Origin of the sequence: Microbispora sp. H10670 (assembly GCF_014161385.1) — a bacterium.
In the GTDB taxonomy this organism is placed as follows: Bacteria; Actinomycetota; Actinomycetes; order Streptosporangiales; family Streptosporangiaceae; genus Microbispora; species Microbispora triticiradicis.
The window spans coordinates 57,672-115,342 of record NZ_JABBWW010000017.1; the positions used below are offsets into that span (position 1 = coordinate 57,672).

A 57,671-nucleotide genomic window follows, 5' to 3' on the forward strand; every position below is an offset into this window, starting at 1 on the left:
GGACCCGCCGGCCCGGCCGGGCGACGGGAGTTCTCGCTGCGGTGCCGGGGCGAAGGCGAGGCTCGCGGGCGTCCCTGGTCGCAGCTGGCCACCGGTGTGCTCGGCCCGGCCCGGCCCGGCGGTGTCGCGGCTTCGCAGAATGGGACCGCGAAGACGGACCGGCCCGCGGGCGGCGTCCCCGGCGGCGCGGTCCCGATCGAGGTCGGCGACTTCTACCGGCGGTTCAACGCCCGGGGCCATTACGGCTGGGGTCCGGTGTTCCAGAGCGTCCGCGCCGCCCACCGGCACGGCGACGATCTCTACGTCGAGCTTCGGCTGCCCGAGGACCGGCGCCTGCATCCCGCCCTGTTCGGGCCGCATCCGGCTCTGCTCGACGCGACGATGCACGGGCTCGGCCTGGACGGCGCGCCGGAGCGGCTCGTCGACCTGGTCGCCGACGCCGGAGACGGCACCGCGCGGCCCCGCATCCCGTTCATCTGGAACGGGGTCGCCCTCTCCGCACACGACGCGCGTGAGCTCCTGGTGCGGATCTCACCGGCCGGTCCGGGGGCGGTGTCGATCACCGGGTGGGACGAGACCGGCCGCCCGGCGGTCGTCGTCGAGTCGCTGCATCTGCTGCCCGTCGCGCCGGAGCAGCTCGGGCGTTCGGCCGGCCGCCGCGGGGCGTTGTACCGCGTCGCCTGGCCCGTCGTCGAGCCGCCCCACGAGACGCCGTACGAGAGAACGCGGCCCATTGTCACGGCGCACCCGGGTGATCTCTCCGCCGCGTGGGCGGCCGTCGCGGCGGACGGGGAGCCGCCCGCCGCGGTGGTCGTGCCGCTGCCGCCGGACGAGCTCACGCCCGCGGCGGCCCGCCGTGCGACCCGCCGCACGCTGGAACTCGCGCAGCGGTGGCTCTCCGACGACGCCCCCGCCGGCGTACGGCTGGTCTTCCTCACACGGCACGCGGTGGCCGCCCTCCCCACCGACCCGGTCGAGGACCTCGCCAACGCGGCGTCCTGGGGCCTGATCCGGTCGGCTCAGGCGGAGAACCCGGGCCGCTTCACGCTCGTCGACGTCGACGGGACGCCCGCTTCCCGCGACGCGGTCGCGGCGGCGGTGGCCACCGGCGCGCCGCAGATCGTCATTCGAGACGGCATGCTCCATCGGCCGGAGCCGGTGCAGGTCCCCCTGATCACGGGCCGGAACGGCCGGCGCATCGACCCCCAGGGCACGGTGCTCGTCACCGGCGGAACCGGCGGCCTCGGGGCACTGCTCGCCCGGCACCTCGTCACCGAGCACGGCGTACGCCATCTGATCCTGGCGAGCCGCCGGGGCGACGCGGCGGCCGGCGCCCACCGGCTCGTCGCCGACCTGGCCGGCCTCGGGGCCGAGGTCAGGGCCGTCGCCTGCGACGTCGCCGACCGCGGCGCCGTGGAGGCGCTGCTCGCCGCGGTCGCGGCGGACCATCCGCTCACCGCGGTCGTCCACGCGGCGGGCGTGCTCGACGACGCGGTGCTCACCGCCATGTCCGCGCGGCAGGTCGAGGACGTCATGCGGCCGAAGGCCGACGGCGCCTGGCACCTCCACGAACTCACCCGCGGGCTCGACCTGGACGCCTTCGTGTTGTTCTCCTCGGTGGCGGGCGTGCTCGGCACCGCGGGCCAGGCGAACTACGCGGCGGCCAACGCGTTCCTCGACGCCCTCGCCCGCCACCGCCACTCGCTCGGGCTCCCCGCGATGTCGCTGGCCTGGGGGCTGTGGGAGTCCGACGGCATGGGCGGCCGCCTCGGTCCCGCCGACCTCGAACGGATGCGCCGCGCCGGAATCACGCCGCTGTCCGTCCAGGACGGACTGGGGCTGTTCGACGACGCACTCGCCGTGGCGGAGCCACTGATCGTGCCGGCCGACCTGGACCTCGCGGCGACGCGTACCGGAACCGTGGCAGCGCCGGAGCCCGAGGCCGGGCCGGACGTCATGGGCGCGCTGCCGCCGTCGGGCCTCTCACCGGACGAACGGGACGCGCTGCTGCTCGACCTGGTCGTCGGGCAGGTCGCCGAGGTCAGCGGTCACGCCGCGGACTGGATCGAGCCGAACGCCACCCTGTTCGAGCTCGGCCTGGACTCGCTCATGATCGTGGAGTTGCGCAACCGCCTCGCGGCCACCAGCGGGCTGGCCCTGCCCGCCAGCATCGCGTTCGACCACCCGACACCCGCGGCACTCGTCGACCACCTGCGGGACCGGCTGGCCGGAGACCGCGAACCGGCGGACGCCTGATGCCGCCAGGACGCCCGATGTCACGAGACCGTCTGACGTCCCGAGGCCGTCCGACGTCACAAGGTCGTACGGCGTCACAAGGTCGTACGGCGTCACAGGCTCGTACGGCGTCCCGAGGTCGTCCGACGTCACAGGGTCGGCGCGTCCGCCCACATGCCGGGTCCGGGCGCGGGCTCGGGATAGCGGAACCAGCCGCGTTCCGCCGCCCGTGCCCCGGCCTGGAACCGGCTGCGGGCGCCCAGCCGGTTCATCAGGTCCGCGGTGATCCGGCGGCAGGTCCTGGTGGAGATCCCGAGTTTGCGGGCCACCGCCTCGTCGGTGTGCCCCTCGCACAGGAACCTCAGCAGCTCACGCTCCTGGTCGGTGAGACCGTCGCCGTCGCGGGTGCGGGACTCGCCGAAGTCCCGGCCGCGTTCCCACATCAGGTCGAACAGCGTGCGCATCGCCATGACCATGCCCTCGCCGCGGACCAGCACCGCGCCCAGCGCGACGTGCTCGGGGTCCACCGGGACCATCGCCACCTCGCGGTCCACGACGATCATCCGGATCGGCAGCACCGGAAGGGTGCGCACCCGGCCGCCCAGCCACGTGAGCCGGCGGGCATGGCCCGACGTGACCGGGTCGCGGTCGATGGTGTCGAGGAAGAGGGCGCGTACGGCCACCCCGCGCTCCAGCATCTGCTCGTCCAGCGCCCGGCTCGCCGCCGTGCTCTCGGCGGACCGCGTGCCCACCGGCATCAGGGACAGGAACTCGTAGCGGGCATCGCGGGCCAGTTGCACCAGCCGCTCCCGGATCGCGTCGATGTCCGCGAGGCGTTCCAGGACGTCGCCGGAGGCGTGACGCGTGATCGCGTACTCGGCCTCCAGCACGGCGATCGCCGCCCTGCTCTCCGCGATCTGGTTCTGCCGGCGGACCAGCTCGGCCTCCTGGTGCTTGACGAGGGCTTCCAGGGCGATTCCCGGGCTCACCGGGCACAATACGCCCGGGTCCTCCCGGGACGGCCGGAGCAGCGAGAGCCGGCGCAGACGGTCCAGCGCGACCCGGACCTCGTCCTCCGCCAGACCCAGCCGAAGCATCAGATCGGCGACCGTGCTGTCGGGATCCGCCAGAATCGTCAAATAAACCGACTCGCTGGCCATATCCAAACCGAAACCCTGCAGCACACTGTTGCGGCAAGTCTGCGAATTCACATGCCACCTACCTCGTACACCGCATATCGCCGAACCGCGTCACTTGGCAGATATGCGGCCCGGCGCTCCCCGGCGGCCTGCCAGGCATCGTCATATTAAAGCCGGTCCGCCAACCCGTCCCGGCGACCGGTCTCCGACAGGAAGTCGTCGCACGCTCACACAGAGTGCGCAAACGTGTGAAGCGGCGCCATTTTCGGAAAATGGTGACGGCGAGCCGGCCCGCATTTCTTCCGCCCGTAATTCGGCATCACGGGGATTCCCGCCGCGTCCACCCGGCCCGGCGTGCCATTGGCCGCCTCGATCGACACCCTGGTCCGTGGCTCCCGACGCAGAAAGCACCGATGGTTTCGGCGCCCTGTCCGGGATGGACGGAACCTGACAACATCCTGCCAGGACACGTGCTGCCAGCCGGGAGACGCTGACAGAGAACGACGAGCTTGCGAAAATCGTGGGAGCGCTCCCACGATTCTCATTCACATTACCGCCGATTGTTCCGCAGCCATGCCCGAATATCGATCGACGCGCATTCCGATCAGGGTCCGACAAAAGTGCGAGGCCATGGGGTGAAGGACATGAGTGTGCCGCCGCGGCGGTATCCGGCCTTTGACGGCACACCGGTCGCCGCGGCCACGGATCCGCACCGGCCGGTCAGCCCGCTTATCGGACGGGAGTCGCAACGCCGCGAGATCGAGGCCGCGGTCCAGGGCTTGTCGCAGGGCCGCCCGGCTTTCCTCGAAATCAGCGGAGACCCCGGAACGGGCAAGACCGCGTTACTCGCCGAGGTGACGCGTGTCGCAGGAGTCGCGGGCATCGACGCGTTCAACGGCCGGCCGCAGCCGGTGGACGGCGACCTGCCGTTCGGGGCGATCGTCGACGCGCTGGACGGACGGCTCCCCGTCACCGGCGGCGAACGGCTCGACCGGCTGCCGGCGGCGCAGCGGGACGTGCTGGCGGCCGTCTTCCCCTCGCTGGCGGCGGACGCCTCCGCGCCGTCGCCGCCGGACATCGCAGCGCCCTACCGCGCGGCGCACGCCGTCCGCGTGCTGCTGGAGGACCTCGCCTCGTCCCTGCCGGTCGTCCTCGTCCTGGACGATCTGCAACACGCCGACGCGGGCACCGTCGACGTGGTGTGCCGGCTGATGTGCACACCGCCCCGCGCCCCCGTCCTCCTCGCCTTCGCGCATCGGCACCGGCAGGTGTCCCCGCGGCTGCGCGCCACCGTCGACACGGCACGGGAGGTCACCCGGCTCCACCTGGAGACTCTGGCCGAAAGCCATGCCGGGGCCCTGATGGGTGAGGACACGCCCGCGCACGCGCGCGGGGAGCTGTACCGCGCGAGCGAGGGCAACCCCGGCTACCTCCGGGCTCTGGCCGACGTGCTGGAGCAGGGCCCGCCCGGAATCGACGAGGCCGACATCGCCCCCGTTCCGCCGTGGTTCGCCTCGGCGATGGCCGCCGAGGTCGCCCGCCTCTCGGCCGTGGGGAGGCTGGTCGTCGCCGCGTGCGCGGTGCTCGGCGACCCGCTCACCGTGCCTTCGGTGGCGGCGGTCGCCGAGGTCGGCGAGCAGGACGCCTATTCGGCGATCGACGAGATCGCCTCCCACGACCTCATCCGCCTCGTGGCGGGGACCGGGCGGTTCGGGTTCCGGCACCCCCTGGTCCGCCGTGCGGTCTACCACAACGTGAGCCCCGGCTGGCGGCTCGGCGCCCACGCGCGGGCCGCACAGTCGCCGTCCGGCGGCCGGGCGTCCGCCGTCGGGACGGCGCCGCATCTCACGCGGGTCGCCACGCCGGGCGACCGCGCCGCGGTCGCGCTGCTCGCCGCGGCCGCCGACGAGGTCGAGACCGCGCGTCCGCGGCAGGCGGCTCAGTGGCGGCGGGCGGCGCTCGAACTGCTGCCGTACGACGGGACCGGACCGGACGGCGATGACGAGCACACCGACGTCCGCACCGGCCTGCTGCTGGCACTCGGCAGAGCCTGTGAGGCGGCCGGCCAGTTGCGGCAGGGCTGCGACGCCCTGGCCGAGGCCCTGCGGCTGATCCCGCCGGGCACGGGCGGCCGGCGCGCCGCGGTGGCCGCCGGCCAGGCCCGCCTGCTGCACGACCTGGGCCGGTCCGGCGAGGCGCGCGCCTTGCTGCGTGCCGAACTGGCGCACGCCCCGGCCGAGGCCGATCGCGCGGTGCTGTCGTTCGAACGGGCCCGGCTCGAAGTGTCGAGCGGGTCCCCCGGCGCGGCGTGCGCCGACGCCGCGCAGGCCGTCCACATCGCCGATCGGCTCGGCCTGCGCCTTCTCGGCTGCGCGGCACGCGGGATGCTCGCCGTTTCGGCGGTCCTCTCCGGCTCGCCGGACGCGGAAGCATCCGCCGATTACTCGCGGGCCGCCGCGGGCCTCGACGTCCTCCCCGACGAGGAGCTCGCGGCCCTCCCGGACGCGCCGCTCTGGATCGGCTGGGCCGCGCTCGTCCTCGAACGCCCGCACGAGGCGGTGCGGCATCTCGATCGTGCCGTGGCCGCCGGCAGGTCGGCCGGCAGGCACGCGGTCGTATGCCACGCGCTGGTGGCACGCGTCGCGGCGCTGTGCGCCGCCGACCGGCTCGCGGCGGCGGAGGAGAGCGCCGACGAGGCCGGGCGGGCGGCCTGGCTGTCCGGCAGCGCCGCGCTTCACTCCTCCGTGCTGGCGGCGCGCTGTCTCGTCGCGGCCCGCACGGGCGACCTCGACGCCCTGCGAGGCCACCTGGCCGCGTACGGCACGCCCGTGGACCAGGGCTGGCCCGGGGCACTCGCCGCCGAGATGGTCGCGGAGGCCAGGCAGGCCGCGGGCGACCCCGAGGTCGCGGCGGCCGCGAAGGCGTCCCCCGGAGTCCCGGAGCAGGCCGTGCCCTCCGGCGCGGCCGCGCGGCAGACGCTCTCCGCCGACCCGGCCGCCGGCATCACCACCGGCATCACCACCGGCATCACCGTCGGCGTCACGACCGGCATCACCGTCGGCGTCACCGCCGGCACGACCGCGGACCCGACCGTGCCGGTGATCGAATCAGCCGCCGCCGAACCGCCGGGTGCATCCGGCCCGCCCGTCGCCGACCGGCCGAGCGCCGCCTCCCTCACCGCACGCGAACGGCAGATCGCCCGGCTGGTCAGCGAGGGGCTGAAGAACCGGGAGATCGCCGACCGGCTCTACGTGACCCAGAAGACCGTGGAGATGCACCTGTCGCGGATCTTCGCCAAACTCGGCGTCTCCAACCGCGTGGGCGTCGCCCGCACCCTCTACGCGGCGCCCACGACATCGCACTGACCGCGCCGCCGGGGCCTGTCCCGGTCACGCGGGCGGAACGATGGTCGACCCGCGCACCACGAGCCGGCAGGGGTGCGGGTGCCGGCCGGGAGAGGCGGTGCCGTTGATGGCGGCCAGCAGCCTCTCGGCCGCCGCCCGGCCGAGCCCTTCGAGGTCCATGTCGACGCTGGTCAGCGGTGGCTGAGCGCCCTCGGTCATCACGTCCCAGTTGTCGAAGCCGACGAGGGCGACGTCCTGCGGGACCCGCCGCCCGGCGGCCCGCAGCGCGTCGCTCACGCCGCGGGCGATCTGGTCGCTGCCGCAGAAGACCGCGTCGAACTCCGTCCGGCCCGCCAGCAGGATGCCGACGGCCTGCCGGCCCCACGCCTCGCTCCAGCCGCCGAACAGCGGCGGCGCGACCAGGTCGAGCCCTTCGCCCGCCAGCCGGTCGAGCGCGGCCGCCGCGCGCACCCGCGCGGAGTTGTGGTGCTCCGGACCGGTGACGTGGGCGATCCGGGTGCGCCCGACCGCCAGCAGGTGCTCGACCGCCTTGCGCGCCCCGCTCTCCTCGTCGGGAACCACCGAACAGTCCTGGGGGTCGGAGGAGCTGATGAAGGCGTACACCACGGGGACGGGCAGGTCCCGGCCGATGGACATGCGCGCCTCGGTGCGGCGGCCGGTCACGATGATCCCGTCGACCCGGCGGCTCAGGAGGGTCTTGACGTAGTACTGCTCACGGATGGGGTCGTCCCGGCCGTCGCAGAGGAAGATCGACATTTCGCCGGCGCCGAGCGCGTCCTCGGCTCCCATGAGGACCGGGATGCTGAACCGGCCGATGGTGTCCGTGGTGATCATGCCAACCGTGTAGGTGCGGCCCGAGTGCAGGCTCCGCGCGCCGGCGTTGGCCTGGAAGCTGAGCTGCCGGGCGGCCTCGCGCACCCGCGTCCGGGTCTCCTCGCGCAGCGATCCGCGCCCGTTGAGCGCTTTGGAGGCCGTGCCCACCGACACCCCGGCCAGTGCCGCGACGTCGGCGATGGTGGCGTGACGCTCCGGTCTCCCCACGTTTCCTCCAGTTTCCGCTGGACGTTGCCGCGATTCACTGTATAGCGCGATGGAGTGCGGATAACGCGCCGGAAACACGGTGTCGATGACCACCAGAAGGACATCGGCAGCTTGCCGGAAATTGTTTTCCCTGCTTTCCGCTTCTCCGGTTTTCCCCTTCCTCGTTTCGTGGCCCGCCGGTTCCCTGACGGCGGCGACGGCCCGCGCCGGCGTACTGCCGGCGCGGGCGGTCAGGTGTGCCGGTGTGGTTCAGGTGAGCTGGATGTAGTCCAGTTCGGCGTTGCCGGTGCCACCGGAGAACCCGGGAGAGCCCTTGGCCAGGCGGATCACGTTGTATCCGGCCTTGAGGGCGACCGTGGTGCCGGTGGTCGCGCCGAACTGGCCCCAGCCGGAGGTGGCCGGGTAGCTGACGGCGCCCCACGATCCGCCGTTCACGGCCAGGCCCTGGGTGGCGGTGGCGCCGCCGCCGTTGGCGTAGCCGATGGTCATCGTGTAGGTGCGGGCGGCCGGCACGTTCACCACGAAGTCGACGTAGCTGTCGGTGGTGTGCGTGCTCGTGGCGTTGTCGATGCGGCCCACGTAGCCGCCCTCGGACGCGCTGGAGGCGGTCAGCCGCTGCGCGCGGAAGACCGAGGCGTCCTCCGCCTCGTACCGCTGCTGGTACGACGGCACCCCGCCGGCCGGCTGGACGACCACGTGGTACCCGTCGGAGGCGGCCATGTTCGGCACGATCACCAGCAGCTGGTCGCCGGTCACCCGATAGACGGCGCTGGAGACGGAGGTGGCCGCCGGGGCCGCGGTGAAGCGGCTCTGCGTGTGCGTGGACTCCACCGTCACCTGGACGGAGGGGCCGAGCGCGCCGATGCCGGTCAACCGGACCGTGTTGGTGCCGGCCTCGTTGCCCAGGACCACGTTCACGATCTTGCGGGTGCCGTCGTAGGAGGCGAAGCCGTCCAGCCCGGTCTGGTTCGGCGGGGTGGTGGTGACCATCCGGCCGGCCATGTCCCCGTACCACTTGTAGAGCCACCAGGTCCCGGTGGGCTGGGTGTTGTTGGTCACCAGCCCGTTCATGGTGCCGTACTCGTACCAGAACGCCCGGTGCGCCGACTCGACCCCGGCCCGCTCGAACTTGGCCACGTAGCTGGCGATCCGGCCGGGGACGTCCACCTCGCTCGTCGCGGCGTACTCGTTGATCGAGATCCGCCGGGGGCTGATGCCCAGCGACGACTCCAGCGCGCGGTAGTCGGCGATGTTGGCGGCGATGTTGTTGGGGCTGCCCAGCTCATGCCAGCAGATGATGTCCGGCAGCGTGCCGGCCGCCTTGGCGCTGCTGAGGAAGGACGACAACCACGAGCGGTTGTAGTAGGAGATGCTCGGCCCCACGATCGGCGTCGCGGTGTCCAGCGCCCGCACCGCCCGGTAGGTGCGGGACCAGCCGTCGTTGAAGGCCCCGGCGGCGGAGGTGTTCCACGTCCAGTCCGGCTCGTTCCACAGCTCCCAGCCCAGGATGTTGGTCACCGAGGTCGCGTTCATACGCGCGCGGACCATCGTGTCCACCTTGGCCAGCCAGTCGTTCCAGCTCACCCACTTGTACGGGAAGTTGGGGTAGATGTCCGGCATCCGGATGTACTCCCCCGCGCCGACCCGGGTGGCCTGCGGCGCCACCAGCAGCGAGTCTCCGCCGGGCGGCTGACCGTTGGGCCGCTGGCCCACACCCGGGGCCGGCTGCGTCAGCGAGTTGACCTTCAGCGGCAACAGGGTCGAGTCCGCCGGCTTGCCGTTCTCCGCCAGTCCGTACAGACCGCCGGTCGCGACATGGGTCACCGGCCGGAACGGGGAGCCGACGGCCACGGTGAGCACCTTCCCCACGGGGTTCGACGGGGGCGTGCTACCGGAGGGGCTCGGTGACGGACTGGGTGACGGGCTCGGTGAGGGGCTCGGTGACGGGCTCGGTGAGGGGCTCGGTGACGGGCTCGGTGAGGGGCTCTGCGACGGGCTCTGCGACGGGGACGCGCTCGGACTCGTGTCGGGCGACTGGGTGGGGCTCGCCGACGGGCTGCTCACGGCGCCGGTGCAGGGGGTGCCGTTGAGGGCGAAGTTCGCGGGGACGGGGTTGGAGCCGTTCCAGGACGCGTTGAAGCCGAAGCCGGCCGAGCCGCCGGTGGGGATGGAGGCGTTGTAACCGGCGTCGGTGACGGTCACCTGCGCGCCCGACTGGGTGTAGCTGCCGTTCCACAGCTGGGAGATGGTCTGTCCGGCGCCGAACGACCAGGTCAGCTTCCAGCCGCTGATCGGGTCACCGATGTTGTCGACGCTGACGCTCGCGCCGAAACCACCCGGCCACTCGCTGCTGATCGTGTAGGTGACCTTGCAGCCGGCCGCCGCCTGGGCGGCCGGCGCGAGGGTGAGGGCGGTGGCCCCGGCACAGACGACGGCGGCCAGCGCCGTCCCCGATCGAAGGGAGAAGAGTCGCATGTGTGTCCTCTGAAGCGGTGGTGGGTTGGAGAGGAGGGCCTGAGCGGGAGCCGCTGAGGCGGGGCGCGAAGTTGCCGAGATACCGGTTTCCGACTGGTTGCCGATGGCGGGGCGACTGACCGGGGAACGAGAACCTTCACGCATTCCACGTGCCACATTCGCCGCATCGCCGCTCGTGGTGAGCCCGACAAACGGTTTCCTTCGTAGTGACTTCGGGTTCGCAGCCGGACCGTACGCACGTCGCGGTTCGGGCGTCAACGGACGGGCCGGCGGCACACGGCGGGTCGCCCGGCACGGCACCGTCCCGATGCCGCCCACGGGGTGTGCGGCGTCCCCGCGCGATCACCGGTTCGGCTGAAAGTTACACGGGACCGCCGATGGCCGACCTGTCGCGCGGATGACTTTGGTCCTCGTGATCGGTGACCTCCGCTCGGCGAGGACGACGGCCCCAGGGACGACAGTGAGAGCGGACACCGACGAGAGGGGCCGGCGATGACGGTCACACAGCCCAGGGAGCATGGGACCAGCGAGCGTGGGGCCAGGCGGCATGGAGCCGGGCAGGAGGCGGCCGCGCACGGCGCGTGGCGCGGTTTCCGCGGCACGGCCTGGCGTGAGCGGGTCGACGTGCGCGACTTCATCCAGGCCAACTACACGCCGTACGAAGGCGACGAGTCGTTCCTGGCAGGCCCCACCGAGCGGACCCGCGCGGTGTGGGCGGAGGTGTCGGGCCTGTTCCCCGAGGAGCGGCGGCGCGGAGTCTACGACGTGGACACCGCCACGCCTTCCTCCATCACCTCGCATCGGCCCGGCTACATCGACTACGGCCGTGAGCTGATCGTCGGCCTGCAGACCGACGCCCCGCTGAAGCGGGCCATCATGCCGGCGGGCGGGCTGCGGATGGTGGAGAACGGCCTCGCCGCGTACGGGTACACGCTCGCCCCCCAGGTGAAGGAGATCTTCACCAGGTATCGCAAGACCCACAACGACGGCGTCTTCGACGCCTACACCCCCGAGATCCGGGCGGCCCGCCGCGCCGGGGTCATCACCGGCCTGCCCGACGCGTACGGCCGCGGGCGCATCATCGGCGACTACCGGCGCGTCGCCCTCTACGGCGTGGACCGGCTGGTCGAGGCCAAACGGGCCGAGCTGCACTCGCTCGACGGAGAGTTCTCCACCGACGCGGTCGTCCGCGACCGGGAGGAACTGGCCGAGCAGATCCGCGCGCTGGGCGAGCTGAAGACCATGGCCGCCTCCTACGGCCACGACATCTCCCACCCCGCCGCGACGGCCCACGAGGCGATCCAGTGGCTGTACTTCGCCTACCTCGCCGCCGTCAAGGAGCAGAACGGCGCGGCGATGTCCCTCGGCCGCACCTCCACCTTCGTGGACGTCTACCTGGAGCGGGACCTCGCCGAGGGATGGCTCACCGAGCAGGAGGCCCAGGAGCTCGTCGACGACTTCGTGATCAAGCTGCGCATCGTCCGCTTCCTGCGCACCCCTGAGTACGACCAGCTCTTCTCCGGCGACCCGACCTGGGTCACCGAGTCGATCGGCGGCATCGGCGCCGACGGCAGGCCTCTGGTCACCCGCACCAGCTACCGCTACCTGCAGACGCTGCGCAACCTCGGCCCGGCGCCGGAGCCGAACCTGACCGTCTTCTGGTCGCCACGCCTGCCGGAGCCGTTCAAGCGCTTCTGCGCCCGCCTGTCCATCGAGACGAGCTCGATCCAGTACGAGAGCGACGAGCTGATGCGGCCCAGGTACGGCGACGACACCGCCATCGCCTGCTGCGTCTCGGCCGCCCCCGTGGGCAGGCAGATGCAGTTCTTCGGCGCCCGCGTCAACCTCGCCAAGACCCTGCTGTACGCGATCAACGGCGGCCGGGACGAGATCAGCGGCGAGCAGGTCGGCCCCGCCTACCCCGCGCTGACCGGCGACGTGCTCGACTACGAGGAGGTCGCGGCGGCGTTCGACCGGATGATGGACTGGCTGGCGAAGACGTACGTGAACGCGCTGAACGTCATCCACTACATGCACGACAAGTACGCCTACGAGCGCGTCGAGATGGCGCTGCACGACTATCCCGTCAAGCGCACGCTCGCCTGCGGCATCGCGGGCCTGTCGGTGGCCGCCGACAGCCTGTCGGCAATCAGGCACGCGAAGGTCCGCGTACTCCGCGACGTGACCGGGCTGGCCGTGGACTACGTGGTGGAGGGCGACTACCCGGCGTACGGCAACAACGACGACCGCGCCGACGCCATCGCGGCGGACCTGGTGCGGGCGTTCATGGACAAGATCCGCCGCCACCCGGCCTACCGGGACGCCGAGCACACCCAGTCGGTGCTCACCATCACCTCCAACGTGGTCTACGGCAAGCACACCGGCAACACCCCCGACGGGCGCAGGGCCGGCACGCCGTTCGCCCCCGGCGCCAACCCGATGAACGGCCGCGACCGGCACGGCCTTGTCGCCTCGGCGCTGTCGGTGGCCAAGCTCCCCTACGACCAGGCGCAGGACGGCATCTCGCTGACCAGCACCGTCACCCCCGAAGGGCTGGGCCGCACGGTGGAGGACCGGGTCGCCGACCTGGTGGGCGTGCTCGACGGCTACTTCGACGCGGGCGGCTTCCACATGAACGTCAACGTGCTCGACCGGGCCACGCTGGTCGACGCGATGGACCACCCCGAGAAGTACCCCCAGCTCACGATCCGGGTCTCCGGCTACGCCGTGAACTTCGTCCGGCTCACCCGCGAGCAGCAGCAGGACGTGATCGACCGCACCTTCCACGGACGGCTGTGATGCCGGAGAAGCCGCTGGACGAGCCCGTCGCCCGGCTCCGCCACGAGTCCACTGCCCGGCTCCGCCAGGACGCCGCCGCCGAGCTGTGCCAGGCGGAGCCGGCGGCGGGCTCCGGCGTCATCGAGTCGTGGGATCTGTCGGTCGGGGTGGACGGTCCCGGCACCCGCTTCGTGGTGTTCACCTGCGGGTGCCCGCTGCGCTGCCTGTACTGCCACAACCCCGAGACCTGGCGCATGCGCGACGGCCGCCGGGTCACGGTGGACGAGGTCATGACCGAGGTGGACCGCTACCGCCGGTTCATCTCCGTCGCCGGCGGCGGGGTGACGCTCAGCGGCGGCGAACCGCTGCTGCAGCCTCGCTTCACCGGAGAACTGCTGCGCCGCTGCCACGAGAGCGGCCTGCACACCGCGCTGGACACCTCGGGCTTCCTCGGCGACCGCGCGAGCGACACGCTGCTCGCCGACACCGACCTCGTGCTGCTCGACATCAAGTCGTACGACCCGCGGGGCTACCGGCGGCTGACCGGGGCGAGCCTGGAGCCGACCCTGCGCTTCGCCCGCCGGCTGGCCGACCTGGGCCGCCCGGTCTGGGTGCGGTTCGTCCTGGTTCCCGGCCTCACCGACGGAGAGGACAACGTGGACGGCCTCGCCCGGTTCGTCGCGGCGCTCGGCAACGTCGAACGGGTCGACGTGCTGCCCTTCCACCGCATGGCCGCCGGCAAGTACGCCCGGCTCGGGCTCACGTTCCCCCTGGCCGACGTCGAACCCCCGGACCACGCCCTGCTCGATCGCGTACACGCCCAGTTCGCCGCCCACGGCGTCACCAGCGTCTGAACGGCCGGGGCGCACGACGTGTGACCGACCGCGGCCGGGACCGGAAGCGACGTCCGGCGCAGGTCCGGAGGACCTTCGGCCCTCCCCGCACCCGACGTCCGGACGGCACGGTCAGGTCATGACGATCCTGAGCACCGACCCCCGTCCGCTCCCCCGCCGCGATGACCGCGAAGAGAACCGAGAACAGGCCACCGGCCCGGTCGCACGGGGCATCGTCAGGAAGGCGCTGCAGGAGGAGTTCACCGGAACGGTGGACGACGTGCGCCTCGCGGACATCGACGGCATGGTGCACATCTACGTGTGCATCCGCCCCGCCGCGTCCGCCTGTCCGGAACTCATCCGCGCCACCGCCCGCGAGGCGTACCGCCGCGTCGTTCAGGGAGGGCCGGTGGTGGCCCATGTCGCGGCACCCGACGCCGGCCAGGGACGCCGCTGACCGTCCGCGGCACCGCACTCCGGACCGGTCAGACCTCCGTCCCATGCGTGGTCGCCACGTGCTCGGCGATCTGTCGCGCCCAGGCGCGCACCCGATCCGGGTCGCGGTAGTCGCCTCCGGTCCTTTCGGCGATCTTCGAGGCGAGGAAGCCCTCGGTGTCGCGGGCGAGCCGCCCGCCGAACGTCCGGTGTCCCACCGCGCGGAGAGCCGCCGACGCCCGGGCCGTCTGGGGAACCGGCGGGATCTCCGCCTCGTCCGCGGACCGGTCGAGCGGCCCGCTGCTGAACAGCCAGACCGGCCGTCCCGACAGCGCCGCGGCGTGCCGGCGGGCGAAGCGACGGGCGTCCTTGTGCCAGCGTCCCGCGTACAACGCGCCGCCCAGCACCACCGCGTCGTACGGCGTGACGTCGCGGACCGCACCGGCGTCCGCCACCTCGGCCTCAAGCCCCTGATCGCGCAGGGTGTCGCAGATCCAACCCGCGATGTCCGCGGTCGAGCCTCGCCTGGAGCCATAGGCGACCAGCACCCGTGTCATGGCCGGGCCTCCTTTCTCTTGGGGCTGTCGATCGCAGGCTCCCGCCGGGACGGCCGGGCCGGTAGAGACCCAGGACCCGGCCCGACCAGTCGTAGGGCCCGGCGATCGCGGCAACGTGTCCGGACCGCTTGGGCCGAAAGTCCCACAAGCACGGGACTTCAAGACGACCGAAGCGTGCCGTACGGCTCCTGCGGCACGGCCCGCGATCGCGGTTTGCTTGGGGTGTTGAGAAGAGAGAAGTCGTGAAGACGTTGAAAGGGGCCCGTCATGGCCATCACCGAAGGTCGTAACCGGAGGAACCACAACCTCCACACCACCGCCCCCACCGTCGCGGTCACCGTCCCCGCTCCCCGCGCGCACGGCGAGGCGGTCCCCGCCGGCGCCGGCCCGGTCCGGTACGTGTGGGCCGCCGCCCGGATCGCGATCGGCTGGGTGTTCCTGTGGGCCTTCCTGGACAAGCTGTTCGGCTGGGGCTTCGCCACCCCCGCCGCCAAGGCGTGGATCAATGGCGGCAGCCCGACCACCGGCTTCCTGAAGGGCACCGCCGACAGGACCTTCGGCGGCCTGTTCGGCGCCCTCGCCGGCCAGGCCTGGGTCGACTGGCTGTTCATGACCGGCCTCGCCGGCATCGGCGCCGCCCTCGTCCTCGGCGTGGGCATGCGCGTCGCCGCCACCACCGGCGGGCTCCTCCTGCTGATGATGTGGGCCGCCGAACTCCCGCTGACCACCAACCCCTTCATGGACGAGCACATCGTCTACGCCATCGTCCTCGCGGGCCTCGCCCTGGGCGGAGCCGGCACCACCTTCGGACTCGGCAAGATCTGGGCCGCCACCCCCCTGGTCCGCCGCTTCCCGATCCTCAAGTAGGTCAAGCCTGACCTCATGGTCGACTCAAGTGCCCACCCCTGCTCCCGGGGGTGGGCACTGGCATGTCCGCGATGCGAAACTTCGCACCACGATGGAGAAGGAGCCCACTTCGCTGATCCCCAACATGCGCCTGGACGATCTTCTGGCCGAACTGCAGAGCCGTCTGGAGGCGGTGCTGGCCACCCGGGATCGGGTGCACGCGCTGCTGGAGGCGGTCGTGTCGATCGGCAGCGACCTGGACCTGGAGACGGTGCTGCGCCGCATCGTGGCCACCGCCACCACGCTGGTGGACGCTACGTACGGGGCGATGGGTGTGATCGGCGAGGACAACACGCTCGTCCAGTTCGTTCCGGTGGGGCTGAGTGAGGAGGAGATCGCCCGGATCGAGCACTGGCCGCACGGGCTGGGCCTGCTCGGCCTGTTGATCAAGGAGCCGCGGACGCTGCGCCTGGCGGACATCTCCCAGCACCCCGAGTCGTACGGCTTCCCACCCGGCCATCCGCCGATGGGCAGTTTCCTCGGGGTTCCGGTGCGCGTGCGCGACGAGGTGTTCGGCAACCTCTACCTCACTGAGAAGCGCGGCGGCGGGGACTTCGACGAGGACGACGAGGCGATCGTGGTCGCCCTGGCCACCGCCGCGGGCGTCGCGATCGAGAACGCCCGCCTGTACGAGGAGAGCCGCCGCCGGGAGACCTGGCTACAGGCGTCCTCGGACATCACCACCCGGCTGCTGTCGGGCGGCGAGCCGCAGGAGGTCCTCACACTGATCGCCCGGCGGGCCCGCGAGATGGCCGACGCCGACGCCGTGGCGATCCTGCTTCCCGACGGGGCCCGCGACGTGCTGCGCGTCGCGCTGCGCGATGTCGGGCCGATCGAGGACGGGCCGGGCGCCCGGCTCGCCGACGACGAGGTCGCGGTCCAGGGCTCGCTCGCCGGCCGGGCGTTCCTGGGCGGGGAACCTCTGGCGTTGGACGATCTCGACCATGACCAGGTGCGTCTCGTCTGGGCCGACAACCCGTCGGTGGGACCCACGGCGGCCGTGCCGCTGGGCGCGGCCGGGACCGCACGCGGGGTGCTCGCTCTGGTCAAACGCGCGGGACGGATGCCGTTCAGCCAGTCGGAGCTGCGCACGCTGCACGCGTTCGCCGGACAGGCGGCCGTCGCGCTGGAGCTGGCCGAGGCCCGCAGGGACGCCGAGCGGCTCGGCCTGCTGGAAGATCGCGACCGGATCGCCAAGGACCTGCACGACGTGGTCATCCAGCGGCTGTTCGCCGTCGCGATGACCCTGATGAGCACGGTGCGGCTGGTCGAACGCCCCGAGGCCTCCTCCCGCCTGCAGAGCGCCATCGACGAACTGGACACCACCATCCGGCAGATCCGCTCGACCATCTTCGCCCTGCAGACGCCGCGCGAGGACAGCTCTCCCAGCCTGCGGGCCCAGGTGGTGGACCTGGTCGAGAGCGCCCGCGGGCACCTGGGCTTCATGCCCGGCCTGAGTCTGGAGGGCCGGCTCGACAACGACGTGCCCGCCGAGATCACCGAACACCTGCTCGCCGTCCTGCGCGAAGCCGTGTCGAACCTCGTCCGTCACGCCAGGGCCACCCGCGCCGACGTCGTCGTCCACGCCGGGGACGGCCGGCTGATCCTCGTGGTGGAGGACAACGGCGTCGGCATCCCGGCCGAGGGCCGCCGCAGCGGCCTGCGCAACCTCGCCGACCGCGCCGAACGACTCGGCGGCGCCCTCACCCTCACCTCGCCCGAGGGCGGCGGCGCCCGCCTGGAGTGGACGGTCCCTCTGACGGACGTCAGGAGTGGATGACGCCGGCGGGCGGAAGCGCCGGTCCCCGCGGCCGGCCGCGAGGTGGGCGGCGGGCGCGGGGACCGGGGTGCGGCACCGCATCACGGGTGCCTACTCCGGGGACGGCCCGTAGTAGGCGGCGCGCATCAGCGCCTGCATGTCCTCCAGCATCGGCATCCGGGGGTTGGCCGGCGCGCACTGGTCCTCGTACGCGTTGAGCGCCTGCTGCGGGAGCGCGTCGAGGAACGCCTTCTCGTCGACGCCGATGTCCCGGAACGACCGCTCGATCCCGACCGCGTCGCGCAGGCGCTCGACCGCCGCGGCGAGCGACTCGACCCCCTCGGCCGGGGTGGCCGCGGGCAGGCCCAGCGTCTGGGCGATCTCCTGGAACCGCTCGGGGGCGCGGTAGTCCTCGTACTTGGGCCAGCCCGACAGCTTCGACGGGACGGTGCCGTTGTAGCGGATGACGTGCGGCAGCAGGACGGCGTTCGTGCGCCCGTGGGCCACGTGGAACGTGGCGCCGAGCGTGTGGGACATGGCGTGCACGATCCCGAGGAAGGCGTTGCCGAAGGCCATTCCGGCGATCGTGCCGGCGTTGTGCATCTTCTCCCTGGCCTCCGGGTCGGCCGCGCCGCGGGTCACCGCGCGCTCCAGGTAACGGAAGATGAGCCTGATGGCGTGCAGGGCGGGGCCGTCGGTGAAGTCGCTGGCGTAGACCGACACGTACGCCTCGACGGCGTGGGTGAGGGCGTCGAAGCCGCTGTCGGCGGTGACCACCCGGGGCAGGTCGGCGGCGAGGACCGGGTCCACGATCGCGACGCTCGGGGTGAGCGCGTAGTCGGCCAGCGGATACTTCTTGCCGGTCGCGGTGTCGGTGATCACGGCGAACGGCGTGACCTCCGCGCCCGTGCCCGAGGTGGTCGGCACGCACACGAGGCGGGCGAGCTCACCCAGGGCCGGGAATCGGAACGCACGCTTGCGGACGTCGAAGAACTTCTCCTTCATGTCCGCGAAGACGACCTCGGGATGCTCGTAGCGCAGCCACATGACCTTGGCCGCGTCCATCACCGAGCCGCCGCCGAGAGCGACGATGGTGTCGGGCCGGAACGCGCGCATGACGTCGGCGCCCTTGTCGACGGTCGCCACGCTCGGCTCGGGCTCGACGTCGTCGATGATCTGCAGGGCCACCCGCTCGCCGCGCCGCCGCAGCACGTCGACGATCCGGTCGACGTACCCCAGGCGGGTCATCACGGCGTCGGTCACGATCGTGACGCGGTGCACGTCCGGCATGTCCGCCAGGTAGCGGATCGCGTTCGGCTCGAAGTAGATCTTCGCCGGGACCTTGAACCACTGCATGTTGTTGTTGCGCCGCCCGATCCGCTTGATGTTGACCAGGTTGACCGCGGAGACGTTGTTCGACACCGAGTTGTGCCCGTAGCTGCCGCAGCCCAGGGTCAGCGACGGCAGGAACGCGTTGTACATGTCGCCGATGCCGCCCTGGGAGGCGGGGGCGTTCCAGATGACCCGCACCGCCTTGACCCTGGTGCCGTACTTCTCGGCGAGCGCGGCGTCCTCGGTATGGATGACGGCGCTGTGCCCGAGGCCGTCGAACTCGACCATGCGCTCGGCGAGTATCAGGCCCTCCTCACGGGTGCGGGCCCGCAGCAGGGCGAGCACCGGGCACAGCTTCTCCCTGGTCAGCGGCTCGTTCGGGCCGACCTCATCCACCGGGACGAGGATCAGAGAGGTGTCCGGCGGCACGGCGAAACCGGCCTGCTCGGCGATCCAGTGCGGAGACCGCCCCACCACGTCGGGGTTGAGCCTCGCCTCCGCGCAGGAGGCGCCGCGTGCCGTCACCCCGAACACGAACTCCTCCAGCTTCGCCTTCTCCTCCGGCGTCGCGACGTACGCGTGGAGCCGGGCGAACTCCGCCAGAGCGGCGTCGTGGATCTCCTCGTCGAGGATGACGGCCTGCTCGGAGGCGCAGATCATGCCGTTGTCGAACGTCTTGGACAGCACGATGTCGTGGACGGCCCTGCGCAGCTTGGCCGTCCGCTCGATGTAGGCGGGGACGTTGCCCGCCCCGACGCCCAGGGCCGGCTTGCCCGCCGAGTACGCGGCCCTGACCATGGCGTTCCCGCCGGTGGCGAGGATGACCGACACGCCCTCGTGCCGCATCAGCGCGCCGGTCGCCTCCAGCGACGGCTCTTCGATCCACTGGACGCAGTGCTCGGGCGCGCCGGCCGCGACGGCGGCGTCGCGGACGATCCTCGCCGCCTCGGCGCTGCAGCGCTGGGCCGCCGGGTGGAACGCGAACACGATGGGATTGCGGGTCTTCAGCGCCAGCAGCGCCTTGAAGATCGTGGTCGAGGTCGGGTTGGTGACCGGCGTGACGCCGCAGACCACCCCGACCGGATCGGCGATCTCGACGATGCCGTCGATCTCGTCGCGGGAGACGACGCCGACCGTCTTGAGGCCGGCCATGCTGTGGGTCACGTGCTCGCAGGCGAAGATGTTCTTGACCGCCTTGTCCTCGAACAGGCCGCGGCCGGTCTCCTCGACCGCCAGGCGGGCCAGCGCCGCGTGCCGGTCCAGCGCCGCGACGGACGCCTTCTTGACGATGTGGTCCACCTGCTCCTGGGTGAAGGACTCGTACTCCGTCAGCGCCTTCAGCGCGCCGGTCACCAGCGTGTCGATCGTGGCGTGCACGTCGGCGGGCAGGACGGCTCCGGTCGGGGAGTCGGTCATCTGGATCACCTCATGGGGCTCGGTCGGGCGGCTGTCACTTTCATCCTTGTGCGGCCGCCTCTCCCGGGCCGCCGCACAAGGACCCCGCCTCCCAGGACCAAGGTCATCGGTTCCGGGGCCGCCGCGCGGACTTCCGGGCGCGGGCCCTTCCTCGCAAGAGTGATCGGTCCCTCCGTCCGGCGACGGAAGTCCTCATCCGCCGGCCCTTCAGGCCCTGCAACCGAACCGGCGCGGCGAAAAGACTGTCGGCGTGACCAAGCGGTTGTGGTGGTCATGTGCGGAGAGGTCCCCCACCGAGGCGCCCGAGCGCGTCGCGGACTCCACGAGAAGGTGTGCCATGATGCCTCCCTTCGCCACAGACCTCGCCGTCCGGCGGCTGCTCACCGCCGCCGGGCAGGCGCCCTCGGTGCTCAACACCCAGCCCTGGCGGCTCAGAGCGGTCCGGGGCGAGTTCGCCGAGCTGCTGGCCGACCCCGACCGGCGGCTCCGGGTCAGCGACCCCCGCGGGCGCTCGCTGCACGTGAGCTGCGGCGCCGCCCTGTTCAACCTCCGGCTCGCCCTGCGGACGGCCGGTCACCGGCCGCTGATCTGGCTGCTGCCGAACACCGCGGTGGAACCCCGGCTCCTGGCCGCCGTCCGGGTGTCGCCTCATGAGCCCGCCTCCGCGCGGACTCGGGAGCTGTACGACCGCATCGGCCTGCGCCGGACCAACCGGGAGCCGTTCGGCGAGCGCCCGCTGCCCCGGTACGTGCTCGCCGACCTGCGCCGCGCGGCCGCCTTGGAGGGGGCCGGCCTGGTCCTGCCCGATCCGCGTGCCTCGGCTGATCTGCTGGAGTGCGTCGCCGTCGCCGACGACGAGCTGTCCAAGGACAGCGGCTACCGGGCCGAGCTGCGGGCATGGACGACGGGCGGAGGCCGCTACGACGGCCTGCCGTCCTACGTACAGGGGCCTCGCTGCGCCGACGACCCGGCGCCGGTCCGCGACTTCGGACAGCACGAGGAGCGTGAGCCGGTCCACTTCGAGTCCGGTCCCCGGCTGGCGGTGCTCACCACGGCGGGCGACCGCCCCGTCGACTGGCTGCGCGCCGGCCAGGCGTTGCAACGCCTTTTGCTGACCGCGACCCTCCACGGGGTCTCGGCCTCGTTCCTCAACCAGCCGCTCGACCTGCGCGACATGCGTCATCGCAGCGATCCCCGCCACCGGCGCGGGCACATCCAGATGATCATCCGGCTGGGATACGGCCCCACGGTGCCCCGCGCACCCCGCCGCCCCGTGGCCGAACTGGCGTGACCGCGCCTATCCGGTCAGGCGTTCCAGCCACTTGGCGACGCCGTCGTCGTCGTTGGACGCGGTCACCTCGTCGGCCGAGGCGAGCACCGCCGGATGCGCGTTCGCGACGGCTACCGCCGTGCCCGCCCAGGTCAGCATGGGAAGGTCGTTCGGCATGTCGCCGAAGGCGATCACGTCGCCGAAGGCGAATCCGAGGCTCCCCGCCATCAGCTCCAGGGCGGCCGCCTTGGTGACACCGGCGCGCATCACCTCGCAGAACACGTCCGCCGAGATCGTGACCTCGCAGCCGCCGAGCAGTCCGCGCACGCTTTCGTAGTAGTGGCGGGCGGTCCCGTCCAGCTGCACCATGAGTTTGCCGACGGCGTGCCGGTCGAGTGCCTCCTCCAGGCGCGGCACCCGCCGCGCGGTCCACGACAGGGCCGGAGGCACGTAGAAGGACTCCTCCAGGACCAGCTCCAGCCGGCACTCCGCCCCCAGGCGGACTCCGGGAAACCGATCGCGCAGAACCGCCAGCGCCTCCACGACATGGGCCTCGGTCAGAGGGCGGAAGGCGACCACCTCGTCCCGGACGAAGTCGAAGGTGATGGAGCCGTTCCCGCAGATCGCGATCGGCGTGCCGCCGAGGGCCATGGCCACGTGCCGGGTGTCCCGCACCGGCCGCGCCGTCGCGATGACGAACACGTGCCCCGCGCCGTGCAGGCGGCGCACCGCCAGGCGGGTGCGCTCCGAGACCAGGCCGTGAGAGTCCAGCAGCGTCCCGTCGAGGTCGCACACGATCATCCGGCGCTCCACGCCCTGAAACCTCCTTCACGGTCCGCATGACGCGCACGGGACGCCTCGGCTTTCGTAAGCGTCCCCGCGCCCGGGGACGGCGGCAAGTGAACCATGGAGGTGGCCGAAGGTGTACTTCGCAGAATCGACCGGGCTCGCATAATGAAAGGGTTCGTCCGGCGGACGACGTCGCCCTCGGATCCGGCGCGGACGTGCGCCGTCCTTCCCGTCGGTTCACGACGCGCCGTGGCGGACAGCCGCTTGCCTCCCCCCGGCGGTCGCGGCCGGCCCTGCCGAGACTCCCCCGAGGTGCCCGAATGCCTGCGCAGTGCCTGGAACTGCTTCCCGCCGTCGACATCCGAGACGGCCAGGCCGTACGCCTGGTACGCGGCGTCTCCGGGTCGGAGACCTGGTACGGCGATCCGCTGGACGCGGCGCTCGCCTGGCAGGATGCGGGTGCCGAGTGGGTGCACATCGTCGACCTCGACGCGGCGTTCGGCACCGGGACCAACAGGGAGCGGATCGCGGAGGTGATCGCGGCCCTCGACGTCAAGGTCGAACTGTGCGGCGGCATTCGCGGCGACGAGGCTCTGGCCACGGCGCTCGCCACCGGCTGCGCCCGTGTGGTCCTGGGTACGGGCGCTCTGGAGGGTCCCGAGTGGGTCGCCGACGTCGTCGCCCGGCACGGCGATCGCGTCGCCGTCGAGCTGGACGTCCACGGCACCACCCTGCGGAGCCACGGCTGGACCCGCGACGCCGGCGAGCTCTACGAGACCCTGGCCCGGCTGGACTCGGCGGGATGCGCGCGGTACATCGTCACCGACATCGCCAGGGACGGCACCCTGCGGGGCCCCAACCTGGACCTGCTGAAGAACGTCTGCGCCGCCACCGGCAGACCGGTCGTGGCCTCCGGCGGGGTGTCCAGCCTGGACGACCTCCGTGCCATCGCCTCGCTGGTGCCGCTCGGCGTCGAGGGGGCCGTCGTGGGGAAGGCGCTGTACGCGGGGCGGTTCACCCTGCGGGAAGCACTCGGCTCGGTACGCGGCCGGGATCCGTGGCCCGCCGTATCCCCGATGCCGTCTCCGCGCCGGCCGACCGATTGACGAGACCCTGTTCATTGACTAGCGTCAGCTAGCAGTAAAAAACTATGTAAATCAGGCTAATCCGTATTGTTACGGTTGAACTCTAATCAGAGTTATATATCATCCACGGACGGGCACGGATTCTCGTCCCAACGGCGCCGCACCGCTTCTCCCGGCACGCCCGCGACAACGTCGACCGACGATGTGACAGAGAGGATGAGGCGATGAGCACCGGCGTCGCGAAGGCCGGAAAGCGGATTCCCGACTTCCGGTCCGGCCGGCCGGCCGAGGACCGCGGCGCGCGACGCCCCGCCGTCTCCGTCCTGTGGATCGCCGAGGACGACGTTTCCTATCACGGGATCCCGGTGCTGCTCATGAAGGTGCCGAACGTGTCCGGGATCGCGGTCGGGCGGGACGTCGCCGAGGCCGGGTCGCTGTACGACGCCGAGCGCTTCGACCTGGTGGTGACGCCGCTCGCCGTACTGCCCGAGTTCCTGGAGCGCGTCGCGCTCAGGATTCGCCAGAAGATACTGGTCACGGTGCGGAAGGAGGAGGTGAGGACCGCCTCGTCGGCCATCCAGACGTACGGCGTGGACGGCTGTCTCCTGTGGGACGAGATCAACGTCGCACGGTTGACCGGAACCTTCGAGCAGGTGATCAGCGGCGACGTGCCCGTACCGTCCTCCGTGCCGCGCGGGCCGCTGGCCGCGGGCGAACGCCGCGGGCCGGACCGGAGCGCGCACCCGGCGAGGGTGACGGAACGCGAGCACGCCGTGCTGGCCCTTCTGCTGCAGGGCATGAGCAACAACCAGATCGCCCGGGCCATGGGGATATCCATTCACGGCGTCAAACGCCATGTCTCCAACCTGCTCGTGAAGTTCGGCTGCGCCAACCGCACAGAGGTCGCCCTGGCCGCGCAACGGCTGGGCATGGACGCTCCTTCCCGCGTCCGCCGAACCCGGCGCCGGGCCACCTGAGAACGGTCCTCCGCGTCGGCGGCGCCGTACGGACGGCGATCGCCGCGTCAGGCGCGGCCGTCCGCACATATTCATTCGAAACCCTCGGATAAGCACCATGACCGCGACTCCTTGACCACATCAGTCAAGCCGACAGGACGCCGGAATTCCGGCCGACGAGGAATCGGAGCGACAATGGACGTCACCCCCATGGAACTCAGTGGTCGTGTCCCCAGCATCAGGCTGCACGAACTGGACGCGGATATGCAGTCCGCCGCCGAAGACATCGGGCTCCAATTGACCAAATGGGGCTTCATGGCCGCGGAGGTCCCGGGCATCGGGGAGCGCGTCGAGACGATGATGAACCAGTTCGCGTCGGCCTGCGCGTCCACCGAGCCGAGCCTGGCCGATTACGCGTTCGAGGCCGTGCCGCAGTTGTCCGTCGGCGGCACACACGGATTCTTCCCGTACAACTCGGAGATCCCCCGCCTGGCGAACGGCGTGCCCGACCCCAAGGAGTTCATCCACGTCAGCGGAGCGATGATCTCCGATCAGCCGCCCGGGGCGGGAGACGTCCTGCGCGCCTTCCCGGAGTTCGGGGCCTCCGCCACCGAGGTCTTCGGCATCGCCTTCCGGCTGATCTCGCTCTTCGGTGAGGTCGTCCGCGGGATGATGCCTCCCGGGACGCCCGAGCTCGACCTCTCGCGCGACGCGACGAACCTGCGTGTGATCCACTACAGGGACGTCGGGGACCGCGAGGTGCTGGCGCACGAGCACTCGGGGATCCAGATGCTCGGGCTCCAGCTTCCCCCCTCCGACCAGGGTCTGCAGTACGTCCTGCACGACGGCACCTGGGTCGAGCCGGTGATCGCCAAGAGCGACGTGGTCCTGTGCAACATCGGCCGCATGCTGACGAGCGCCTCCGACGGACGCTTCCGGCCGTCCACGCACCGCGTGCACACCAAGCCCATGCCCCCCGGCTACAAGCGGCTGTCGTCGGTGCTCTTCGCCTATCCGCCGCACAAGGCCCGGCAGTGGAAGATGGTGGACGGCGAAATGACGACGCTGAACGCGACGTGGGGTGACTTCATCAACAACAGGTTCCAGGGCCTGGGTAAGCAGGAGCCACAGGAGGCCTGAGCACCCGAATCCGCCTCGGACGACCGCCCGAGGCGAAGACGGCAGGGAGCAGGACGGCGGCGGCGCCGATCAGCCGGAGGCCGGGCGCCGCGCCGCTCTGCTCACCAGCAGCAGCGCGCCGACGGCCGCGAGCGCCCCGACGGCGATGACCAGCACGAGGGCCTGGAAACCGAACCCGCCGGCCACCAGGCCGAACAGCGGAGGGCCGAGCAGCGACCCGAGGCTGCCCGCCTGGGCGACCACGCCGTTGCCGACGTCGGCGTGGTCGAGGCGCTCCAGGACAAGCGGGAGGGCGGCGAACACGAGCGCCCCCAGAAAACCGTTCTCCAGCGCGATGACCCCCGCGCCCGCCACGGTGGCGGCCAGAGAGGCGCCCGCGGAGTAGGTGAGCCAGGCGGCCGGCACGACCAGCAGCCCGGAGGACGCCATCAGCGCGAGAGGCGCGCCTCGCCGGAACAGGACGCCGACGGCCAGCCCCCCGAGCACGCCGAGCAGAGAGATCACCGAGGTCATGGCGCCCGCGCCGGCGACCGAGCGCCCATGCTGCTCGATGAGGAGCGTGGGCAGGAGTACGACGACCGGGATCGTCACCAGAGCGGTGAGACAGAAGGCCGCGGCGAGCACTGTCGGCCAGGTCAGCGCCCGCGCCCTGGGGACGGGCCCGGCCGGCGTCTGCCGGGCGGACCCGCGCGGCAGACGCATCCAGACGGCCGGGACCATCGCGAACGTCAGTGCGGCGATCAGCCCGATCCAGCCGCGCCAGCCCAGAGCGGAGCCGAGGGCGCCCCCGGCCAGTGTGCTCGCCCCGAGGCCCACCGGCACGAACGTGGCCCAGAGCGACAGGGCCGCGCCCCGGTCCCGCTCCTGCGCGAGACGGAGGATCAGCGCCGGACAGGAGATCGTGACCAGGAGGTATCCGACGCCTTCCGCTATCCGGGCGGCCAGCAGCCAGCCGAAGTCACCCGCCGTCACACTCGCCGCGCTCGCCGCCGCGATGAGGCCGAGGCCGACGACCAGCGATCTCTCCGTGCCGTAACGGCGGATCAGGTACCCGGCGGGCAGCCCGGCGACCGCTCCGACGCCGACGACCGCCGAGATCACCCAGCCCAGTTGCGCCAGCGAAAGGCCGAGCCGCGCCGCCACCTCCGGCCCGACCGAGGAGAACTTGCCGAGGCTCATCGCCGCGACGACCCCGCTGAGGTAGACGACGACGATCGTCCCCCACTGCGAGCGTGGCCGGAGCTGCTCACCCGGCTCGGAGATGCCTGACAGCGGTCGGGGGTTCAAGAGAACCTTCCTTTCGTACGACGCCGGCGGTCCACCGGATCGATCATGAACGCGGTGACGGCCAGGCGCAAACGATCAGCTCTCCGACTCGGGCAGGCGCGCCCGGATGGCCGCGAGCCGCTCACCCGCGAAGGAGAAGCGCACGATCGCGGGTTGCCGGTGCCGGTGGGCGCGCCGGCCGTCCTGGACGTGGATCCACAGCCACGCCGCGTCCAGGTCGAGTGCGACGGGGTCGCGGCCGCACGACGGGTGCGGGGGGACGGCGTAGCGGCTGAGCGGGGTCAGCAGTTCGGCGGGCAGCCCGATGACGTCGATGTCGAGCACGCGGGAGTGGTCGTCCAGGTCGACGGCGAGCAGGGCGCGGGCCACCGCCTGGACGGGGTCGCCGGGGACCTGCCCGGCGAGACGCAGTTCGAGCGCCCCGGAGGACGCGCGCCACCCCGCCTCTCGCGCCGGGACGAGCCGGTCGTCCACGGAACGGATCAGCATCATGCCCGCGCCGTGTCCGAGGCGAGCATGCCGACGCCGGACTCGGTCACGTCGAGCGCTCCCGCGGACAGCAGCGCGCCGATCGTCGCCGGCACGTCCCTCTTCTGCAGCACCCCCTGCAGGACGACGGTGTTCTCGTCGGCCAGGCTCGACCCGGCTCGCCACGAGTCCGCCGGCATGGCGAGGGCCGCCTCGGGCAGGCGTTCCGCCGGGACGCGGACCGTGAGCAGGACGTGGGCGGGCCCGACCCAGGCGGCCCGGAGCAGCCGGGCGACATTCCGGATCACATCGCGTTTGCCCTTGTCCTCGTAGGCGACCGGGTTGGCGATCAGCTGGGCACCGCAGGTCTTGATCGTCTCGATGACCCGCAGGTTGTTCTGCCGGAGCGAATGGCCCGTCTCCACGACGTCCACCATCACGTCCGCCAGTTCCGGGATCTTGGCCTCGGTCACGCCGTAGGACACCACCACCTCGGCCCGCCGCCCCGCGGCCTCCAGGAACCGGCGGCTGGTGTTCGGATACTCGGTGGCCACGCGGACGCCGTCGACGAGGTCCGTCACGCAGGTGGCGGCGTGGTCGGTGGGCACCGCCAGCACCAGACGCCACGGCTTCTCACTGTGCCTGGAGTAGTCGAAGGCCTCCACCACCTCGACCTTGGCGCCGCTCTCCTCCACCCAGTCGGCACCGGTCAGCCCCAGGTCGAACGACCCGCTCTCGATCAGCGACGGGATCTCGCGCGGCTTGTAGAACGCCACCCGCGTCATGTTCCCGTAGTCGATGGTGCCGCGGTAGGAACTCTCCGACGATCGTCGTACGCGGAGCCCCGCGGCCTCGAATAGCTGCAGGGCCCGCCGCTCCAGCGACCCCTTCGGCAGTGCGAGAGAGATCATTACTCCTCCTTGCAGGCGTGATGAGCCGGCACTCGGTACGCATCCGTGCAGGTGATGGTTTCGATCCGCATCGGGTGGCCGGACTCCGCCGGCAGGAGCATCGTCACGGTACGGTTCCTCCGTGGCGCGCTACACGTGCAGCAGCCGGTCGATGCCGGTGATGGGCGGTTCGGCCAGGTGGGCCGGGCGCACCTCGATCTCTCCCACGACGAGGTCCCTCGGCCAGGAGTCGATGATGGTGCAGACGCAGCGGGCGACCGACCGGGTGCTCATCTTGTACCGCGACTCGTCGCCGTCCAGGTTCGCTATCGCGCCGGGCGAGACGAGGCAGGCCCGGACGCCGTTGCGCCGCTCTTCCAGCAGCAGCGTTTCGACCAGCGCCTTCAGCCCTGCCTTGGTGGCGCTGTAGGCGGCGCCGCCCTCGAAGTACCGGGAGCCTGCGTGGCTGCCCATGGCGACGAAGATGCCGCGGGCGGCTCTCAGCGCCGGCAGGACGGCCTTTATGAGGTGGAAGGCGGCACTGAGGTTGATCGAGACCAACCGGTCCCAGTCCGCCTCGTCCAGTTCGGCGATCGGGTCGAGGACCCGGTCGACCGCGTTGGAGACGCACACGTCGAGACGGCCGGCCTCCTCCAGCACCTCGCCGACCGCCTTCCTGATCTGCCGGGGGTCGGCCAGGTCGCAGCGGCGCTCCCCGAGCCGGTCCTCCCCTGCCAGGGAACGGTTCAACGAGAAGACGCGGTAGCCGCGGCAGCGCAGATCCTCCGCGATCGCCTTGCCGCTGCCGCGATTGGTGCCCGTGATCAGGGCGACCGGGGCCTCAGTCGATGACATCGAGGATGCGGCTCCACTGGTTCACGATCTCGTCTCCCTCGACACCGCCACGGAACAGGTCCTTGTCCAGAGGAGAGCCGTCCTGGTGCCGCAACCGCATGCAGTCCTGGGAGATCTCGGAGATGACGCTCAGCTCGCCGTCCTCCGTCTGCCCGAAGATGAGGCAGAAGTCCCAGAGGTCCACCGGGTGCAGCCAGGATCGCAGCACGTCGTTGACCACGAGGGCGCGCTCGCGCATCTCGTCGACCGGCAGCCCGAGGACCCTGAGGTAGTCCTCGCCGATCGGCTGGTCCTCGGGATCGCACCGGTAGTCGAACTTCACCACAGGGCGGGGCAGGCGCGTGCCGTCCTCGAACAGGCCCGGGTACTTCCGCGTGGTCGATCCGGTGGCCCTGTTCTTCACGATGACCTCGAAGGGCGGCGCCGGGACGTAGTCGGCGAGGTACAGGTCGTCGGAGACCCGCTCCCTGAACGCGCACGGAACGCCCGCGGCCGCGACCCGGGCCGCGGCCTTTTCGTAGAATTCGAGCCGCAGCGGGCCGGTGCGTTCCACGATTTCGTCACGCTGGTAGGTGAAGCTGCGCAGGCTCGGGATTATCTGCACGAGGCACAGCCCGTCGGGCAGTAGCCACAGACGCTTACTGCGCCCGACGATATCGGGTTCTATCCTCGCGGTTAGCTCAAGGACCGGGATTCCTCGCCTGGACTCGTAATCCACATCGCCCCCATATTGGCGCTAGCAGTCCGCCTGGGGCAGACCCGTGACCAATGGCCTCACACACCTTTCTATGCGGATGCAAGGTTGTCAAGACGCCGTGAACGGGCCGAAAACCCGCTTGACTCCCGCAAAACCCACGAGTACGGTCTGTGAAATTAGGCGCAAGATCCATTAATTCCGGACAGGGAGGATCTTTGTCCAAACACGAGCGAATAGCACACTCTAAGATCACCCGCAAGTTCAAGTCCGCAGGGCAGCAGCTCCTGTTCTCGCAGGGCAAGCGGGGCGAGGTCTCCGACGCGAACGGCGTGACGTACACCGACTTCGTCATGGGTTACGGACCGGTGATTCTCGGTCACTCGGATGACCAATTCAGTGAGATCCTGAGCCGTTATCTGGTCAACGGCGTAATGATGCCGGGCTACACGACCTTTCACCAGGAGTACCTGGAGCGGCTGCTCGGCGACCGTCCGAAAGATCGCGGCGCGTACTTCAAGACCGCTTCCGAGGCCGTAACCGCGGCTTTCCGGCTGGCCGCAATGCGGACCGGGCGGCTCGGCGTCGTCCGCAGCGGGTATATCGGCTGGCACGACGCGCAGATCGCCAATTCCCTGAAATGGCACGAGCCGCTGCATTCCCCACTGCGGGAAAAGCTCCGATACACCGACGCGATGCGCGGGATCGGCGAGACCGAGCCCGCGGCCAACTGGGTCGACCTGCGTCTGGAGTCTCTCGCCGAACTGCTGGACCGGCACAAGGGCCTGCTGGGGTGTTTCGTCTTCGACGCCTATCTGGCGTCGTTCACCACCCCCGAGGTGCTGCGCCAGGCCGTCGCGATGTGCCGCGAGGCCGGCCTGCTCACGGTCTTCGACGAGACCAAGACCGGGGGCCGGATCTCACCGCTCGGCTACGACCACGACAACCGCCTCGGCTCCGATCTGATCGTGATCGGCAAGGCGCTGGCCAACGGGGCTCCGCTGAGCCTTCTGGTGGGCGACGCGGAACTGCTCGCGCAGGCGGAGCGGGCGCGGCTCAGCGGCACCTTCTCCAAGGAGATGATCGCCGTCTACGCCGCGCTGGCGACCAGGGACATCCTGGAGAAGCCGGTCGGGGACTCGCCGGACGGCTGGGCCGAGATCGGCAGGATCGGCACGCAGGTGGCGTCCGTCTTCACCGCGGCCGCGCAGGACGCCGGGGTGGGCTCGCTGGTCGGCGCCCGTCCGGTGCTCGGCGGCGGGATGTTCGAGCTGGTGTACCACGACGACGCGCTCCTCGGCGACAAGGAGCGGCGTGAGGCGCTGCTCGCCGCCCTGACCGGGGCCGGCATCCTCCTGCTCGAAGGCCACCCCTCCTTCGTGAGCCTCGCGCACCGCGACACCGACTGGGCCGACCTGCACGACCGTGCCCGCCAGGCATTCGAGGAGTGGAACGCCTCGGCCGGAGCCGGCCGTGGCTGACGCCCTCCGCATCGCTCTGGTGGGGTGCGGCCGCCAGATGCGACAGAACCTCCTTCCCTTCCTGCAGCGCATCCCCGGCCACCGGGTGGTCGCCTGCGTGGACCCCGACAGGTCCCTCGCCGCGGAGCTCGCGTCCCTGGCCGGCGGCGTGGTCCACGCCGAGTCGGTCGAGGCTCTCGATCTCGAGAACGTGGACGCGGCGGTGCTCGCCGTGCCGCCCGAGCCGTCCTACGTGCTCACCCGTTACCTGGTGGAGCACGGAGTCGACTGCTTCGTGGAGAAGCCCGCCGGGCCGTCCACCGCCGCCCTGCAGGACCTGGACAAGGTGGTGCACAACACCGGCCGGCACGTCCAGGTGGGGTTCAACTTCCGCTACGCCGAAACCCTTCAGCGGCTGCACGAGCTGAGCCGGGACGTCCGGGCCACTCCGTGCTCGGTCACGATCGACTTCTACAGCCGCCACCCGTCGGCTCCCCAGTGGGGTGTCGACACGACGCTGGAGGCGTGGATCCGGCACAACGGGGTGCACGCGCTCGACCTGGCGCGCTGGTTCGTGCCCTCCCCCGTCGTCCAGGTGGACGCGCACGCCATCACCGGCGACGCCGACCGCTTCCAGGGGACCGTCTTCCTGCGCCACGACGACGGATCGCTCTCGACCCTCCGGATGGGCAACCACGTCAGGCGCTTCCTGGTGGGCGTCACCGTGCAGGGCATGGACGGCAGCCGCTACAGCGCCCCGTCCCTCGAACGGGTGACCCTCGACCTGTCCGAGGGCCTGCCGTTCGGCCAGGAACTGCACAGCACGCGCAACCTCGACCACGGCTGGACGCGCAGCGGGTTCGGGCCGGAGCTGGAGGCCTTCCTGGACGCCTGCCGCCGGAAGCCGGCCGGGCACAACGGGAACGGGAACGGGAACGGCCACTCCCCCACGTGGGAGGCGCCGACGGTCGCCGACGCGCTCGCGGCGTCGAAGCTGTGCGACCAGACGATGGACGAGTTGCACGCCACCGGCGGGAGCGGCTTCGGCTCCCTGACGGATCCGGTCCCGGCGTCGGCAGAGGTCGGCTAGTTGACCACGGGAACCAGTCAGGCACCCGAAGACCCCGCGGCTGAGGGGACGCGCCCAGCAGGAGAGCCCGGCGACGGGCCGGGCGCGTCCCCGCGGGTGGGCGGGTGGATCTCCGTCCACCTGCGACGGCACCGGCGCCTGCTGCTGTCGTTCACCGTCGCGGCGGTGGCGGCGAACCTCTGCTCCACCCTGGTTCCCGTCCAGATCGGCTCGGCGTTCGCCGAGGCCGGCGGCGCCCACCCGGACCTCGGCGTGGTCGCGGCCGCGGCGCTCGCCGCCGGTCTGCTGGCGGTCGGCAGGTTCGCCGCCGACCTGCTGTCCAACGGCTCGATGGAGATCATCGCCCAGCGGGTCAAACGGGACCTGCGCGACGATCTGTACCGCAGCCTGCTGAGCAAGCGCATGTCCTTCCACGACCAGCAGCGCATCGGCGACATCCTGGCCCGCGCCATCAACGACGCGAGACTCGTCGACTACATGCTCAGCCCCGGGGTCTCCACCGCGTTCAACGGGATCCTGGCCCTGCTGGTCCCGACCCTGTTCATCGCCTCGCTGCACGGCCGGCTGCTGCTGGCCCCCGGCGTGATGATCCTGGTGTTCGCCTGCGCGCTGAGTTACCACCTGCGGCGGCTGCACCCGCTGACCATGCGGGCCCGGGAGTCCTTCGCGGACCTCAACGAGCGTTTCTCCACCACGCTGTCCGGCATCGCCACGGTCAAGGCGTGCACCCAGGAGGAGCACGAGCGGCTCGCGTTCAGGAGCGCCGCGGCCGCGTACCGGGACGCCTTCGTCAGGCGGGGCCGGGCGCAGGCCGTCTACCTGCCCGCGCTGAGTTTCGCGCTCGGCATGGCGATCGGCTCCATCCACTCCCTCTACCTGTACGCGCAGGGCGAGCTGACCCTCGCCCAGGTCGTCACCTATCTCGGCTGGCTGGTGTTGTTCGCCCAGCCGGTCAGCATGTCCGAGCAGGCCGTACCGGTCATCCAGGAGGGCGTCGTCGCCGCCACCCGGATGAGGCAGATCATCGAGGGCGACCCGGGCGAGCGGGAGGACGTCGAGGGCACCACGGCGGCCATCACCGGCTCGATCACCTTCGACCACGTGACCTTCCGCGCCAACGGCAGGGACGTCCTGCACGACGTCTCCTTCCATGTTCCCGCCGGCCGCACCCTCGCCGTGGTCGGCCCCACCGGCAGCGGCAAGAGCATGCTCGTCAAGCTGGTCAACCGCATGTACGACGCCGCCGAGGGACGGGTGCTGATCGACGGACGGGACGTACGCGACTGGGAGCCGGGCGCGCTTCGCCGCCAGATCGGCCACGTGGACCAGGAGACCTTCCTGTTCTCCAAGAGCGTGCTGGACAACATCGCCTTCGGCTCGCCGGACGGCGCCGGGTACGAGGACGTCCTGCGCGTGTCCAAGCAGGCGTGCGCGGACGAGTTCGTGCAGACGATGGAGAACGGCTACGCCACGGTCCTCAACGAGGGCGGGACGACGCTGTCCGGCGGGCAACGGCAGCGGCTGGCCATCGCGAGGGCGCTGCTCACCGACCCTCGCATCCTCACCCTCGACGACGCGACCAGCGCGGTCGACGCCCGGACCGAGACGACCATCACCGAGGCGATCGAGCGCGCGGCCACCGGCCGTACCACGGTGCTGATCTCGCACCGCCCCGGCCAGATCCGGCGCGCCGACCTGATCCTGCTGCTGGACGCCGGGCGGGTCGTCGACCAGGGAACGCACGAGGAGCTGATGGCGCGCTGCGCGCTCTACCGGGAGATCTACAGTGGCTGACACCCGTACCGCCGAGACGGACCGGCGGCCGTCGTGAGCGACCTGTTCGCCGGCCTGAGCGGCGACACCTACGACCGCGTCTACGGCAACCGCCGCCTCCTCGGCCGCATTCTCCGCTACCTGCGGGCACAGCGCGGCGCGATGCTCGGCTCCGCCGCCCTCGTCGTGGGATCCGCCCTGCTGACCGCCGCGGTGCCGGTGGTCATCTCCCGCATGATCGACCAGGTCGGGGACGGGACCGGGCTGGGCGTGCGGCTGAGCCTGTTCGTCGTCGCGGCCGCGGTGCTGGCCTGGGGGATGAACTGGGCGCGCCAGGCCCTGGCGGCGTGGCTGGTGGGTGGGGTCGTGTACCGGCTGCAGTGCGAGGCCGCCGACGCCGCGCTCGCCAAGGACGTCGCCTTCTACGACGACAACTCGGTCGGGAAGGTGCTCAGCCGGGTCACCGGCGACACCGAGGGCTTCAGCTCGGTCATGACCCTCACCCTGAACCTGATCAGCCAGATGTTCCTGGTGCTGCTGCTCGGCGGCGTGGTGTTCTGGATCGACGTGGACCTCGGTCTGATCATCCTGGCCACGCTTCCGCTCCTGCTCGCCGCGGCGCTGGCCTTCCGCAGGCTCGCCAGGATGGCGGCGTCCGCCACGCGGCGGGTGATGGCCAAGGTCAACGCGACCGTGCACGAGTCGATGCTGGGCATCTCGGTCGCCAAGAGCTTCGGCCGGGAGAGGGCCGTCTACCGCGACTTCGACGAGGTGAACCGCCTGTCCTACGCGGTCTACGTGCGGCAGGGCCTCATCTACGCGGTCATCCTCCCGGTCCTGACGCTGCTGGCCGGTCTGGCGACGGCGGTCGTCGTCTACCAGGGCGGACGCTTCGCGGTGCTCGGCAGGCTCTCCCCCGGCGAGTGGTACTTCGCCCTTCAGGCGCTCGGCATGCTGTGGCAGCCGGTCACCCAGGCGGCGTCCTTCTGGAGCCTGTTCCAGCAGGGGCTCGCCGCCGCCGAGCGGGTCTTCGCGCTCATCGACAGCGACCACGCCGTCGTCCAGCACGGAAACGAGCCGGTGACGCGGCTCGACGGCGAGATCGAGGCGCGCGGACTGCGCTTCGGCTACGCGGCCGGGACCGCCGTGTTCCACGATTTCGACCTGCGGATCGCCGCCCGGGAGACCGTGGCCGTCGTCGGGCACACGGGCGGCGGGAAGTCCACCCTGGCCAAGCTGATCGCCCGCGCCTACGACTTCCAGGGAGGCGAGCTGCTGGTCGACGGCCGCGACGTGCGCTCACTCGACCTCGGGGCGTACCGGGGGCGCGTCGGCGTCGTCCCGCAGCACCCGTTCGTCTTCGCGGGCACGCTCGCGGACAACATCGCCTACGGCAGGCCGGGAGCCGGCCACGCGGACGTCGAACGCGCCATCGAGAGGATCGGTCCCCAGGTGTGGTCCCGCAGTATGCCCATGTCCCTGCACGACACGCTGAGCGCCGGCGGCCAGGGGGTGTCGGTGGGGCAGCGGCAGCTCATCGCCCTCGCCCGGATGTTCCTCAGGGAGCCGGACATCGTGATCCTGGACGAGCCGACGGCCAGCGTCGACCCGCTGACCGAGCGGGACATCCAGAACGCGCTGTCCCGGCTGTTCACCGGCCGTACCGTGCTGGTGATCGCGCACCGGCTCTCGACGATCCGGCGGGCCGACCGCGTCCTGGTCATGCACGAGGGCCGGGTCGCCGAGGACGGCGGATTCGACGAGCTGCTGCGCCGCGGCGGCCGCTTCGCCGGCCTGTACGCGACGTACTACGCCCATCAGGAGCCGGCGTGACCGGGCGGGCGGCCGGCGGCTGCGCTCCGCACCCTCCGGACTTCGAGCGGATCCAGCGGGAGGCGTCGGCCGCGGGCGCGCGGTGCGTCGTCGGCGCCGTCCTCGTCAACCCGCTCGGCGAGGTGTTCCTGCAACGGCGGGCTCCCCACGTACGGCTCTACCCCGACTGCTGGGACATCGTCGGAGGACACGTCGAAGAGGGCGAGACGCTGTGCACGGCGCTCGCCCGGGAGGTCGAGGAGGAGACGGGCTGGCACCTGCTCCGGGCGGACCGGGTGGTGGACGTCTTCGACTGGAGCGGCGGCGACGGCGAGCGCAGACGCGAGATCGACGTGCTCGCCACGGTCGCGGGGGACCTGGCCCGCCCCCGAATGGAGCGGGACAAGTTCGTCGAGGCACGCTGGCTGGACGGAGCGGCGCTGCGCCGTCTGGCGTCGTCCTCCCGGGAGACCGGCATGATCGACCTCGCGCTGCGGGCCCTCACGATGTGCGGGCTGCCCCCTTCGTAGAACCCCGCATCGCAGGACCCCGCGTCGCAGAACCCCGCGTCGTAGGACCCCGCCGTAGGACTGCGCCATGGGGCCCCGCGCGTTCAGGCGGGTGGCAGCCCGGGCCCGCCCGGGGCGAGCGTACCGAGGAAGTGCCGGTAGAACCGGTCGGCGTCGACCGTACGGGCGCACCTGACGGCGCGGCCGCGGCTGTCCCTGACGGTGCGCCCCTGGCTCTCGCCCTGCGCGACCACGTCGCAGCGCACCGTCTCGAAGGCGCAGATGCCGGGCTCGGCGAGGTAGGAGGCGGTGAGACTGTCCCAGAGGCAGTAGGCCAGCCCGGTGGTCTCCAGCGTTCCGAACGTCAGGGCGAGCAGCGATCCGGCCAGATCGCTGAGGTGGTCGCCGTAACTGCGGCCGAAGGTCCGGGCGAGCTCCGCGGTGACCGGCACGCGGTTGGTCACGTCCAGGGGGAACATCGTGATGGGGACGGCGGAGTCGAAGACGCGTTTGGCGGCGCCGGGGTCCCAGAAGAGGTTCCACTCGGCGGTGCCGTCGTGACCCGGTTGCCTGACGTTGCCGTCGACGTCGAGGGCTCCGCCCATGAACACCACCTCCTCGATGCGGGACTCGACCTCCGGGTGGTGCTCGAGGCACCAGGCGAGGTTGGTCAGCGGGCCGGTGGCGAGCACGGTGACCGGGTCCGGAGCCCGCGTCAGCCAGGCGGCGAGCTGCTCGTGCGCCGGAGGACCCTCCGCGCCGGCGGTGGTGTGGTCCTTCTGGTTGAGCACGGGTAAGGCGTCCGCCCGCAGGGCGTCGATGCGCCAGGCGAGCGGGAACGGGTTGCGCCCCGGCAGCACTCCCACGGCCGTCGGCACGTCCTCGCCCGTCAGGTCGAGGATCTTGCGGGTGGCCGACAGGGCCGGTGCGGGGAGGCAGTCGGCCGGGGTCACGGCGATTCCCCGCAGGTCGACGTTGTCGTACTGGGTCAGCAGGAGAAGGGCGAGCAGGTCGTCCGGAGCGCCGTCGTGGTCGAACAGGACCCGGCGGGCGCGGGGGGTGGTGTCAGTCACGGCGCCTCACGAGATGGAAGGAGAAGTCGGTGCCCCTGTGGTAGTCCTCCGAATACAGCAGCGGCCGCCCGGCGCTGTCGTGGTGGGTCTGGACCAGCAGCAGCCAGGCGCCGTCCCGGGGGCTCGCGACGCGTTCCGCCTGCGTCTCGTCGAGCGTGACGGCGCGGACCTGGGCGACCGCGTAGGCGACGTTGTGCCCGTGCTCGGCGAGCAGCCGGAACAGCGACCCGGTCCAGTCCACCTCGTCGAGCGGACGGGCGATGAGGGACCGGGGGAACAGGTCGACCGAGTAGAGCAGCGCGTCGTCCTCGTGGCGGCGCAACCGCTCCAGCCGTACGACGGCCTCCCCGGGCGGGAGCTGGAGCAGCTCGCGCTGGTGCCGGTCCGGCTCCGCCGCCGTGATGTCGAGGACCGTGTTGTCGGCCGTGTGCCCCCGGCTGGCCAGCATCTCCGTCACTCCCTCCAGGCGGGTCAGCGGACGGTCGAGGCTGGGCTGGGACGTGAGGTAGCGGCCGTCGCCGTGGCGGGCCTGGATGAGGCCCTCCTGCTCCAGCAGTTTGAGCGCCTCCCTGATGCTGGTGCGGCCCACCTCGAACAGGGCGATGAGCTCGTTCTCCGACGGCAGCCGGTCCCCGGGACGCAGTCCCCGTTCGGCGATCAGGGCACGCAGCCGGTCACGTACCTGGACTGCCAGGGTGGGGTGTCGTCTCACCGGGGTTCTCCTGCCCGGACGAGCCTTGGAGCGGGGCGATGCCGAGCTCTGAGGCGGATGGGTAGCTGGGAGCGCAGAAGCGGCGCGTGACCGAGACCGCCGCCACCCGGCACGCGAGCCTGACTCCCTGCGCCACGCTCGCGCCGGTACGCAGCGCCGCCGCCAGGGCTCCGGTGAAGGCGTCACCCGCTCCGGTGGTGTCCACGGCGTTCACGCGCGGCACGCCGATCAGCATAGTGCCGTGGTCTCCGGCGATCTCGGCGCCCCGTTCACCAAGGGTGACGACCACGGTCCGCCCTCTGGTCCTGGGCAGCAGGGACTCGGCCGGAGAGACGCCCTCGTCACTCCGCGCCGCCGCCGGGCGCGCCTCGTCCGCGGGCCCGGTCAGCGCGGCCAGCTCGCCGTCGTTCAGCACCAGCACGTCGGCCCGGCGGAGCAGCTCTTCCCCGATCTCGCTGAGGAACGGCCCTGCCGGGCTCGGGTTGAGCAGGACGCGTACGCCGGGCGGGGCCGCGGCGGCCGCCGCGGCGGAGGTCGCCACGGGAATCTCGCCCTGGAGCACGAGCACCGAACCGGGCCGCAGTCCGGCGGCCGCGGCGGCCGCCCGGGAGGGGGGAAGCAGGTCCGCGGCCCCCGGCCACGTCATGACGATCTGCCCGCCCCGTCTGTCGACGTAGACGAAGCTGCGCCCGGTCGCGACGCCGTCGATCGCGGCGCAACCGCCGGTCTCGATCCCGTCTGCCCGCAGCGCGGCCAGCGCCGCCACGCTGTCGGCGTCGTCGCCCAGGCCGCCGACGAACCTGGTTGGAGCTCCCAGCCGGGCCGACGCGACGGCCACGTTCGCCGCCTTGCCGCCGTGCGCGGTGGCGTAGCCGGACGCGCCGACGCTCTCGCCCGGCGCCGGCAGGTGGTCGCCGAACATGTAGAGGTCCACGGTGTAGGCGCCGACTGCCAGCACGGTCACGAGCCGAGGCCCAGCGCACAGGGTGCGATGCTGTCGGCGTCCACGGTGACGTGCACGTCGGGATGGCGGTGCGCGAGGGTGACCGGCAGCAGCACGTCGGGCTCGGTGGTGAGCAGCAGGACCCGCACGATGTACCGCTTCCAGGCTCCGCCGTCGGTGACGAGGTGCAGCCTCCGGGCGGAGAGGATCTCCGCCATGCCGACGGTGATGGCCATGCGCGGGATGGCCTGGGTGTAGCCGCCGGTCACGCGGTGGGAGTGCGCCACGATCGTGTCCTCCAGCAGCGGGACGATCCGGGTGGTGGAGGCGGCGAACTCCTCCAGGCTGTAGTGGTGCCAGCGGGTCGTGGGGGGTTCGTTGAAGGCCAGGTGCCCGCGGTATCCGAATCCGGCGAAGCAGGTGTCGGCCCCGCCCACCTGTCGCAGCCGTTCGGCGTAGGCGTCGGGGTCGAACACGTCGGGGTAGACGACGTTGCCGGGGTCCGGCCTCAGCTCGGGGTCCAGCAACTGGTAGAGGTTGCGGTCGCAATAGCCGCGGAAGCTGAAGGGGTGGGACGGATCCACCGGCCGGCCCTGCCAGTCGAGGAACTCGTCCATGTGGAAGGCGAACACGTCGGCCCAGCTGATGCGTTCCCGGTTGCAGATTTCGGCGAGGATCGGGTAGTGCGCCTTCGGGCCGACGGGGAGGATCCAGCGGGTCGGCTCCCCGCGCAGGTTGTTCTCCCGCAGTTCGTCGGCCATCTGGCGGGCGAGCTGGTGGTAGAGCTCGGTGGTGTCCTTGTACACCGTCAACGGGTGACGGGCGATGGCCGTGAGATCGTCGGCAGGCATGGTCAGTTGCTCGTCGGTCAGCTCGCCGGAGGTGCGGGGGTACGGATAGTCGTCGCGGCGGGCGCTCGCGGCCATGTCGCTGCTCCTCACAAGACGTCGGAAAGCAGGAATCGGGACAGGACGTTCCGGGTGATGCGGCTGATGTCGCCCTCGCGGGCGGCGAGGCTGGCGACCCAGTTGACGGAGCCCACGGAGAAGACCGCGCCGCCGCCGCCGAGCCTGCGCAGGGTCATGTCCGCGCGTACGGTGTCCCCGTCCGGGGAGGCGTCCTCCGCGGCCGGCTGGTAGTAGTGGCCGTGCCCGCCCGCGGACGTGGCGAGCACCAGGGTGCCGGGAGGGGTCCCGAGTTCCGGCGCGGCGCGGTCGATCTCGTCTCCGGCGGCGCCGCCGAGCGCGAGCCCGTAGGCGCCCACGACCTCCGTTTCGACACCGTCGAAGATCCAGGCCGCCTCGTCGCGGTAGCTGTCGGGCAGGCGGGTGTATCCGGGCGCCGGGCCCCAGCCCTGGGCGGCGAAGCCGACACCGAGAAGTTCCTGCGGCGGGAGCCCCTGGCGGCGCCAGAGCCCGCCGGGCTCGCCATTGGAGGTCAGGACGTCCTCGCCGGGCTCGTTGTCCCACCAGTCACCCGTGCCGCGGCGGCGGACCTCGATGGCGTACGGGTAGCGGGGGTCGACGCCCGTGACCCAGTAGAACCCGTTGCCTCCGAGGTACATGAGCCGCCCGCCCCCGGACACGTACGCGCCGACGGCCGCGCGCTCCGGAGCGCTGATGTATTCGGGGTGGCTGCCGGTCATCACCACGCGATAGCCCGCGAGGAGGTCGGCTCCGCCCGCGTGCACGTCCTCGTCGGCGAGGACGTCGAAGGCGAACCCTTCGGACCGCAGCCAGCGCAGCAGCAGGATGTCGGCGGAGAAGTGGCGCGGCGCCCCCGTCATCCACCAGACGTAGTCGGCGGTGTAGTTCAGCACGGGGCGGCGCCTGGAGGAGTAGTAGACGGCCCCGCCCTCCAGCCTGCTGTCGTACAGGGACAGCCCGAGCTCCCGGTGCCGGTTGAGGTAGGCGTCCACCGGGGAGAGCGTGATCCGGCGGGTGGTCACCCGCGAGTAGTCGCCGAAGTACTCGGCCTCGCTGGACTGCCGGTGGTTGGCGTAGGCCGTGTAGGTGAAGGTGGGCAGGACCACCGCGAGCGGGCGGGACGCCGGCTCGTGCGGCGGCCCGGGAGGACGGACGATCAGCGGGGCGACGAACGACCGGCTCCCGCCCCGCAGCCGGATGCCGAGCACGGTGGACGTGGTGTCGCCGGGGACGGTCAGCGCGCAGGTCTCCGGCCAGCGTGCGTCGTCGAGGTCTTCGGGGCTCAGCTGCACGGCGGTGTGGGCGGGCTTCCCGGCGTCGCCTTCCGGGCCGGCCAGCCCGGCGAGCGGCCGGTTGACCGCCCGGGCGTGGTGCCCGTTCCCGCTGACGTCGGGCACGAGGGGGGCGCCGGGATCCGCGGAGGGGTCCCAGAGAGCCACCACGTCGTCGCCGGCATGCCCGAGCAGGCCGGCTCCCGTGGTCAGGCCGAGCAGGGGAGCGCACGCCTCCCCGGTGAGGAGGCTCCTTGTCAGCAGGGGGAGGGCGATGCGTCCGATGTAGGGCGAGTCGCGCCCGGGGCCCGCGCCGAGCCGGAGCGCCCCGGTCCCGGCGGGCGGAGGCGGTGCGTGTCCCGTCGCGCGCACACTCTCCCCTCCCCCGCCGACGGTCAGATGGACGGTCGTCGTGGCCGGCGTCGCCTCCCAGGCCGCCGCCACCAGGAACCACGAACCCTCCCGGACGCCCGAGGGCGCGCGGCCGTGAAGGCGGCCGGACGGCGTGCCGACGCGCACCTCGGCCCTCCCCTCCTCGTCCAGGGCGAGGAGCAGCCGCCATTCCCCGGCGGTCAGGTCCGCCAGGACCTGCCTCGTGCCCAGCCGGTGCGGGCGGATCCACAGCGCCAGGCTTCCCCTGGCCGGCGCCGGCACGGAGGGGATCTCCAAGTGGGAACCGATCTCCAGGGGCCGCGGCTCGACGGAGACCGGCGAGGCCGGGGTGAGGACGGCGTCCGTGACGAGGTCGACGAGGTCGACGTCCACGGTTCCCCGCGGGCCGCTGCCGTACACGGACACGGTCTGCCCGGGCACGGCCGACCAGACGTCGGCGTACGCCATCAGGTGGGGTTCCGGCTCTTCCGTCATGGGTCAGGCACCTCCTCGTCGGTAGGGGACACCGACGTAGGCCGGCATCCGGAGTCGCTGGGCGGTCGTGACCAGGACCAGGAGGGTGGCGAGGTAGGGCGTGGCGTAGACGAGCTGGGTGGGGACCGCGTCGGTCGTCTGGAAGACCGCGAAGGCGGTCATGCCGAGCAGCGCCATCACCCCCGACAGACGGGGACGGCGGCGCAGGCCGACGATCGCCGCCATCCACAGCAGCACGGCCGCGAGCAGGATCAGCACGTGCACGGCGGTCGACTGGCGCAGTTGCAGGGCGTCGGCGTACCCGAACAGCAGGGCTCCGCCGACGGTGCCCGCCGGCCGCCAGTTGCCGAAGATCATGGCGGCGAGCCCGATGAAGCCCCGGCCGCCGGTCTGACCCTCCCGGTAGACGTTGGAGGCGACGGTGACCAGGTAGGACCCGGCGAGACCGGCGAGCCCCCCGGACACCAGCACCGCCCAGTACCGCATCCGCTGGACCGGGACCCCGAGGGAGTCGGCCGCGGCGGGATGCTCCCCGGCCGCGCGCAACCGCAGCCCGAAGGCGGTGTGCCACAGCACCAGCACGCTGCACAGGACCAGCGCGACGGCGAGCACGGTGAACCAGGAGACGTCGTGGAGGAACCCCCGCAGAATGCCGCCGGCATCGGAGAGCAGGAACCAGTGCGTCTGTTCGAGCCGTCCGAGGAGGTCCGGCGTGCCCCAGCCGCCCGCCAGGACCGGCAGGCTGATCGTGCCGATCGTCCCCCGGACGGGAGGCGACTGTGTGGCGCCCGCCCCGGGCAGGCCGTTGAAGGCGACGACGCACAGGAACCGCGCGACCCCCACCGCCAGGATGTTGACGGCGACTCCGCAGACCACCTGGTCCACGCCGAACGTCACGGTGACGACGGCGTGGAGCAGGCCGGCCAGGACGCCGCCCACCACACCGGCCAGGACGCCGGCCCAGACGCCGTACGCGTAACCGGCCCAGGCTCCGCAGACGGTCCCGATGATCATCATGCCCTCGATGCCGAGGTTGGCCACGCCCGCGCGCTCACTCCACAGGCCGCTCAGACCGGCGAGCCCGATCGGAACCGCCAGGCGGAGCGTGGCGCCGACGACGCCGGATCCGGTGAGGGCCTCGGTTCCGGTGAGGGTCCTGACCATCGATACCGCGAGCAGGACGGCGACCACGGCGAGCACCGGGCCCACCACATGAGGGCGGCGCCACCAGGGCCGCGGCGTCGCCGCCCTCATGCGGCGGGTCCGGCCGGCGTGGCGGGAGCGGTCGGCGTGGCGGGGGCGGGGGCCCCTTCGCGGACGAGTCGCGCGGTGCGCCTGCGGTCCATGCGGCGCGCCAGTTCGTGGGCGACCACGACGCTGATCACGATGACGCCTTGCATGATCGTGACGATCTCCTTCGGGATGCCCTCGATGTCGAGGATCAGTGCCGAACGCTCCAGGAACCCGAAGAGCAGGGCGGACAGCGCGATGCCCAGAGGGCTGTTGCGGCCGAGCAGCGCCACGGCGATGCCGGTGAACCCGGCGCCGGAGGGGAAGTCCACGCCGTAGCGATAGGTGTTGCCCAGCAGGTCCGGCAGACCGGCCAGCCCGGCGAGCCCGCCCGACACGAGCATCGTGATGATGATCATGCGACGTGGGTCAATGCCGTGGGCGTGGGCCGCCGCCGGGTTCAGTCCGCTCATCCTCAGGTCGTAGCCGTACAGGGTGCGGGTGAGCACCAGGTGCACGCCGACGCCGAGGACGACCGCTCCCAGCACGGCCCCGCCGAGGTGCGCGCCCGCGGGAAGCGAGACCCCGAGAAGGGCGAGCAGCCCGTCGAGCTCGGGCAGGCGCGCCGAGGACGGCAGCTCAGGGGTCGATCCGGTGGCGCTGCCGGCCGCGAACACCTCGGCCAGCAGGAAGGCGATGACGGCGGTGGCGACGTAGTTCAGCAGGAGCGTGGACAGAACCTCGGAGACGCCGCGCCATGTCTTGAGCACGGCGGCGATGCCGGCCCACAGGGCGCCGGCGAGCACGGCGACCAGGCAGACGACGGCGAGGTGCAGCGGCCCCGGCAGATCGAAGGACGTGCCGGCCGCGGCCGCGAGCAGCGCCGCGAAGCGGTACTGCCCTTCGACGCCGATGTTGAAGAGGTTCATGCGGAAGGAGACGGCGACGGCGAGACCGGCGAAGAAGTAGATGGCCGACCGGTTGACCGCGGAGACGAGCGAGTCAGGCCGTACGCCGAACTCCAGCATCGTCAGGTACGTCCGCGACGGCGAGGCGCCGACCGCGGCGAGAACGGCCGTCGAGACGGTGAGCGCGATCAGCAGTGCGAGCGCGGGGGCGGCGAGCGTGCTCGCCACTCCCCAGCCCGGCGTCCGGGCGGGCCTCATCGGTTCTCCGCGGCCGAGTCGGCGGGCTCCGGTTCGGCGCCCGTCATCATCCGGCCGAGGCGCTCCACGGTCAGCTCCCCGACGGGGACGGCGGGGCTCAATCTGCCGCGCAGCATCACCTGCACCCGGTCGCTCAGGCCGAGCAGCTCGTCGAGATCGGCGCCGACCAGCAGCACCGCCAGACCGTCGTCCCTGGCGTCGCGCAGCCGTTCCCAGATGACGGCCTGGGCACCGACGTCCACACCGCGGGTGGGGTGGGCGGCCAGCAGCACCTTGGGCCGGCCCCCGAGTTCCCTGCCGACGACCAGCTTCTGCTGGTTGCCTCCCGACAGCGCGGCGGCGGGTACGTCGACAGAGGGCGACCTGATGCCGAACCCGGCGACGAGCCGGCCGGTCGCGTCCCGGGCCGCCTTCCTGTCGACCCGCCACCGGCTGCGCCGTCGCAGATCCTCACTGCCGAGCATGGCGTTCTCCCAGAGCGTCGCGGGCAGCGCGAGCGCCTGGCGGTGGCGGTCCTCCGGGATGCAGGCGAGCCCCAGCCGGCGGCGGCCCCGCGTGCCGAGGTGGGTCGCCTCCCGGCCCGCGATGTGCAGCGAGCCTCCCGACACCGCGCGGATTCCCATGATCGCCTCGATCAGCTCGGTCTGCCCGTTGCCCTGGACCCCCGCGATGCCGAGGATCTCCCCCTGCGCCACCTCCAGCGTCGCGTCCGCGACGGCGTCGGCCCGCAGGCCGCGCAGCCGCAGGACGACCTCCCCGCCTCCGCCGCGCCGCCGCGCCGCCGGCGCCGGCAGCTCCCCGCCGACGATGAGCCGGGACAGACGGCGGGGATCGGCGTCCGCGGTCGCGAAGGATCCCACCGAGGCGCCCGCGCGGATGACGGTGATGTGGTCGGAGACGGCGAGCACCTCGTCGAGCTTGTGCGAGATGAAGACGACGGCCAGTCCCTGCGCGCGCAGTCCGGCGAGGCTGCCGAACAGGGCCCGCACCTCGCCGGGCACGAGCACCGCGGTGGGCTCATCGAAGATCAGCACGCGGGCGCCGCGGTAGAGGACCTTGAGGATCTCGACGCGCTGCCGCTGCCCCACGCCCAGGTGCTCGACGGTGGCGTCGGGATCCACGTCGAGGCCGTAGCGCTCGCTCACCTCCCGCACCGCACGCCGGCCTGAGCGGCGGTCGAGCAGGCCCCAGCGGGTGTTCTCGGCTCCGAGGATCACGTTCTCCAGCACGGTCAGGTTCTCGGCGAGCATGAAGTGCTGGTGGACCATGCCGATCCCGGCCGCGATGGCGTCGGCGGGTGACCGCAGCCGGACCGTCTCGCCGTCCAGCAGGAGCTCGCCTTCGTCGGGCTGCTCCTCTCCGTACAGGATCCTCATGAGCGTCGACTTGCCCGCGCCGTTCTCCCCCACCACCGCGTGGATCTGGCCAGGGTGGACGGCGAGGTTCACGTCACGGTTGGCGACGACGCCCGGATAGCGCTTGCCGATGCCGCGGAGCTCGACGAGCGGAGGTGGTTCGTGGATGGCGTGCGGGGACATCGGACCTCCAGACTCGCCCCGTCGCGGTGTCGCCGGCGCGGGCGTCAGCTGGGCGAGACGGGCACGGTGATCTCGCCCGCGATGATCTGTTTGCGGAGCTCCTCGATTCGCGGCTCGACGTCGCCGAGCTCGCCGCCGGTCGTGGTGTAGCCCACTCCGCCTTCCTTGAGCCCGAACTCCTGCAGCCCGTAGACCGGCTTGCCCGCCGCCGCGTCCTCGATGATGCGCAGCACCGCGACGTCGAGCTGTTTGGTGGCGCTGGTGAGGATCACGTCGGCCAGCCCCTGGCCGACCGTCTTGCGCTGGTCCACGTCGACCCCGATCGCCCACTTGCCCGCCGCCTTCGCCGCCTGGAAGACGCCGAGCCCGGACGCGCCGGCGGCATGGTAGACGATGTCGGCGCCGTCGTCGTACATCCCGCGGGCCGCCTCCTGCGCCTTGTCCGGCGAGGAGAACCCGCTGAAGTCGGGCGGCTGGGAGAGGAACACGCTGGAGATGTGGATGCCGGGTTTGATCTTCCGGGCGCCGGCCGTGTATCCGGCGATGAACTTCTCCTGAGGAGGTGTCTGCACACCGCCGACGAAGCCTATCCGCCCGGTGGACGACTTGAGGGCCGCCGCCGCTCCCACCAGGTAGCTCGCCTGCTCTTCCCGGAAGGTCACGTTGGTGACGTTGGGCAGCTTCACCGTCGCGTCGTCGATGATGACGAACTGGGTGTGGGGGAAGGCGGGCGCGACCTTCGCCAGCGGCTGGGCGTAGAAGAAGCCGACGGCCAGGACGGGATTGTGTCCTGTTTCGGCCAGCAGGCGCAGGACCTCCTCCAGGTCCGACCCGGCCGCGTTCGGACTGAGCTCCTTGGCCGACACGCCCAGCTTCGCCTTGGCCTGGTCGACTCCGGCCCCGACCGAGTCGTTGAAGGACTTGTCTCCGCGCCCGCCCCGGCTGTAGGCGACCCCGACAGTGATCTTCGCGGCGCCGGCCCGGCTCTCACCGGAGGCCGGACCCGCGGTGGTGCCGCCGCCCGTGGCCCCGCAGGCCGCGACCACGGACAACGTCAGACAGGTGGTGAGCAGTCGAGCGGCGAACAGTCGGGGCATGCGTCACCTCATATGTCGTCGCGCCCGCGCCGGGCACGGGCCCCGGGCCCTGCCTCCCGGGGCGCAAAGGATCTCGACTCCGGCGACACCATGATGGGCACTCGTCAGACAAGCGTCAATACTCATCAGACAAGCCGGAACGCCCTTCGTTCACGTGCTGCTGGGTTGCGCCGGTGCGGGGCGACCTGTCCTCGACGACCCTTCGTTCGGGGTACACGATCCGCAGCAGGACACCGGTCATGGCGGTCGTGACCAGGGCCATCAGGATCATCAGGGAGTACAGCCGCGGCGTCAGCACGCCGAGCTCGAGCCCGACGATCAGCACGATCAGCTCGGTCAGGCCGCGGGTGTTCATCAGGATGCCGAGGACCGCCGAGTGGCGGGGACGTACGCCGGTGATCCGCGCGCCGAGGTACGCACCTCCGAACTTGCCGGTGACCGCCACGAGCAGGATCAGCGCCAGCTCGCCGAACGCGACCGTGTCCAGCCGGGACAGATCGACCTTGAGACCGGCGGCCATGAAGAAGACCGGCAGCAGCATGACGGCGCAGATTCGCTCGATCCACGGCAGGACCCGCTCGCGCAGCGCCGAGACGCCCTCACGCGGCATGGCGACGCCGAAGAGGAACGCGCCGAAGATGGCGTGCAGGCCCATCCAGCTGGTCGCCTGAGCCGACAGCAGCAGCCCGGCCGCCCCGGCGACGAGCACGACGCCGGTCAGCGGACCGGACACCGGACGGCGGGCGGCCAGCCGGGCCAGCAGCGGTCGTACCACCCCCAGCAGCACGGCGGCGAAGGGCACCACGAACAGGACGCGCCACGGATGACCACCGCCACCCGCCAGCGCCGCCACGACGGCGAGGAGCGCCCACGCGAGCACGTCGCCCACCGCGGCGCAGGCCAGTGCCAGCCCGCCGATCGGCGTGTCGATCAGGCCTTTGTCGGTGAGGATCCGGGCCAGGACGGGGAACGCGGTGACCGCCATCGCGACGCCCATGAACAGCACGAACGCGACCCGGTCGCCGGTTCCGCCACCGCCGGCGAGGTAGAGCGCCAGCAGGGCGCCGAGACCGAACGGCAGCAGCATCGCGCATACCGACACGACGGAGGCCGTACGACTCTGGCCGCGCAGCAGCGTGTGGTCCAGGTGCAGGCCGATGAGGAACATGAACAGGCAGACGCCGATGTCGGCCAGCAGGGTCAGCGACGGCCGCACCTCGGCGGGAAAGAGCGTCCTGGGTATCGCGCCGCCGAACAGCGTCGGCCCGAGCAGGATGCCGCCCACGATCTCGCCGATGACCGCGGGCTGGCCGAGCCGGCGGGCGAGCATGCCGAGCAGCCACGCCGTCACGACGATCACCGCGAGGCCGAGAAGCAGCGGCGCGACGGTGTGCGGGCTCATAGGACCACTTCCTTCCGGGTGTGGGCGCCGTCGAGCACGGCCGTGTCGCCGTGACGAGTACGGCGCGAGCGTGCGGTGCGCGGTGACGCGCACCTGGTCCCCCGTCCGGTCCGGGCGAGGAGTGGAACGCGGACTGGAACGCGCAGTGGAATGCGGAGTGGAACGCGCGCGAGACGGAACCGGCGCCCGAGGCCGCGCACACCACCGCGCGTCCGTATCAGGCGCCCCGGATGACCCGGGCGGCGGTTCGACGGGCGGCGGTTCGACGGGTGGCGGTTCGACGCGTGGGAAAGGAGCCGCGAGAGCATTCCCGGCCCATTCAGACGGCGGCCTGTCCCTTGGTCGGGTCAGCGGTGCCGGCGGCCGCGGAGAACGGAATGTCGTGGAACTTCCGGTGCGCCGGGGCCCCGGCCGGACGGTCCCCGAACGACAGCGTCGTGGTCATGCTTCTCGCTCCTTACTGCCGGATCGATCCAGGGTGCAGTAGCGATACAGCTCGATGACGTGCGGCAGAACGGCCGGGTTCGCGCAGGTGACGGCGAGCTTGGTCATCGTGCCAAGCGAAGTACTCGCCGCCGTTTCACCCGGAAGTGCGGTTCGATGATGATGCTGAAGTCTTTTGCGGAGATTGTCCATGGCCTCGGGGCGGCGTCGTCCCGTCTCGTCCGGAAGGGGCGAGCGGGCTTTTCACACGAGGCGCCGAAAGTTTCATATGGGGAGAGTTCTCCGCCGGCCGTCGTCGTACGGCTGACCTGAAACGCGACGACTTCCCCTTCAAATCGACTGCACATGCAGTCAGAGCGTGTTTGACGCCTTTACGTGCGCTTTTCTAGCGTCTCGTGACGTCCGGCCCCACCGGTCCCCACCAGATTGGACGCTGCATGAGACGGATCGGCATGAAGCTCATTCGCCTGGCCGTCGCCGCCGGCACCGTCGTCGCCGCGGTCGCGCTCGCGACGCCACCCGGAGCGCAGGCCGCCGCCGGAGACGGGACACCCACCGACCCCAACATCCGCTTCGTCGGCCGCTGGGACACCCGCGACAGCGCCGCCTACGTCCCCGGCTGGGCCGGCGCCTACCTCACCACCGGGTTCACCGGCACCACGGTCAAGCTCAAGCAGCGCAACACCATCGACCTCTACTACAGCATCGACGGCCGCCCCGACGTCTACCTGCAGAACGTACGGGGCACGGTCAACCTCACCGCCACCCCGCTTCCGGCGGGCAACCACACCCTGCGCGTGTCCTACCGGGTGGTGGCCGGCTCCTATCACGGCGACGCGGTGTTCCAGGGGCTGGTGCTCGACTCAGGCGCACGCACCCTGCCCGCCCAACCTGCCAAGGGCATGGTCGAGTTCGTCGGCGACTCGATCACCGTCGGCACCACCACCTCGAAGAACGCCCTCACCGCGTACGGATGGCTGGTCGGCGAGCAGCTCGGACTGGACCACATGCAGGTCGCCGAGGGGGGCGCCTGCCTGGTCAGCACCGCCGACGGCTGCGTCGGCCTGGACCGCCGCTTCGTGAAGGTCAGCGCGGCGGACGGGGCCGTCGACCACGACTTCACCCGATACCAGGCGGACGTCGTCGTGATCAACCTCGGTACCAACGACGCCGGTCACGGGGTGTCCACGACACAGTTCCAGGACTCCTACATCGGCCTGCTGCGCACCATCCGGAGCAAATACCCGAAGGCCGCGATCCTGGCCCTGCAGACCTTCCGCGGGCGGTTCGTCCCGCAGACCCAGGCCGCGGTGCAGACCGTCAGCAACGCCGGCGACCGCAACGTCTTCTTCGTCGCCACCGACGGATGGGTGCCCTCCGACGGCCTGTCCGACAGCGTCCACCCCAACGACGCCGGACACCGCGCGATCGCGGCCAAACTCGCCCCTATCGTCACCGCCCACCTCGCTCCGCCCACCTCCCCCACCCCGACGCCGAGCCCGAGCCGGTCGCCGAGCCCGACGCCCTCCGTGTCGCCCAGCCGCACCCCCACTCCCACGCCCTCGGCGACGCCCAGCGCCACCCCGAGCGGCCCGGCCGGCGCGTGCGCCGTGCACTACACCGTGACCAACCAGTGGCCCGGTGGCTTCCAGAGCGAGGTACGGGTGACCAACACCGGCGGCAGCACCCTGAACGGGTGGGCGCTCGGCTGGAGGTTCTCCGACGGCCAGCAGATCAGCCAGGGCTGGAACGGCACATTCACCCAGACCGGCGCGGCCGTCACCGTCACGAACCCCACATGGAGCCCCGCCCTCGCGCCCGGCGCCTCCGCGACGGTCGGCTTCACCGGCACCTCCAACGGTGCCAACTCCACACCGGCCTCCTTCACCCTCAACGGCGCCGTATGCGCGCTGACCTGACGCGACCCGGCCGATCGTGCGGCGGCCGTACGACCCCGTGGCAGTCGCCGGCCCGCTGAGAAGCACCCTCACCCGCTGACCGACCTAGCGCCCGCCCGAGAAGGAGAGAACCGCAGATGACCATGTTCCGACGGCGCGCCGCCACGGCGCTCGCAGCAGCGGTAGCCGCGCTGACGGGGGCGTTGACCTTCTCGGCGGCGCCGAGCGCCGGCGCCGCCACCGGCTGCGCCGTCACCTACCGGATCACCAACCAGTGGACGGGTGGTTTCGGCGCGGACGTCACCGTGACGAACCTCGGCGACACGATCAACGGGTGGACGCTGACCTGGACCTTCTCCACGGGCCAGCAGGTCACCCAGGCCTGGAACGCGACGGTCACGCAGACCGGGGCGAACGTCACCGCCAAGAACGTCGACTACAACCGCACCATCCCGGGCAACGGGTCGGCCAACTTCGGGTTCAACGGGTCGTGGAGTTCCGCCAACCCGGTGCCGGCGAGCTTCGCGCTCAACGGCGTCACCTGCACCGGCGGGGTCACCAGCAGCCCCAGCGCGAGCCCCAGTCCGAGCCCCAGCGCGAGCCCGAGCGCGACACCCAGCACCACCCCGACCCCCGGGAAGATCACAGTCTGGCTGGCCGGCGACTCCACCGTCGCCAACAGCTCCGGCGACCCCATCGTCGGCTGGGGCCGCGAGCTCGGCCAGTACCTCACCGCCAACGCAACTGTGACGAACAACGCCGTCGGCGGCCGCAGCATCCAGACCTGGCTGTACGAGTCGGCCGTCACCGGCAGCACCAACTCCTCGGGCGAATGCGTCCTCAGCTCGACCGCCTACGCCGCCCGCTGGCAGTCCATGCTCGACGCCTCCACGGGGATGAAGACCGGCGACTACCTCTTCATCCAGTTCGGCATCAACGACGGCTCCCCCACCTGCCCCAGGCACGTCGGCTCCGCCCGGTATCGCGAACTCCTCACCGCCATGGTCCGCGCCGCGAAACAGCGTGGCGCCAACCCCGTGCTGGTGACTCCCGTGGCCGCCCTGACCTGCAGCGGAAGCACCGCCACGCCCAACCGCGGCTACCTGACCGAGACCTTCGACGTCGGCTCCGCCACCGGCACCCCGGTCATCGACCTGCACAAGCTGAGCTACACCCTCTACAACAGCCTGCGCTTCTGTCCGTACAGCGGCGACTACACCTCGGGCCCGGTGGGCGCGTTCTTCGCCAACGACCACACCCACTTCGAGGCGTACGGCGCCCGGCAGATCGCCGGCCTCGTCGCCGGAGCCGTACGCGACCAGCGGCTCGGCCTCGCGGCATACCTCCGATAACAGCCCGAGCCAGCCAGAACCAGCCCGGCGCCGCCACCAACCAGGCGGCGCCGGCTCGTACCGCCCGGACAGGGGCACGGTACAGCCGTACTTCACACCATCGAGGCCGTCGCTGACGTCATCCGCGACTGGGCGGCCATTTCGTGATGCCGGTCAGATGGAACGCGGCGCGCTCTTCGACGCGCCCGACGAGAATGCGCCGGCACTCCGATCGAGCGCCATTCGAGCTGGAGAGTGGAGAGGATCAGGTGGTCAGCTCAGGTCGTCGAACTCGCCGTCTTTGACCCCGCCGACGAAGGCATCCCATTCGGACGGCGTAAACGCCAGAACCGGACCGTCCGGATTCTTCGAGTCGCGGACCAGGAACAACCGCTGGGCGTCCGCCTTGTGTTCCGTACCCGCCTCGGCAGCGTCGGCGACGGCGATCTCGACGCAGTTCGAGCCGTTGCCGCTACGACGGCTCTTTCGCCACGTGACGCGAGACAGGTACACGGACAACCCCTTGGCTTTCTCTCGGCAGGATCGCTCTCATCGGGACCCCTCGGCCAGCCGTGCGATGAGCCGCCTCGACTCGTCGGGGTCGAGCGCCATCGCTCGAAGATGGTCGAAGGCCAGCGAGTACCGGTAGATCTCGGCATCGCTTTCGACGTACAGGTTACTTGTCGTGCCCTCGACGTACACCACATTTGGATCGTAGGTTTCACGGAATTCAAGCAGGGCGAAAGTCCCCGCTGTCGCGGGATGCGCGCCCTTGGCGAAGGGCAGCACCTGGATCGTGACGTTGTCCCGGTCCGCGAATTCCAGGAGCCTCGCGTACTGCTCGCGCATGATCGCCTCGGAACCGACCCTGCGGGTGAGCGCGGCCTCGTCGACGACCGTCCAGAACCGGAGCGGGCTCTCCTCCCGGAGCAGCAGCCGCTGCCGGGTCATGCGCACCTCCACCCGCCGCTCGACTTCGGCCGGGGAGGACAGGCCCATCAGTGCGGTACGGATGATCTCGCGGGCGTACTCGTCGGTCTGCAACAGGCCGTGCACGAGCATGCCGTCGTAGCTGCGGATGAACGCCGCGTCGGCTTCGAGCTGGATGTAGGCCGAGTAGTCGCTCGGCAGCGAGTCAGCGTAGGCGTCCCACCAGCCCCGGGTGCGGGCCGTCCTGGCCAGCGCTTGCAGGCCGGCCCGCCTGTCGTCGGCCAGTTCGTAGAGGTCGAGCATGCGGGTGAGGTCCGGCGAGGTGATCCCGACGCGGGCCGTCTCGATCCTGGAGACCTTCGCCGCCGACCAGCCGAGGCGCTCGGCTGCGTCCTCCAGGGTCAGCTCCTTGCGTTCGCGCAGCCTGCGCAGCTCGCCGGCCAGCCGTCTGCGCCGGACCGTGGGGCCACGCCCGTTCGTCACGTAAACCTCCCTGATCGTCACGCACAGTGTGCCGCCCCAGGAGAGACCGCATCAGTGAAACCAGCGAAGACGCCGCGCAGAGCAAATTTGCAGTTTCGCTTGCCTCGTCGCTTCCGAAGGATGACCATCAGAGCGAACCACTCACGTTGCGTCATCGATCGATAACCGATTGCGCTTAAACGGGTGTCAAGCTGGCGAGAAGGGGTCGAAGATGCGGACGGGCGACCATGGACATCAGGCTGTGAGGTCGACCTCGTCCCGGCCTTCGGGCAGCTGGGTGGTGCCTGAGCCGTACGCCGATCCGGGCTGTGCGGGTCTCCCGCAGCACGCGACGAAGGCGGTGGAACTGCTGGGACAGATCGACCTGCCCGGTGAGGCCGCGTCGGTGCGGAAGGCGCGTCACTACCTCCGGGTGCTCCTGGCCGAGACCGGCCACCCGCAGGCCGACTACGCCGTGCTGCTGGTCAGCGAACTCGTCGCCAACGCCGTACGGCACTCCGACTCGCGCCTGCCCCGCGGACAGGTGACCGTGACCGTCGCCCGGCGCTCAGGAACACTCCACGTCGACGTCATCGACGCGGGCTCGGCCACCAGCTCACCCCGCGTACAGGTCGGCACCGACACGGAGACGTGCACGGGCCGTGGGCTGTGGCTGGTCCAGGAGCTGGCGGTGGCCTGGGGCTGGCATGAGAGCAAGGCGGGGCGGGTGGTCTGGTTCCAGCTGGCGAGCGGCTGAGCGGCGACGATGGTCAGCCGGTGGCCGGTCGCGGCGCTCAGTCACCGAGGACTCCTCCGAGCCCGAGTTCGCCTTCGGCGGGAGGGGGTGCAGTACGGCGCCGGAGTCGTGGCCACCCATTCGGGCCCGGGGCCGGGGCGAGCGTGAAGGACCCGGCGAGCCAGGTGGCGAGTTGGTCCCGGTCGATCAGCACCAGATCCGTGCCCGCCGCACATTTGACAGCGGGAACGGTGAAGCGAGCGGTCGTGACAAGGACACCCCGGTGGCCTGGGTGGGCGTGTAGCGCACCCAGCAGGTCGCGTATTTCGGGAGCGCCGACGGATTTGCTCCACCGCTTGCACTGGACGACGAATGGCTGCCCGCCGGGCGAGATTCCGACGACGTCCACGCCACCGTCACCACTGCCCCCGACGCGATGCACCTTACGGAAGCCTTCGCGCAGGAGAAGAGCCTCGACCAGGGTTTCGAACTGACCGCCGGACATCCGGTCCACCTTTTCGAGGCGGGCGTTCTCCCTGATCCACTCCTGTCTCCTCGCCTCAAGCGCCCGGTAGCGAAACACGAGCGCTCCAGTCGTCCCGGCGACAAGCACGATCGTGACGCCGAGAGCCGGCAACCAGTGGGCGACGATGAGTTCGACGAGCCGTTTCACGGCCAGGATGGCGGCAACCGCGGCGGCCAGCCAGAGAATCCAGCTCCCATCGCCGCCCTTGCCCTTACCTCGTCGTCGTCTGGGCCGTCCCATAGGAAGCCTCCGGGGAAAGAGGAAGACATTCCCACTCTGCCAAATGGGACTGACATTTCCGCGACTCAACGGCCGGACCCACCAATAGCGCGCATAAGTCGATGGCGAGGGTGGGACCGCGTGTGACACGGTGTGGGCGTGTCTGAGCAGATCTTCCCGCCGCGAAGCGAGGCCGAGGCGAAGCCGATCGCGTACGATGCGCTGCCGCTGATTCGCCGCGCGTCGTCCGGGGACGCCGGGCACATCGCCGATGTGTTCCTCGCCGCCCGGGCCGGGATGACCTACCTGCCCCGCCTGCACTCCGACGAGGAGACCCGGGCCTGGATCGCCGGTGTCATGGTCCCGGCCTCGCAAGTGTGGGTCGCCGAGCTACACGGTCGGATCGCGGGCTTCGCCTGCCTGAACGGCGACTGGCTCGACCACCTGTACGTCACGCCCGCCGCCCAGGGGCGCGGCATCGGCGCCGCGCTGATTGATCACGTCAAGCAGGCGCACCCCCGCGTGCTCGACCTGTACGTCTTCCAGCAGAACGACGGTGCCCGCCGTCTCTACGAACGGCACGGCTTCACCCTCGTCGAGGAACGGGACGGAAGCGGCAACGAGGAGAACCTCCCGGACGCCCACTACCGCTGGCGGAGCGCCGGCACTCCGGACGCATGCTGAAAGGGGCGCACACGACATGGGTCGCGTACGCCCCCGGGAGGCCCTGGATGCGGCGGGTTCAGCGGAAGCGGCGGAGCCTGAGGCTGTTGCTGACGACGAAGACGCTGGAGAACGCCATCGCCGCACCGGCGATCATCGGGTTGAGCAGGCCCGCGGCGGCCAGTGGCAGGGCCGCCACGTTGTAGGCGAAGGCCCAGAACAGGTTGCCCTTGATCGTGCGCAGCGTGCGCCGCGAGAGCCGGATCGCGTCGGCCGCCACCCGCAGATCGCCCCGCACCAACGTCAGGTCGGCGGCCTCGATGGCCACGTCGGTGCCCGTACCCATGGCGAGCCCCAGGTCGGCCTGCGCCAGCGCCGCGGCGTCGTTGACGCCGTCGCCGACCATCGCGACCGTCCGGCCCTCGGCCTGCAGCCTCTTCACCACGTCGACCTTGCCGGCGGGCAGCACCTCGGCGATAACCTCGTCGATGCCGACCTCGCCCGCGACCGTACGGGCGACCGCCTCGTTGTCGCCGGTCAGCAGCACCGGCGTCAGCCCGAGCGCGCGCAGTTCGGCGACGGCGTCGGCGCTGGTGGGCTTGACGACGTCGGCCACCACCAGCACCGCGCGTGCCCGGCCGTCCCAGCCGACGGCGACCGCCGTACGGCCCGCGGCCTGTTCCTCCCCCAGTCTCTTCTCCAGCTCCGCGGGCAGGTGCTGGGACCATTCCTCCAGCAGGCGGGGCCGGCCGACGAGTACGGCGTGGCCGTCCACGATGCCCTGCACGCCGAGGCCCTCGACGTTGGCGAAGTCCTCCGGCGACGGCAGCACGCCCACCCGCTCGGCGGCGCCGCGGGCGATCGCCTGCGCGATCGGGTGCTCGGAGGCGTGCTCCAGGGCCCCGGCCAGCCGGAGCACCTCGTCGTGGTCCTCCCCTTCGGCCAGGTGGACCCCGACCAGGGTCATCCTGCCCTCGGTGACCGTGCCGGTCTTGTCGAGCACGACCGTGTCGATCGCGCGGGTCGACTCCAGCACCTCGGGGCCCTTGATCAGGATGCCGAGCTGGGCGCCGCGGCCGGTGCCGACCAGCAGCGCGGTCGGGGTGGCCAGGCCCAGCGCGCAGGGGCAGGCGATGATCAGCACCGCGACCGCGGCGGTGAAGGCCGCCCCGGCCCCCTCCCCCGTACCGAGCCAGTAGCCCAGGGTGGCGACCGACAGGGCGATGACGATCGGCACGAAGATGCCGGAGATGCGGTCGGCGAGGCGCTGCACCTGGGCCTTGCCGGTCTGCGCCTCCTCGACCAGCCGCGCCATCTGGGCGAGCTGGGTGCCGGAGCCGACCCGGGTGGCCCGGACCACCAGCCGGCCGCCCGCGTTGACGGTGGCCCCGGTGACGGCGTCGCCGGGCCGCACCTCGACGGGGACCGACTCGCCGGTGAGCATCGAGGCGTCAACGGCGGAGGTGCCCTCCTCGATCACGCCGTCGGTGGCGATCTTCTCCCCCGGCCGTACGACGAAGTGGTCGCCGGCCTTCAGCTCGCCGACGGGGACGCGCACCTCGCGGCCGTCGCGCAGCACGGCGACGTCCTTGGCACCCAGTTCCAGCAGGGCCCGCAGCGCCGCGCCGGCGCGCCGCTTGGAACGGGCCTCGAAGTAACGCCCGGCCAGGATGAACGCGGTGACCCCGGCCGCGGCCTCCAGGTAGATGTCACCAGAGCCGTCGCTGCGGGTGATGGTCAGGTCGAAGCCGTGGGTCATGCCGGGCATGCCCGCGTCGCCGAGGAACAGCGCCCACAGCGACCAGCCCAGTGCGGCGATCGTGCCGAGCGACACGAGCGTGTCCATCGTGGCCGTGCCGTGCCGCAGGTTGGTCCAAGCGGCCCTGTG

46 protein-coding genes (2 of these 46 cut by a window edge) are annotated in these 57,671 nt (G+C 71.5%); 20 read left to right on the forward strand and 26 right to left on the reverse strand.

Annotated elements, in window-relative coordinates; genetic code table 11:
• Nucleotides 1–2,256: the 3' end of a type I polyketide synthase gene (locus HHX33_RS37325; protein WP_182876386.1), read on the forward strand. The gene continues 10,617 nt to the left of window position 1, outside the view; the window shows 2,256 of its 12,873 coding nt (coding positions 10,618–12,873); its start codon lies off the left edge, out of view; it ends in the stop codon at nt 2,254–2,256.
• Between the two features lie 128 nt (nt 2,257–2,384).
• Here HHX33_RS37325 and HHX33_RS22695 read toward each other — a convergent pair whose 3' ends face one another.
• Nucleotides 2,385–3,374 (reverse strand): helix-turn-helix domain-containing protein, encoded by a 990-nt coding sequence (locus HHX33_RS22695; protein ID WP_220502099.1) that lies wholly within the window; start codon nt 3,372–3,374, stop codon nt 2,385–2,387.
• 644 nt (nt 3,375–4,018) lie between these two features.
• Here HHX33_RS22695 and HHX33_RS22700 point away from each other — a divergent pair.
• Entirely contained in the window at nt 4,019–6,739 is a 2,721-nt protein-coding gene (locus HHX33_RS22700; protein ID WP_182876387.1) for a helix-turn-helix transcriptional regulator, read from the forward strand.
• Between the two features lie 24 nt (nt 6,740–6,763).
• Here the strand turns inward: HHX33_RS22700 and HHX33_RS22705 are convergent, their stop codons facing one another.
• Together HHX33_RS22705 and HHX33_RS22710 are read right to left on the reverse strand one after the other, a co-directional pair.
• Nucleotides 6,764–7,780 (reverse strand): LacI family DNA-binding transcriptional regulator, encoded by a 1,017-nt coding sequence (locus HHX33_RS22705; protein ID WP_182876388.1) that lies wholly within the window; start codon nt 7,778–7,780, stop codon nt 6,764–6,766.
• A 249-nt stretch (nt 7,781–8,029) separates the two neighbouring features.
• The gene (locus tag HHX33_RS22710; protein ID WP_259402765.1) at nt 8,030–10,255 is read right to left on the reverse strand and encodes a cellulose binding domain-containing protein; all 2,226 of its coding nucleotides are present in this window, start codon (nt 10,253–10,255) and stop codon (nt 8,030–8,032) included.
• 492 nt (nt 10,256–10,747) lie between these two features.
• Here HHX33_RS22710 and pflB point away from each other — a divergent pair, with 492 nt between their 5' ends.
• From pflB to HHX33_RS22730, 3 genes are all read left to right on the forward strand, one after another.
• Nucleotides 10,748–13,054 (forward strand): formate C-acetyltransferase, encoded by a 2,307-nt coding sequence (pflB, locus tag HHX33_RS22720; RefSeq protein ID WP_182876389.1) that lies wholly within the window; start codon nt 10,748–10,750, stop codon nt 13,052–13,054.
• Nucleotides 13,054–13,887 carry a pyruvate formate-lyase-activating protein gene (gene pflA, locus HHX33_RS22725; protein ID WP_182876390.1) on the forward strand — a complete coding sequence of 278 codons (834 nt, stop codon included), beginning with the start codon at nt 13,054–13,056 and terminating at the stop codon, nt 13,885–13,887. The genes pflB and pflA overlap by 1 nt, the downstream gene beginning before the upstream one ends.
• 118 nt (nt 13,888–14,005) lie before the next feature.
• A complete protein-coding gene (locus HHX33_RS22730; RefSeq protein ID WP_182876391.1) occupies nt 14,006–14,323 on the forward strand; it encodes a hypothetical protein in 318 nt (105 codons plus the stop codon).
• A gap of 28 nt (nt 14,324–14,351) precedes the next feature.
• Here the strand turns inward: HHX33_RS22730 and HHX33_RS22735 are convergent, their stop codons facing one another.
• On the reverse strand, nt 14,352–14,858 hold the full coding sequence (locus HHX33_RS22735) for a flavodoxin domain-containing protein (protein ID WP_182876392.1): 507 nt from the start codon (nt 14,856–14,858) through the stop codon (nt 14,352–14,354).
• A 267-nt stretch (nt 14,859–15,125) separates the two neighbouring features.
• Here HHX33_RS22735 and HHX33_RS22740 point away from each other — a divergent pair, with 267 nt between their 5' ends.
• Both HHX33_RS22740 and HHX33_RS22745 read left to right on the forward strand, forming a co-directional pair.
• On the forward strand, nt 15,126–15,725 hold the full coding sequence (locus HHX33_RS22740; protein WP_259402766.1) for a hypothetical protein: 600 nt from the start codon (nt 15,126–15,128) through the stop codon (nt 15,723–15,725).
• Nucleotides 15,726–15,816: 91 nt separating this feature from the next.
• On the forward strand, nt 15,817–17,544 hold the full coding sequence (locus tag HHX33_RS22745; protein ID WP_182876393.1) for a GAF domain-containing protein: 1,728 nt from the start codon (nt 15,817–15,819) through the stop codon (nt 17,542–17,544).
• Between the two features lie 90 nt (nt 17,545–17,634).
• Here the strand turns inward: HHX33_RS22745 and adhE are convergent, their stop codons facing one another.
• Nucleotides 17,635–20,280 (reverse strand): bifunctional acetaldehyde-CoA/alcohol dehydrogenase, encoded by a 2,646-nt coding sequence (gene adhE, locus HHX33_RS22750; RefSeq protein ID WP_396785439.1) that lies wholly within the window; start codon nt 20,278–20,280, stop codon nt 17,635–17,637.
• A 328-nt stretch (nt 20,281–20,608) separates the two neighbouring features.
• On the opposite strand from adhE, the gene HHX33_RS22755 reads away from it, so the two are divergent.
• Complete coding sequence (locus HHX33_RS22755; RefSeq protein WP_182876395.1) at nt 20,609–21,562, forward strand: Acg family FMN-binding oxidoreductase; 954 nt, start codon at nt 20,609–20,611, stop codon at nt 21,560–21,562.
• 6 nt (nt 21,563–21,568) lie between these two features.
• Here HHX33_RS22755 and HHX33_RS22760 read toward each other — a convergent pair whose 3' ends face one another.
• Entirely contained in the window at nt 21,569–22,354 is a 786-nt protein-coding gene (locus HHX33_RS22760; RefSeq protein ID WP_182876396.1) for an HAD family hydrolase, read from the reverse strand.
• Nucleotides 22,355–22,650: 296 nt separating this feature from the next.
• Here HHX33_RS22760 and priA point away from each other — a divergent pair, with 296 nt between their 5' ends.
• From priA to HHX33_RS22775, 3 genes are all read left to right on the forward strand, one after another.
• Nucleotides 22,651–23,436: a bifunctional 1-(5-phosphoribosyl)-5-((5-phosphoribosylamino)methylideneamino)imidazole-4-carboxamide isomerase/phosphoribosylanthranilate isomerase PriA gene (gene priA, locus HHX33_RS22765; RefSeq protein WP_182876397.1), complete on the forward strand. Its 786-nt coding sequence runs from the start codon at nt 22,651–22,653 to the stop codon at nt 23,434–23,436.
• Between the two features lie 203 nt (nt 23,437–23,639).
• Nucleotides 23,640–24,392 carry a response regulator transcription factor gene (locus HHX33_RS22770; RefSeq protein WP_182876398.1) on the forward strand — a complete coding sequence of 251 codons (753 nt, stop codon included), beginning with the start codon at nt 23,640–23,642 and terminating at the stop codon, nt 24,390–24,392.
• 174 nt (nt 24,393–24,566) lie between these two features.
• Nucleotides 24,567–25,511, forward strand: coding sequence for an isopenicillin N synthase family oxygenase (locus HHX33_RS22775; protein ID WP_182876399.1), 945 nt, complete (start codon nt 24,567–24,569; stop codon nt 25,509–25,511).
• A gap of 69 nt (nt 25,512–25,580) precedes the next feature.
• On the opposite strand, the gene HHX33_RS22780 is transcribed toward HHX33_RS22775, so the two are convergent.
• The 5 genes from HHX33_RS22780 to HHX33_RS22800 all read right to left on the reverse strand — a co-directional run bounded on the left by HHX33_RS22780 (nt 25,581) and on the right by HHX33_RS22800 (nt 29,729).
• The gene (locus tag HHX33_RS22780; RefSeq protein ID WP_182876400.1) at nt 25,581–26,798 is read right to left on the reverse strand and encodes a CynX/NimT family MFS transporter; all 1,218 of its coding nucleotides are present in this window, start codon (nt 26,796–26,798) and stop codon (nt 25,581–25,583) included.
• A gap of 75 nt (nt 26,799–26,873) precedes the next feature.
• Nucleotides 26,874–27,290, reverse strand: coding sequence for a hypothetical protein (locus HHX33_RS22785; RefSeq protein WP_182876401.1), 417 nt, complete (start codon nt 27,288–27,290; stop codon nt 26,874–26,876).
• Complete coding sequence (hisG, locus tag HHX33_RS22790) at nt 27,287–28,177, reverse strand: ATP phosphoribosyltransferase (protein ID WP_182876402.1); 891 nt, start codon at nt 28,175–28,177, stop codon at nt 27,287–27,289. Before hisG ends, HHX33_RS22785 begins: the two co-directional genes overlap by 4 nt.
• 129 nt (nt 28,178–28,306) lie before the next feature.
• Nucleotides 28,307–29,011: an SDR family oxidoreductase gene (locus tag HHX33_RS22795; RefSeq protein ID WP_182876403.1), complete on the reverse strand. Its 705-nt coding sequence runs from the start codon at nt 29,009–29,011 to the stop codon at nt 28,307–28,309.
• Nucleotides 28,998–29,729 carry a phosphoribosylaminoimidazolesuccinocarboxamide synthase gene (locus HHX33_RS22800; protein WP_341868638.1) on the reverse strand — a complete coding sequence of 244 codons (732 nt, stop codon included), beginning with the start codon at nt 29,727–29,729 and terminating at the stop codon, nt 28,998–29,000. The genes HHX33_RS22795 and HHX33_RS22800 overlap by 14 nt, the downstream gene beginning before the upstream one ends.
• Nucleotides 29,730–29,923: 194 nt before the next feature.
• On the opposite strand from HHX33_RS22800, the gene HHX33_RS22805 reads away from it, so the two are divergent.
• Genes HHX33_RS22805 through HHX33_RS22825 form a run of 5 tightly spaced genes read left to right on the forward strand, consistent with a single transcriptional unit; the run spans nt 29,924 to nt 36,370 of the window.
• Nucleotides 29,924–31,186 (forward strand): aminotransferase class III-fold pyridoxal phosphate-dependent enzyme, encoded by a 1,263-nt coding sequence (locus HHX33_RS22805; RefSeq protein WP_182876404.1) that lies wholly within the window; start codon nt 29,924–29,926, stop codon nt 31,184–31,186.
• Nucleotides 31,179–32,255: a Gfo/Idh/MocA family protein gene (locus tag HHX33_RS22810; protein WP_182876405.1), complete on the forward strand. Its 1,077-nt coding sequence runs from the start codon at nt 31,179–31,181 to the stop codon at nt 32,253–32,255. Before HHX33_RS22805 ends, HHX33_RS22810 begins: the two co-directional genes overlap by 8 nt.
• Nucleotides 32,256–34,049, forward strand: coding sequence for an ABC transporter ATP-binding protein (locus tag HHX33_RS22815; RefSeq protein WP_182876406.1), 1,794 nt, complete (start codon nt 32,256–32,258; stop codon nt 34,047–34,049).
• A 33-nt stretch (nt 34,050–34,082) separates the two neighbouring features.
• Nucleotides 34,083–35,861 (forward strand): ABC transporter ATP-binding protein, encoded by a 1,779-nt coding sequence (locus HHX33_RS22820; protein ID WP_220502100.1) that lies wholly within the window; start codon nt 34,083–34,085, stop codon nt 35,859–35,861.
• Nucleotides 35,858–36,370: an NUDIX hydrolase gene (locus HHX33_RS22825; protein WP_220502101.1), complete on the forward strand. Its 513-nt coding sequence runs from the start codon at nt 35,858–35,860 to the stop codon at nt 36,368–36,370. Before HHX33_RS22820 ends, HHX33_RS22825 begins: the two co-directional genes overlap by 4 nt.
• 83 nt (nt 36,371–36,453) lie before the next feature.
• Here the strand turns inward: HHX33_RS22825 and HHX33_RS22830 are convergent, their stop codons facing one another.
• From HHX33_RS22830 to HHX33_RS36360, 11 genes are all read right to left on the reverse strand, one after another.
• Entirely contained in the window at nt 36,454–37,422 is a 969-nt protein-coding gene (locus HHX33_RS22830) for a nucleoside hydrolase (RefSeq protein WP_182876407.1), read from the reverse strand.
• Nucleotides 37,415–38,134 carry a GntR family transcriptional regulator gene (locus tag HHX33_RS22835; RefSeq protein ID WP_182876408.1) on the reverse strand — a complete coding sequence of 240 codons (720 nt, stop codon included), beginning with the start codon at nt 38,132–38,134 and terminating at the stop codon, nt 37,415–37,417. Before HHX33_RS22835 ends, HHX33_RS22830 begins: the two co-directional genes overlap by 8 nt.
• Entirely contained in the window at nt 38,097–39,098 is a 1,002-nt protein-coding gene (locus HHX33_RS22840) for a ribokinase (protein ID WP_182876409.1), read from the reverse strand. The genes HHX33_RS22835 and HHX33_RS22840 overlap by 38 nt, the downstream gene beginning before the upstream one ends.
• Nucleotides 39,095–40,003, reverse strand: a complete 909-nt coding sequence (locus tag HHX33_RS22845; protein ID WP_117409675.1) for a 6-phosphogluconolactonase — start codon at nt 40,001–40,003, stop codon at nt 39,095–39,097. Before HHX33_RS22845 ends, HHX33_RS22840 begins: the two co-directional genes overlap by 4 nt.
• Nucleotides 40,004–40,014: 11 nt before the next feature.
• Nucleotides 40,015–42,141 carry a N,N-dimethylformamidase beta subunit family domain-containing protein gene (locus tag HHX33_RS22850; protein WP_182876410.1) on the reverse strand — a complete coding sequence of 709 codons (2,127 nt, stop codon included), beginning with the start codon at nt 42,139–42,141 and terminating at the stop codon, nt 40,015–40,017.
• Between the two features lie 3 nt (nt 42,142–42,144).
• Nucleotides 42,145–43,395 (reverse strand): ABC transporter permease, encoded by a 1,251-nt coding sequence (locus tag HHX33_RS22855; protein WP_182876411.1) that lies wholly within the window; start codon nt 43,393–43,395, stop codon nt 42,145–42,147.
• Nucleotides 43,392–44,537 (reverse strand): ABC transporter permease, encoded by a 1,146-nt coding sequence (locus HHX33_RS22860; protein WP_182876412.1) that lies wholly within the window; start codon nt 44,535–44,537, stop codon nt 43,392–43,394. The genes HHX33_RS22855 and HHX33_RS22860 overlap by 4 nt, the downstream gene beginning before the upstream one ends.
• Entirely contained in the window at nt 44,534–46,075 is a 1,542-nt protein-coding gene (locus HHX33_RS22865) for an ABC transporter ATP-binding protein (protein ID WP_182876413.1), read from the reverse strand. The genes HHX33_RS22860 and HHX33_RS22865 overlap by 4 nt, the downstream gene beginning before the upstream one ends.
• A gap of 44 nt (nt 46,076–46,119) precedes the next feature.
• The gene (locus HHX33_RS22870) at nt 46,120–47,172 is read right to left on the reverse strand and encodes a BMP family lipoprotein (RefSeq protein ID WP_182876414.1); all 1,053 of its coding nucleotides are present in this window, start codon (nt 47,170–47,172) and stop codon (nt 46,120–46,122) included.
• A gap of 115 nt (nt 47,173–47,287) precedes the next feature.
• The gene (locus HHX33_RS22875; RefSeq protein ID WP_182876415.1) at nt 47,288–48,574 is read right to left on the reverse strand and encodes a cation:proton antiporter; all 1,287 of its coding nucleotides are present in this window, start codon (nt 48,572–48,574) and stop codon (nt 47,288–47,290) included.
• 319 nt (nt 48,575–48,893) lie between these two features.
• Nucleotides 48,894–49,019, reverse strand: coding sequence for a hypothetical protein (locus tag HHX33_RS36360; RefSeq protein WP_259402767.1), 126 nt, complete (start codon nt 49,017–49,019; stop codon nt 48,894–48,896).
• 451 nt (nt 49,020–49,470) lie between these two features.
• Between HHX33_RS36360 and HHX33_RS22880 the strand changes: the two genes are divergently transcribed.
• Complete coding sequence (locus tag HHX33_RS22880; RefSeq protein WP_220502102.1) at nt 49,471–50,937, forward strand: cellulose binding domain-containing protein; 1,467 nt, start codon at nt 49,471–49,473, stop codon at nt 50,935–50,937.
• A gap of 116 nt (nt 50,938–51,053) precedes the next feature.
• Nucleotides 51,054–52,268: a cellulose binding domain-containing protein gene (locus tag HHX33_RS22885; RefSeq protein ID WP_220502103.1), complete on the forward strand. Its 1,215-nt coding sequence runs from the start codon at nt 51,054–51,056 to the stop codon at nt 52,266–52,268.
• 252 nt (nt 52,269–52,520) lie between these two features.
• Here the strand turns inward: HHX33_RS22885 and HHX33_RS22890 are convergent, their stop codons facing one another.
• Entirely contained in the window at nt 52,521–52,760 is a 240-nt protein-coding gene (locus HHX33_RS22890) for a DUF397 domain-containing protein (protein WP_182876417.1), read from the reverse strand.
• 36 nt (nt 52,761–52,796) lie between these two features.
• The gene (locus HHX33_RS22895; RefSeq protein WP_182876418.1) at nt 52,797–53,660 is read right to left on the reverse strand and encodes a helix-turn-helix domain-containing protein; all 864 of its coding nucleotides are present in this window, start codon (nt 53,658–53,660) and stop codon (nt 52,797–52,799) included.
• Nucleotides 53,661–53,901: 241 nt separating this feature from the next.
• Between HHX33_RS22895 and HHX33_RS22900 the strand changes: the two genes are divergently transcribed.
• Nucleotides 53,902–54,396 carry an ATP-binding protein gene (locus HHX33_RS22900; protein ID WP_182876419.1) on the forward strand — a complete coding sequence of 165 codons (495 nt, stop codon included), beginning with the start codon at nt 53,902–53,904 and terminating at the stop codon, nt 54,394–54,396.
• Nucleotides 54,397–54,433: 37 nt separating this feature from the next.
• Here HHX33_RS22900 and HHX33_RS22905 read toward each other — a convergent pair whose 3' ends face one another.
• The gene (locus tag HHX33_RS22905) at nt 54,434–55,141 is read right to left on the reverse strand and encodes a restriction endonuclease (RefSeq protein ID WP_182876420.1); all 708 of its coding nucleotides are present in this window, start codon (nt 55,139–55,141) and stop codon (nt 54,434–54,436) included.
• A gap of 138 nt (nt 55,142–55,279) precedes the next feature.
• Between HHX33_RS22905 and HHX33_RS22910 the strand changes: the two genes are divergently transcribed.
• Complete coding sequence (locus tag HHX33_RS22910; RefSeq protein ID WP_220502105.1) at nt 55,280–55,804, forward strand: GNAT family N-acetyltransferase; 525 nt, start codon at nt 55,280–55,282, stop codon at nt 55,802–55,804.
• A gap of 58 nt (nt 55,805–55,862) precedes the next feature.
• Here the strand turns inward: HHX33_RS22910 and HHX33_RS22915 are convergent, their stop codons facing one another.
• Nucleotides 55,863–57,671 carry the 3' portion of a heavy metal translocating P-type ATPase gene (locus HHX33_RS22915; protein WP_182876421.1) on the reverse strand. Its footprint extends 426 nt past the window's final position, so 1,809 of the gene's 2,235 nt are visible here — the last part of the coding sequence; its start codon lies beyond the right edge, outside the window — the gene reads right to left on this strand; the stop codon is at nt 55,863–55,865.

What these genes read in the sequence shown, in the direction of transcription:
- HHX33_RS22700 (WP_182876387.1), top strand. Translation starts at nt 4,019, where the DNA reads ATGAGTGTGCCGCCGCGGCGGTATCCGGCCTTTGACGGCACACCGGTC.
- HHX33_RS22710 (WP_259402765.1), bottom strand. Translation starts at nt 10,255, where the DNA reads ATGCGACTCTTCTCCCTTCGATCGGGGACGGCGCTGGCCGCCGTCGTC.
- pflB (WP_182876389.1), top strand. Translation starts at nt 10,748, where the DNA reads ATGACGGTCACACAGCCCAGGGAGCATGGGACCAGCGAGCGTGGGGCC.
- pflA (WP_182876390.1), top strand. Translation starts at nt 13,054, where the DNA reads ATGCCGGAGAAGCCGCTGGACGAGCCCGTCGCCCGGCTCCGCCACGAG.
- HHX33_RS22730 (WP_182876391.1), top strand. Translation starts at nt 14,006, where the DNA reads ATGACGATCCTGAGCACCGACCCCCGTCCGCTCCCCCGCCGCGATGAC.
- HHX33_RS22735 (WP_182876392.1), bottom strand. Translation starts at nt 14,858, where the DNA reads ATGACACGGGTGCTGGTCGCCTATGGCTCCAGGCGAGGCTCGACCGCG.
- HHX33_RS22740 (WP_259402766.1), top strand. Translation starts at nt 15,126, where the DNA reads ATGGCCATCACCGAAGGTCGTAACCGGAGGAACCACAACCTCCACACC.
- HHX33_RS22745 (WP_182876393.1), top strand. Translation starts at nt 15,817, where the DNA reads ATGGAGAAGGAGCCCACTTCGCTGATCCCCAACATGCGCCTGGACGAT.
- HHX33_RS22755 (WP_182876395.1), top strand. Translation starts at nt 20,609, where the DNA reads ATGATGCCTCCCTTCGCCACAGACCTCGCCGTCCGGCGGCTGCTCACC.
- priA (WP_182876397.1), top strand. Translation starts at nt 22,651, where the DNA reads ATGCCTGCGCAGTGCCTGGAACTGCTTCCCGCCGTCGACATCCGAGAC.
- HHX33_RS22770 (WP_182876398.1), top strand. Translation starts at nt 23,640, where the DNA reads ATGAGCACCGGCGTCGCGAAGGCCGGAAAGCGGATTCCCGACTTCCGG.
- HHX33_RS22775 (WP_182876399.1), top strand. Translation starts at nt 24,567, where the DNA reads ATGGACGTCACCCCCATGGAACTCAGTGGTCGTGTCCCCAGCATCAGG.
- HHX33_RS22785 (WP_182876401.1), bottom strand. Translation starts at nt 27,290, where the DNA reads ATGATGCTGATCCGTTCCGTGGACGACCGGCTCGTCCCGGCGCGAGAG.
- hisG (WP_182876402.1), bottom strand. Translation starts at nt 28,177, where the DNA reads ATGATCTCTCTCGCACTGCCGAAGGGGTCGCTGGAGCGGCGGGCCCTG.
- HHX33_RS22795 (WP_182876403.1), bottom strand. Translation starts at nt 29,011, where the DNA reads ATGTCATCGACTGAGGCCCCGGTCGCCCTGATCACGGGCACCAATCGC.
- HHX33_RS22845 (WP_117409675.1), bottom strand. Translation starts at nt 40,003, where the DNA reads ATGGCCGCGAGCGCCCGCCGCGACGACTATCCGTACCCCCGCACCTCC.
- HHX33_RS22850 (WP_182876410.1), bottom strand. Translation starts at nt 42,141, where the DNA reads ATGACGGAAGAGCCGGAACCCCACCTGATGGCGTACGCCGACGTCTGG.
- HHX33_RS22855 (WP_182876411.1), bottom strand. Translation starts at nt 43,395, where the DNA reads ATGAGGGCGGCGACGCCGCGGCCCTGGTGGCGCCGCCCTCATGTGGTG.
- HHX33_RS22860 (WP_182876412.1), bottom strand. Translation starts at nt 44,537, where the DNA reads ATGAGGCCCGCCCGGACGCCGGGCTGGGGAGTGGCGAGCACGCTCGCC.
- HHX33_RS22865 (WP_182876413.1), bottom strand. Translation starts at nt 46,075, where the DNA reads ATGTCCCCGCACGCCATCCACGAACCACCTCCGCTCGTCGAGCTCCGC.
- HHX33_RS22870 (WP_182876414.1), bottom strand. Translation starts at nt 47,172, where the DNA reads ATGCCCCGACTGTTCGCCGCTCGACTGCTCACCACCTGTCTGACGTTG.
- HHX33_RS22875 (WP_182876415.1), bottom strand. Translation starts at nt 48,574, where the DNA reads ATGAGCCCGCACACCGTCGCGCCGCTGCTTCTCGGCCTCGCGGTGATC.
- HHX33_RS36360 (WP_259402767.1), bottom strand. Translation starts at nt 49,019, where the DNA reads ATGACCACGACGCTGTCGTTCGGGGACCGTCCGGCCGGGGCCCCGGCG.
- HHX33_RS22880 (WP_220502102.1), top strand. Translation starts at nt 49,471, where the DNA reads ATGAAGCTCATTCGCCTGGCCGTCGCCGCCGGCACCGTCGTCGCCGCG.
- HHX33_RS22885 (WP_220502103.1), top strand. Translation starts at nt 51,054, where the DNA reads ATGACCATGTTCCGACGGCGCGCCGCCACGGCGCTCGCAGCAGCGGTA.
- HHX33_RS22905 (WP_182876420.1), bottom strand. Translation starts at nt 55,141, where the DNA reads ATGGGACGGCCCAGACGACGACGAGGTAAGGGCAAGGGCGGCGATGGG.